General features: G+C 53.3%; 70 protein-coding genes, 1 tRNA gene, 3 rRNA genes and 1 pseudogene (2 of these 75 cut by a window edge). 63 read left to right on the plus strand and 12 right to left on the minus strand.

From position 1 onward, the window contains the following. The 5 genes from EH206_RS02075 to ppiA form a co-directional block, all read left to right on the plus strand. A protein-coding gene (locus tag EH206_RS02075) for an ABC transporter permease (protein ID WP_009111176.1) crosses the window boundary here: on the plus strand, positions 1-927 show its 3' portion. Its footprint begins 114 nt before the window's first position; the window shows 927 of its 1,041 coding nt (coding positions 115-1,041); its start codon lies off the left edge, out of view; the stop codon is at positions 925-927. A gap of 113 nt (positions 928-1,040) precedes the next feature. Then, positions 1,041-1,847, plus strand: a complete 807-nt coding sequence (locus EH206_RS02080; protein WP_369750663.1) for an ABC transporter permease — start codon at positions 1,041-1,043, stop codon at positions 1,845-1,847. Then, positions 1,819-2,697 (plus strand): ABC transporter ATP-binding protein, encoded by an 879-nt coding sequence (locus tag EH206_RS02085; protein ID WP_009111178.1) that lies wholly within the window; start codon positions 1,819-1,821, stop codon positions 2,695-2,697. Before EH206_RS02080 ends, EH206_RS02085 begins: the two co-directional genes overlap by 29 nt. A gap of 27 nt (positions 2,698-2,724) precedes the next feature. Further along, positions 2,725-3,501 carry an ABC transporter ATP-binding protein gene (locus tag EH206_RS02090; RefSeq protein WP_040343612.1) on the plus strand — a complete coding sequence of 259 codons (777 nt, stop codon included), beginning with the start codon at positions 2,725-2,727 and terminating at the stop codon, positions 3,499-3,501. A gap of 170 nt (positions 3,502-3,671) precedes the next feature. After that, positions 3,672-4,241 (plus strand): peptidylprolyl isomerase A, encoded by a 570-nt coding sequence (ppiA, locus tag EH206_RS02095; RefSeq protein WP_009111180.1) that lies wholly within the window; start codon positions 3,672-3,674, stop codon positions 4,239-4,241. A 69-nt stretch (positions 4,242-4,310) separates the two neighbouring features. Here the strand turns inward: ppiA and EH206_RS02100 are convergent, their stop codons facing one another. Continuing rightward, positions 4,311-5,435 carry a polysaccharide lyase gene (locus EH206_RS02100; protein WP_009111181.1) on the minus strand — a complete coding sequence of 375 codons (1,125 nt, stop codon included), beginning with the start codon at positions 5,433-5,435 and terminating at the stop codon, positions 4,311-4,313. A 646-nt stretch (positions 5,436-6,081) separates the two neighbouring features. Then, on the minus strand, positions 6,082-6,714 hold the full coding sequence (crp, locus tag EH206_RS02105) for a cAMP-activated global transcriptional regulator CRP (protein ID WP_009111182.1): 633 nt from the start codon (positions 6,712-6,714) through the stop codon (positions 6,082-6,084). Positions 6,715-7,030: 316 nt separating this feature from the next. On the opposite strand from crp, the gene EH206_RS02110 reads away from it, so the two are divergent. Beyond that, on the plus strand, positions 7,031-7,438 hold the full coding sequence (locus tag EH206_RS02110) for an OsmC family protein (RefSeq protein ID WP_009111183.1): 408 nt from the start codon (positions 7,031-7,033) through the stop codon (positions 7,436-7,438). Positions 7,439-7,487: 49 nt separating this feature from the next. On the opposite strand, the gene EH206_RS02115 is transcribed toward EH206_RS02110, so the two are convergent. Then, positions 7,488-8,357, minus strand: coding sequence for a phosphoribulokinase (locus EH206_RS02115; RefSeq protein WP_009111184.1), 870 nt, complete (start codon positions 8,355-8,357; stop codon positions 7,488-7,490). Positions 8,358-8,510: 153 nt separating this feature from the next. Next, complete coding sequence (locus EH206_RS02120) at positions 8,511-8,747, minus strand: YheU family protein (RefSeq protein WP_009111185.1); 237 nt, start codon at positions 8,745-8,747, stop codon at positions 8,511-8,513. 149 nt (positions 8,748-8,896) lie between these two features. On the opposite strand from EH206_RS02120, the gene EH206_RS02125 reads away from it, so the two are divergent. Then, positions 8,897-9,499 (plus strand): LysE family translocator, encoded by a 603-nt coding sequence (locus EH206_RS02125; RefSeq protein WP_009111186.1) that lies wholly within the window; start codon positions 8,897-8,899, stop codon positions 9,497-9,499. 44 nt (positions 9,500-9,543) lie between these two features. On the opposite strand, the gene EH206_RS02130 is transcribed toward EH206_RS02125, so the two are convergent. Then, positions 9,544-11,457: an ABC transporter ATP-binding protein gene (locus EH206_RS02130; RefSeq protein WP_009111187.1), complete on the minus strand. Its 1,914-nt coding sequence runs from the start codon at positions 11,455-11,457 to the stop codon at positions 9,544-9,546. A gap of 127 nt (positions 11,458-11,584) precedes the next feature. Here EH206_RS02130 and kefG point away from each other — a divergent pair, with 127 nt between their 5' ends. The 4 genes and pseudogenes from kefG (at position 11,585) to slyD (ending at position 14,076) form a co-directional block, all read left to right on the plus strand. After that, positions 11,585-12,136, plus strand: a complete 552-nt coding sequence (gene kefG / locus EH206_RS02135; protein WP_009111188.1) for a glutathione-regulated potassium-efflux system ancillary protein KefG — start codon at positions 11,585-11,587, stop codon at positions 12,134-12,136. Between the two features lie 39 nt (positions 12,137-12,175). Then, a pseudogene (locus EH206_RS02140) lies at positions 12,176-13,162 on the plus strand (NAD-binding protein); the annotation flags it as partial. A 22-nt stretch (positions 13,163-13,184) separates the two neighbouring features. Beyond that, a complete protein-coding gene (locus EH206_RS02145; RefSeq protein WP_009111189.1) occupies positions 13,185-13,379 on the plus strand; it encodes a YheV family putative zinc ribbon protein in 195 nt (64 codons plus the stop codon). Positions 13,380-13,503: 124 nt separating this feature from the next. Beyond that, a complete protein-coding gene (gene slyD / locus EH206_RS02150; protein WP_009111190.1) occupies positions 13,504-14,076 on the plus strand; it encodes a peptidylprolyl isomerase in 573 nt (190 codons plus the stop codon). 129 nt (positions 14,077-14,205) lie between these two features. On the opposite strand, the gene EH206_RS02155 is transcribed toward slyD, so the two are convergent. Continuing rightward, a complete protein-coding gene (locus tag EH206_RS02155) occupies positions 14,206-14,424 on the minus strand; it encodes a SlyX family protein (protein ID WP_009111191.1) in 219 nt (72 codons plus the stop codon). Positions 14,425-14,737: 313 nt separating this feature from the next. Here EH206_RS02155 and fkpA point away from each other — a divergent pair, with 313 nt between their 5' ends. The 41 genes from fkpA to EH206_RS02360 all read left to right on the plus strand — a co-directional run bounded on the left by fkpA (position 14,738) and on the right by EH206_RS02360 (position 37,799). Further along, on the plus strand, positions 14,738-15,538 hold the full coding sequence (gene fkpA, locus EH206_RS02160) for an FKBP-type peptidyl-prolyl cis-trans isomerase (RefSeq protein WP_009111192.1): 801 nt from the start codon (positions 14,738-14,740) through the stop codon (positions 15,536-15,538). A 191-nt stretch (positions 15,539-15,729) separates the two neighbouring features. Continuing rightward, entirely contained in the window at positions 15,730-16,446 is a 717-nt protein-coding gene (locus tag EH206_RS02165) for a helix-turn-helix transcriptional regulator (protein ID WP_009111193.1), read from the plus strand. Positions 16,447-16,451: 5 nt separating this feature from the next. Next, positions 16,452-16,841, plus strand: coding sequence for a sulfurtransferase complex subunit TusD (gene tusD / locus EH206_RS02170; protein WP_009111194.1), 390 nt, complete (start codon positions 16,452-16,454; stop codon positions 16,839-16,841). 20 nt (positions 16,842-16,861) lie between these two features. Further along, complete coding sequence (tusC, locus tag EH206_RS02175; protein WP_009111195.1) at positions 16,862-17,221, plus strand: sulfurtransferase complex subunit TusC; 360 nt, start codon at positions 16,862-16,864, stop codon at positions 17,219-17,221. 18 nt (positions 17,222-17,239) lie between these two features. Then, complete coding sequence (tusB, locus tag EH206_RS02180; RefSeq protein ID WP_009111196.1) at positions 17,240-17,527, plus strand: sulfurtransferase complex subunit TusB; 288 nt, start codon at positions 17,240-17,242, stop codon at positions 17,525-17,527. 131 nt (positions 17,528-17,658) lie between these two features. Next, on the plus strand, positions 17,659-18,033 hold the full coding sequence (gene rpsL / locus EH206_RS02185) for a 30S ribosomal protein S12 (RefSeq protein ID WP_009111197.1): 375 nt from the start codon (positions 17,659-17,661) through the stop codon (positions 18,031-18,033). A gap of 96 nt (positions 18,034-18,129) precedes the next feature. After that, positions 18,130-18,600, plus strand: a complete 471-nt coding sequence (gene rpsG, locus EH206_RS02190) for a 30S ribosomal protein S7 (protein WP_009111198.1) — start codon at positions 18,130-18,132, stop codon at positions 18,598-18,600. A 97-nt stretch (positions 18,601-18,697) separates the two neighbouring features. Further along, positions 18,698-20,806: an elongation factor G gene (gene fusA, locus EH206_RS02195; RefSeq protein ID WP_009111199.1), complete on the plus strand. Its 2,109-nt coding sequence runs from the start codon at positions 18,698-18,700 to the stop codon at positions 20,804-20,806. Between the two features lie 70 nt (positions 20,807-20,876). Then, on the plus strand, positions 20,877-22,061 hold the full coding sequence (gene tuf, locus EH206_RS02200) for an elongation factor Tu (protein WP_009111200.1): 1,185 nt from the start codon (positions 20,877-20,879) through the stop codon (positions 22,059-22,061). 251 nt (positions 22,062-22,312) lie between these two features. Further along, on the plus strand, positions 22,313-22,507 hold the full coding sequence (bfd, locus tag EH206_RS02205; RefSeq protein ID WP_009111201.1) for a bacterioferritin-associated ferredoxin: 195 nt from the start codon (positions 22,313-22,315) through the stop codon (positions 22,505-22,507). 71 nt (positions 22,508-22,578) lie between these two features. Next, positions 22,579-23,052, plus strand: a complete 474-nt coding sequence (bfr, locus tag EH206_RS02210; RefSeq protein WP_009111202.1) for a bacterioferritin — start codon at positions 22,579-22,581, stop codon at positions 23,050-23,052. Between the two features lie 287 nt (positions 23,053-23,339). Beyond that, the gene (gene rpsJ / locus EH206_RS02215) at positions 23,340-23,651 is read left to right on the plus strand and encodes a 30S ribosomal protein S10 (RefSeq protein ID WP_001181005.1); all 312 of its coding nucleotides are present in this window, start codon (positions 23,340-23,342) and stop codon (positions 23,649-23,651) included. Between the two features lie 32 nt (positions 23,652-23,683). After that, positions 23,684-24,313, plus strand: a complete 630-nt coding sequence (rplC, locus tag EH206_RS02220) for a 50S ribosomal protein L3 (RefSeq protein ID WP_009111203.1) — start codon at positions 23,684-23,686, stop codon at positions 24,311-24,313. Between the two features lie 10 nt (positions 24,314-24,323). After that, positions 24,324-24,929 (plus strand): 50S ribosomal protein L4, encoded by a 606-nt coding sequence (gene rplD / locus EH206_RS02225; RefSeq protein ID WP_009111204.1) that lies wholly within the window; start codon positions 24,324-24,326, stop codon positions 24,927-24,929. Beyond that, positions 24,926-25,228 carry a 50S ribosomal protein L23 gene (gene rplW / locus EH206_RS02230; RefSeq protein WP_009111205.1) on the plus strand — a complete coding sequence of 101 codons (303 nt, stop codon included), beginning with the start codon at positions 24,926-24,928 and terminating at the stop codon, positions 25,226-25,228. The genes rplD and rplW overlap by 4 nt, the downstream gene beginning before the upstream one ends. Before the next feature lie 19 nt (positions 25,229-25,247). Beyond that, positions 25,248-26,069 (plus strand): 50S ribosomal protein L2, encoded by an 822-nt coding sequence (gene rplB / locus EH206_RS02235; protein ID WP_009111206.1) that lies wholly within the window; start codon positions 25,248-25,250, stop codon positions 26,067-26,069. 16 nt (positions 26,070-26,085) lie between these two features. Next, positions 26,086-26,364, plus strand: coding sequence for a 30S ribosomal protein S19 (gene rpsS, locus EH206_RS02240; protein ID WP_004929772.1), 279 nt, complete (start codon positions 26,086-26,088; stop codon positions 26,362-26,364). Between the two features lie 14 nt (positions 26,365-26,378). Further along, entirely contained in the window at positions 26,379-26,711 is a 333-nt protein-coding gene (rplV, locus tag EH206_RS02245) for a 50S ribosomal protein L22 (protein ID WP_009111207.1), read from the plus strand. Between the two features lie 17 nt (positions 26,712-26,728). Further along, a complete protein-coding gene (gene rpsC / locus EH206_RS02250) occupies positions 26,729-27,430 on the plus strand; it encodes a 30S ribosomal protein S3 (protein WP_005970274.1) in 702 nt (233 codons plus the stop codon). Between the two features lie 12 nt (positions 27,431-27,442). Then, complete coding sequence (gene rplP, locus EH206_RS02255) at positions 27,443-27,853, plus strand: 50S ribosomal protein L16 (RefSeq protein WP_009111208.1); 411 nt, start codon at positions 27,443-27,445, stop codon at positions 27,851-27,853. Further along, positions 27,853-28,044 (plus strand): 50S ribosomal protein L29, encoded by a 192-nt coding sequence (gene rpmC / locus EH206_RS02260; RefSeq protein WP_009111209.1) that lies wholly within the window; start codon positions 27,853-27,855, stop codon positions 28,042-28,044. The genes rplP and rpmC overlap by 1 nt, the downstream gene beginning before the upstream one ends. Then, the gene (gene rpsQ, locus EH206_RS02265; protein ID WP_009111210.1) at positions 28,044-28,298 is read left to right on the plus strand and encodes a 30S ribosomal protein S17; all 255 of its coding nucleotides are present in this window, start codon (positions 28,044-28,046) and stop codon (positions 28,296-28,298) included. The genes rpmC and rpsQ overlap by 1 nt, the downstream gene beginning before the upstream one ends. 166 nt (positions 28,299-28,464) lie before the next feature. Continuing rightward, entirely contained in the window at positions 28,465-28,836 is a 372-nt protein-coding gene (gene rplN, locus EH206_RS02270; protein WP_000613954.1) for a 50S ribosomal protein L14, read from the plus strand. A gap of 10 nt (positions 28,837-28,846) precedes the next feature. Continuing rightward, the gene (rplX, locus tag EH206_RS02275) at positions 28,847-29,161 is read left to right on the plus strand and encodes a 50S ribosomal protein L24 (RefSeq protein WP_005970267.1); all 315 of its coding nucleotides are present in this window, start codon (positions 28,847-28,849) and stop codon (positions 29,159-29,161) included. Between the two features lie 14 nt (positions 29,162-29,175). Then, positions 29,176-29,715, plus strand: a complete 540-nt coding sequence (gene rplE, locus EH206_RS02280) for a 50S ribosomal protein L5 (RefSeq protein WP_005970265.1) — start codon at positions 29,176-29,178, stop codon at positions 29,713-29,715. Between the two features lie 13 nt (positions 29,716-29,728). After that, the gene (gene rpsN, locus EH206_RS02285) at positions 29,729-30,034 is read left to right on the plus strand and encodes a 30S ribosomal protein S14 (RefSeq protein ID WP_009111211.1); all 306 of its coding nucleotides are present in this window, start codon (positions 29,729-29,731) and stop codon (positions 30,032-30,034) included. A 33-nt stretch (positions 30,035-30,067) separates the two neighbouring features. After that, positions 30,068-30,460 (plus strand): 30S ribosomal protein S8, encoded by a 393-nt coding sequence (gene rpsH, locus EH206_RS02290; RefSeq protein ID WP_009111212.1) that lies wholly within the window; start codon positions 30,068-30,070, stop codon positions 30,458-30,460. 13 nt (positions 30,461-30,473) lie between these two features. Next, a complete protein-coding gene (gene rplF / locus EH206_RS02295; RefSeq protein WP_009111213.1) occupies positions 30,474-31,007 on the plus strand; it encodes a 50S ribosomal protein L6 in 534 nt (177 codons plus the stop codon). 9 nt (positions 31,008-31,016) lie between these two features. Beyond that, complete coding sequence (rplR, locus tag EH206_RS02300; protein WP_009111214.1) at positions 31,017-31,370, plus strand: 50S ribosomal protein L18; 354 nt, start codon at positions 31,017-31,019, stop codon at positions 31,368-31,370. Between the two features lie 14 nt (positions 31,371-31,384). Beyond that, a complete protein-coding gene (rpsE, locus tag EH206_RS02305) occupies positions 31,385-31,885 on the plus strand; it encodes a 30S ribosomal protein S5 (RefSeq protein ID WP_005970257.1) in 501 nt (166 codons plus the stop codon). Positions 31,886-31,891: 6 nt separating this feature from the next. Further along, positions 31,892-32,071 carry a 50S ribosomal protein L30 gene (rpmD, locus tag EH206_RS02310; protein WP_004846568.1) on the plus strand — a complete coding sequence of 60 codons (180 nt, stop codon included), beginning with the start codon at positions 31,892-31,894 and terminating at the stop codon, positions 32,069-32,071. Between the two features lie 3 nt (positions 32,072-32,074). After that, positions 32,075-32,509 carry a 50S ribosomal protein L15 gene (rplO, locus tag EH206_RS02315; protein WP_009111215.1) on the plus strand — a complete coding sequence of 145 codons (435 nt, stop codon included), beginning with the start codon at positions 32,075-32,077 and terminating at the stop codon, positions 32,507-32,509. A gap of 7 nt (positions 32,510-32,516) precedes the next feature. After that, the gene (gene secY, locus EH206_RS02320) at positions 32,517-33,848 is read left to right on the plus strand and encodes a preprotein translocase subunit SecY (protein WP_009111216.1); all 1,332 of its coding nucleotides are present in this window, start codon (positions 32,517-32,519) and stop codon (positions 33,846-33,848) included. A gap of 33 nt (positions 33,849-33,881) precedes the next feature. Continuing rightward, on the plus strand, positions 33,882-33,998 hold the full coding sequence (gene rpmJ / locus EH206_RS02325; RefSeq protein WP_002227352.1) for a 50S ribosomal protein L36: 117 nt from the start codon (positions 33,882-33,884) through the stop codon (positions 33,996-33,998). Between the two features lie 146 nt (positions 33,999-34,144). After that, positions 34,145-34,501 carry a 30S ribosomal protein S13 gene (gene rpsM / locus EH206_RS02330; RefSeq protein ID WP_009111217.1) on the plus strand — a complete coding sequence of 119 codons (357 nt, stop codon included), beginning with the start codon at positions 34,145-34,147 and terminating at the stop codon, positions 34,499-34,501. A gap of 16 nt (positions 34,502-34,517) precedes the next feature. After that, entirely contained in the window at positions 34,518-34,907 is a 390-nt protein-coding gene (gene rpsK, locus EH206_RS02335) for a 30S ribosomal protein S11 (protein ID WP_002438687.1), read from the plus strand. A gap of 30 nt (positions 34,908-34,937) precedes the next feature. After that, on the plus strand, positions 34,938-35,558 hold the full coding sequence (rpsD, locus tag EH206_RS02340) for a 30S ribosomal protein S4 (protein ID WP_009111218.1): 621 nt from the start codon (positions 34,938-34,940) through the stop codon (positions 35,556-35,558). A 25-nt stretch (positions 35,559-35,583) separates the two neighbouring features. Then, positions 35,584-36,573, plus strand: a complete 990-nt coding sequence (locus EH206_RS02345; protein WP_009111219.1) for a DNA-directed RNA polymerase subunit alpha — start codon at positions 35,584-35,586, stop codon at positions 36,571-36,573. A gap of 40 nt (positions 36,574-36,613) precedes the next feature. Next, positions 36,614-37,006, plus strand: coding sequence for a 50S ribosomal protein L17 (gene rplQ, locus EH206_RS02350; protein WP_009111220.1), 393 nt, complete (start codon positions 36,614-36,616; stop codon positions 37,004-37,006). A gap of 92 nt (positions 37,007-37,098) precedes the next feature. Next, positions 37,099-37,467 (plus strand): DnaJ family domain-containing protein, encoded by a 369-nt coding sequence (locus tag EH206_RS02355; RefSeq protein WP_009111221.1) that lies wholly within the window; start codon positions 37,099-37,101, stop codon positions 37,465-37,467. An 86-nt stretch (positions 37,468-37,553) separates the two neighbouring features. After that, the gene (locus tag EH206_RS02360) at positions 37,554-37,799 is read left to right on the plus strand and encodes an alternative ribosome-rescue factor A (protein ID WP_009111222.1); all 246 of its coding nucleotides are present in this window, start codon (positions 37,554-37,556) and stop codon (positions 37,797-37,799) included. A 1-nt stretch (position 37,800) separates the two neighbouring features. On the opposite strand, the gene mscL is transcribed toward EH206_RS02360, so the two are convergent. The 5 genes from mscL to def form a co-directional block, all read right to left on the minus strand. Then, positions 37,801-38,217, minus strand: a complete 417-nt coding sequence (gene mscL, locus EH206_RS02365; protein WP_009111223.1) for a large-conductance mechanosensitive channel protein MscL — start codon at positions 38,215-38,217, stop codon at positions 37,801-37,803. Between the two features lie 97 nt (positions 38,218-38,314). Next, on the minus strand, positions 38,315-39,691 hold the full coding sequence (gene trkA / locus EH206_RS02370; protein ID WP_009111224.1) for a Trk system potassium transporter TrkA: 1,377 nt from the start codon (positions 39,689-39,691) through the stop codon (positions 38,315-38,317). Positions 39,692-39,749: 58 nt separating this feature from the next. Next, a complete protein-coding gene (gene rsmB, locus EH206_RS02375) occupies positions 39,750-41,039 on the minus strand; it encodes a 16S rRNA (cytosine(967)-C(5))-methyltransferase RsmB (RefSeq protein WP_009111225.1) in 1,290 nt (429 codons plus the stop codon). Between the two features lie 61 nt (positions 41,040-41,100). Further along, on the minus strand, positions 41,101-42,048 hold the full coding sequence (gene fmt / locus EH206_RS02380; RefSeq protein WP_009111226.1) for a methionyl-tRNA formyltransferase: 948 nt from the start codon (positions 42,046-42,048) through the stop codon (positions 41,101-41,103). Between the two features lie 27 nt (positions 42,049-42,075). Next, positions 42,076-42,585, minus strand: coding sequence for a peptide deformylase (gene def, locus EH206_RS02385; protein ID WP_009111227.1), 510 nt, complete (start codon positions 42,583-42,585; stop codon positions 42,076-42,078). A 128-nt stretch (positions 42,586-42,713) separates the two neighbouring features. On the opposite strand from def, the gene dprA reads away from it, so the two are divergent. From dprA to EH206_RS02415, 6 genes are read left to right on the plus strand one after another with little or no spacing between them, the layout of a single operon-like run. Next, entirely contained in the window at positions 42,714-43,835 is a 1,122-nt protein-coding gene (dprA, locus tag EH206_RS02390) for a DNA-protecting protein DprA (protein ID WP_009111228.1), read from the plus strand. Further along, the gene (locus tag EH206_RS02395; RefSeq protein WP_009111229.1) at positions 43,807-44,280 is read left to right on the plus strand and encodes a DUF494 family protein; all 474 of its coding nucleotides are present in this window, start codon (positions 43,807-43,809) and stop codon (positions 44,278-44,280) included. Before dprA ends, EH206_RS02395 begins: the two co-directional genes overlap by 29 nt. Before the next feature lie 22 nt (positions 44,281-44,302). Further along, entirely contained in the window at positions 44,303-44,860 is a 558-nt protein-coding gene (locus EH206_RS02400; protein WP_009111230.1) for a DNA topoisomerase family protein, read from the plus strand. Continuing rightward, complete coding sequence (tsaC, locus tag EH206_RS02405; protein ID WP_009111231.1) at positions 44,853-45,422, plus strand: L-threonylcarbamoyladenylate synthase type 1 TsaC; 570 nt, start codon at positions 44,853-44,855, stop codon at positions 45,420-45,422. The genes EH206_RS02400 and tsaC overlap by 8 nt, the downstream gene beginning before the upstream one ends. 20 nt (positions 45,423-45,442) lie before the next feature. Then, on the plus strand, positions 45,443-46,270 hold the full coding sequence (gene aroE / locus EH206_RS02410) for a shikimate dehydrogenase (protein ID WP_009111232.1): 828 nt from the start codon (positions 45,443-45,445) through the stop codon (positions 46,268-46,270). Continuing rightward, positions 46,267-46,524: a DUF1488 family protein gene (locus tag EH206_RS02415; protein ID WP_009111233.1), complete on the plus strand. Its 258-nt coding sequence runs from the start codon at positions 46,267-46,269 to the stop codon at positions 46,522-46,524. The genes aroE and EH206_RS02415 overlap by 4 nt, the downstream gene beginning before the upstream one ends. On the opposite strand, the gene EH206_RS02420 is transcribed toward EH206_RS02415, so the two are convergent. Beyond that, on the minus strand, positions 46,500-47,057 hold the full coding sequence (locus tag EH206_RS02420) for a gamma carbonic anhydrase family protein (RefSeq protein WP_009111234.1): 558 nt from the start codon (positions 47,055-47,057) through the stop codon (positions 46,500-46,502). The two genes, EH206_RS02415 and EH206_RS02420, sit on opposite strands and share 25 nt — an antisense overlap. 484 nt (positions 47,058-47,541) lie before the next feature. Here EH206_RS02420 and EH206_RS02425 point away from each other — a divergent pair. The 5 genes from EH206_RS02425 to metA form a co-directional block, all read left to right on the plus strand. Further along, a 16S ribosomal RNA gene (locus tag EH206_RS02425) occupies positions 47,542-49,083 on the plus strand. Between the two features lie 220 nt (positions 49,084-49,303). Beyond that, a tRNA-Glu gene (locus EH206_RS02430) sits at positions 49,304-49,379 on the plus strand. Between the two features lie 199 nt (positions 49,380-49,578). Continuing rightward, positions 49,579-52,688: ribosomal RNA gene (locus EH206_RS02435) — 23S ribosomal RNA — on the plus strand. 203 nt (positions 52,689-52,891) lie between these two features. Next, positions 52,892-53,007 (plus strand): 5S ribosomal RNA (gene rrf / locus EH206_RS02440). Together the 16S, 23S and 5S rRNA genes with 1 tRNA gene alongside form the textbook arrangement of a ribosomal RNA operon. A 350-nt stretch (positions 53,008-53,357) precedes the next feature. Continuing rightward, positions 53,358-53,732 carry the beginning of a homoserine O-acetyltransferase MetA gene (gene metA / locus EH206_RS02445; protein WP_009111235.1) on the plus strand. It continues 555 nt past the right edge of the window, so the window shows 375 of its 930 coding nt (coding positions 1-375); it begins with the start codon at positions 53,358-53,360; the stop codon falls past the right edge of the window.

Genomic DNA, 53,732 nt, shown 5'->3' on the forward strand with positions numbered 1-53,732 from the left:
CGCGTGATGCCGATCGACCCGGTGCTGGCGATTGTCGGACAGGATGCCGATCAAAGCACCTATCAGCAGATGTACCAGCAGCTGGGCCTGGATAAGCCGCTGTACGTGCAGTTTTTTATCTACTTCACTTCGCTGCTGCACGGCGATTTGGGCAACGCGTTGCTCACCGGGAGACCGGTGATTGACGATATCGTCCGCGTCTTCCCCGCCACCATCGAACTGGCCACCATGGCGATTATCGTCGGCGCGGGATTGGGCGTGCCGCTCGGCGTGCTGGCGGCGGCAAGACGGGGGAAATGGGCGGATTACGCGGTGCGCTTTATCAGCCTGGCCGGCTACTCCACGCCGATTTTCTGGGTCGGCATGATGGGGCTGCTGCTGTTTTACGCCTGGCTTAACTGGGTCGGCGGCGCCGGACGGGTGGATATGGCGTACGACGGCCTGGTGGAAAACCGCACCGGCCTGCTGTTGCTGGACGCCATGGTGGCGGGGGAGTGGGACGTTTTCCGCAGCGCGCTGAATCATCTGATATTGCCCGCCACCATTCTTGGCTTCCACTCGCTGGCCTATATCAGCCGTATGACGCGCAGCTTTATGCTGGCGCAGCTCTCGCAGGAGTACATCATTACCGCGCGGGTTAAGGGCCTGTCCGAATTCCGCGTCGTCTGGGGGCACGCGTTCCGCAATATTCTGGTGCAGCTGCTGACGGTGGTGGCGCTGGCCTACGGGTCGCTGCTGGAGGGCGCGGTGCTGATCGAAACGGTGTTCTCCTGGCCGGGTTTCGGCTCCTATCTCACCGGCAGCCTGCTATTGGGCGATATGAATGCGGTGATGGGGTGCGTCCTGCTGGTGGGGCTGATCTTCGTCAGCCTGAATCTGCTGTCGGACATGCTGTATCAAATCTTTGACCCGAGGACCAACGCATGAATATTTCCTCTGAGCCGCCGGTAGTCCGTGAATCGATGGTCCGCACGCCGCCGGAAAAGCGCGCGGGGCGTCTGCGGCTGCGCGGCGCGCGGCTGGCCGGTTTTCTGCTGCTGATGCTGCGCAATCCGCTGACGGCCATCGGCTCCGCCATTGTGCTGATGCTGATGCTGGTGGCGATTTTCGCGCCCTGGATCGCCACCCACGATCCGCTGGCGCAGGATCTGGCCAACGCGCTGCAGGCGCCGGGCGCCGCCCACTGGTTCGGCAGCGATGAGTTTGGCCGCGACGTCTTCAGCCGGCTGGTTTACGGTTCGCGCATTACGCTGTATATCGTGGCGCTGGTGTCGGTGACCGTCGGGCCGATCGGCCTGCTGCTGGGCGTGGTCGCCGGCTACTACGGCGGGGTGGTGGACACCGTGCTGATGCGGATTACCGATATTTTTATCTCGTTTCCCAGCCTGGTGCTGGCGCTGGCCTTTGTAGCGGCGCTCGGGCCGGGGCTGGAGCATGTGGTGATTGCCATTACGCTGACCGCCTGGCCGCCGATCGCCCGTCTGGCGCGGGCGGAAACCCTGTCGCTGCGGCACGCCGACTTTGTCTCCGCGGTGAAACTGCAGGGGGCTTCATCCCTTCGCATCCTGCTGCATCACATTGTGCCGCTATGCCTGCCGTCGGTGATTATCCGGATCACCATGAATATGGCGGGCATCATTCTCACCGCCGCCGGACTGGGCTTCCTGGGACTGGGGGCGCAGCCGCCCGATCCCGAATGGGGGGCGATGATTTCCGCCGGCCGGCGTTACATGATGGAGTGCTGGTGGCTGGTAACCATCCCGGGGCTGGCGATTCTGATTAACAGCCTGGCGTTCAACTTTCTTGGAGACGGCCTACGTGACATCCTCGATCCCAGAACTGAATAACCCCGCCTCCGGCGGCGCGCCGTTGCTGGACGTCGCCAATCTGCGGGTAAGCTTCGTCAACGGCGGCGCGGTGACGGATGCGGTGCGCGGCGTCTCCTTTTCGCTCGGCTGCGAAAAGCTGGCCATCGTCGGCGAGTCCGGCTCCGGCAAATCCACCGTCGGCCGCGCTCTGCTGCAACTGCACCCGCACAGCGCCCGTATCAGCGCCGATCGGATGCGTTTCGGCGACATCGATCTGCTGCGGGCGGATGAGGCGCGCATGCGTCAGATCCGCGGCAAGCGCATGTCGATGATTATGCAGGATCCCAAGTACTCGCTGAATCCGGTGGTGTGCGTGGGCGATCAGATCGCCGAGGCGTATCTGGCGCACCACAAGGTTTCCCGTCAGGAGGCGAAAGCCAGAGTGATGGCGATGCTGGAGGTGGTGCGCATCCGCCAGCCGGAACGGGTATACGGCCTCTATCCCCATGAGGTGTCGGGCGGGCAGGGGCAGCGCATTATGATCGCCATGATGCTGATCACCGAACCGGAAGTGGTGATTGCCGATGAGCCGACCTCGGCGCTGGACGTTTCCGTGCGTTTGCAGGTGCTGGCGATGCTCGACGATCTGGTGGGCCAACGAGGACTGGGACTGATTTTTATCAGCCATGATATCAATCTGGTGCGCAGCTTCTGCGATCGGGTGCTGGTGATGTACGCCGGGCGCGTGGTGGAGTCCATCGCCGCCGCCGAATTGGATAATGCGCGGCATCCCTATACCTGCGGCTTGCTGAATTCGCTGCCGGATATCGACCGTCCCAGAGCGCGCCTGCCGGTGATGAACCGAGATCCGGCCTGGATTAACGCCTAAGGAGCAGAAACGATGCATAACCGTCCCATGATTGAGGTGAACGATCTGAACCTCTGTTTCGGCCAGGGCAGCACGCTCAATCAGGTGCTGTACGATGTAAATCTTACCGTTAATGATGGCGCTATTTTCGGCCTGGTGGGGGAGTCCGGTTCGGGGAAAACCACGGTACTGAAATGTCTGGCCGGGTTGTTTAATCACTGGCAGGGCAACCTGCTGATTGAAGGTCAACCGCTGGCGCACCGTATCGATCGGGGGCGTTGCCGTCGGGTGCAGATGGTGTTCCAGGACCCCTATGGTTCGCTGCATCCCCGCCATACGGTGGAGTCGATACTGGAAGAACCTCTGTTGATCCATCGCTTTGCCGACCGCGACGACCGTATTGATACGCTGCTGGAAAAGGTGGGGCTGGGAACGCCGTTTCGCCGCCGCTATCCCCACCAGCTTTCCGGCGGGCAGCGTCAGCGCGTCGCCATCGCCCGGGCGCTGATCCTGGAGCCGCGGGTGCTGCTGCTGGATGAGCCCACCTCGGCGCTGGACGTCTCCGTGCAGGCGGAAATCCTCAATCTGCTGGCCGAGTTGCAGCAGCAGGAGAAATTGACCTATCTGCTGGTGACCCACGATCTGGGGGTGATTTCCCATCTGTGCCATAAGGTGGCGGTGATGCAATACGGCCGGATACTGGAAACGCTGGATATCGGCGACTTGACCCGCGATACGCCGAAAAATGCCTATACCACCATGCTGGTGGAGGCCAGCCGTCAGTACAGTCGCGATCTGGCGGTGCGTTCGGAACGAATGGGATGATTTATCGGCAGGGGCCGGCCGTTATGCCGGCCCCTGCTCAAGCTGGCGGTTAACGATTGGTTACGATGTGAATTCGCTACGTAAAAAAAGGTAAATCGGTGGCGTTGCAGGGGGCGGGTATTTACAATCATTACGCTTTCTGTAACCAGTCTTACCCACAAGGAATTCTCATGTTCAAACGTACTCTGGTTGCCGCGGCGGCCTTGATTTCACTTAGCGCTTTTTCCCCGCTGTTTGCCGCCACCGGCGCTACGCATGTGTTGCTGACCACCTCGGCAGGAAACATTGAGCTGGCATTGGATGAGCAAAAAGCCCCGGTTTCGGTGAAAAACTTTATTGAGTACGTGAATAACGGCTTTTATAACGGCACCACGTTTCATCGCGTGATCCCCGGTTTTATGATCCAGGGCGGCGGCTTTACCGATGATATGAAGCAGAAAGCGCCCAACCCGCCGATCAAAAACGAGGCGGATAACGGTTTGCGCAACCTGCGCGGCACCGTCGCCATGGCGCGTACCGCCGACAAGGACAGCGCCACCAGTCAGTTCTTTATCAACGTGGCGGACAACGCCTTTCTCGATCACGGCCAGCGCGATTTTGGCTACGCGGTCTTTGGCCGGGTGGTAAAAGGGATGGAGGTCGCGGATAAGATTTCCCAGGTGCAGACTGAAAACGTCGGCCCGTATCAGAACGTGCCGCTCAAACCCGTGGTTATCCAGTCAGCGAAGGTTCTGCCTTAATCTCTCTCTGATTGGCCGTGTAAAAACGGGCGAGTTTACCCAACTCGCCCGGATTAAATCAGCGCGTCGTCATTGACAGGCTGAGGCGGTCAATACGGCAAGGTTCTTGCCGACGCCGGCATAGTTCGCCAGTTTATTTTTTACGCACTGCGCGGTTACCGGCGAGTAGCTATAGGGGAGTGCGGGGAATGTGCCGGTGCTGGTCCAGCTATCGGCATTGACGTAGGCTTTGGAATCCTTGTCCCAGGTGATGCCGTAGGTGGTGAAATCGGCGGGTTTGGTAATGTTGTTGTTGCGCAGATCCCATGTGCCGAAATTCGAGCCATCGTAACGGGATGTCACCGGGTTTTTCGCATTCTCAAACCAGTTGCTTTCGATCAATGCGATGCCGTTCTGACGAACGTTCAGCCCTGAACTGGTGACGCCGGAATAGAGGTTGTTGTAGGCATGCACCTGACCGCCCCGCTGCAGCGGCAGCCGGGCGTTTACGTCGCTGTAGACGTTGTGGTGATAGGTGAGGTTGCGTCCGGTATCGCTGTTGCTGGAACCGCTTAGGCCGACCTTTTTGACGCCGTGAATGTAGTTGTAGGATACGGTGACGTTGGTCGACCCTTTTTTGATATCCACGGCGGATTCAAAGGTGGTATCGCCGTCCGGCGTGCCCTCGCACTCATGGTTTTTCGCGAAGATCTCGTTATGGTCGATCCAGACGTTCGGCGAGTCGTCGATGCGGATTGCATCGCCATCCTGGGCGCCTCCGGGCATATAACCCATGCGCATATTACGCACCACGACGTTGGACGACTTGGTGATCCAGATACCGAAGTTCGTTGAGGAACCATTGCTGCCGAGGATGGTAATGCCTTTGGTAAACTCCTTGATCTCCACGCCGCGCGCCGGTTTGCTCCATTGACCGCAGATATCGGCTTCCGCCGCCTTGATTAAGTCATCTTCATTGCCGTTATAGGTGATGACGACGGGGTAGGCGCCGCCTGACACTTTTTTACCGCTTGAGTCCAGACGCGCGGCCGCGATGATATCGACAATGTCCTGCATTGAACCGGCCGTTTTATTGACGGCTCCGGAAACGTTGCCGCCGTCGGTGGTGGCATAGCCGCCGGTATCGGCCGCCATCGCGTGTTGGCAGGCAAGAAATAACAGCCCGGCGGCGGCTGAAGGCAGTAGGTATTTCATAAGGATTATCTCCTGTTGGAATATAACTTCGTTAAGGCATTTCTCGTTCCATATGCCCAGGGTAATAAGGTTGGATTTTTTCGCTGAAAATGAAAGATCGGTTTTCAGTTTTATAAAAATCCGTATCAGTGTTATCACAAAAATAAAACAATACAATACCTTCAATTCAATGCGTCTTTTCAATAATCGAAAGGAAAGGCGGGTTTTATGAAAAGGTAATTTCCAATAAAAATCATGAATTTTATATTTATCATTTAATTATCAATAAGTTATATTTTAATTGTGGTTTTTTTGTTTCCATGGGTTTCTATTTTTACCAATATATTAATATAAGGTGGATTTATCTGAAAAATCCCCCCGACATCCGTATTAATAGGGGTTTTCTTAAAATAAATAAAAATACAATTTTATTGATCTATGTTAAAACACAACTTGATAAATCATGACTGCTTTTTATGTTGGCCGATATTACAAATAATAAATGCAGCCTGTTAATAAGACTATTTATATTTCCAGTAAATAATATATTTTAATAATAAATACCCTGCTCATTAACTGGCGGGTAAATCCGAGAGCTGCGTTGATGGTGATAGAAAAAAGCGTGAAGGCCGCTTCACGCTTTTTTGTTGTAGGGTAACGGAATGGTTTAACGGGTACCGTAAACCACAATCGTTTTACCATGTGCGGAGATCAGGTTCTGGTCTTCCAGCATTTTAAGAATACGGCCCACGGTTTCGCGTGAACAGCCAACGATTTGCCCAATTTCCTGACGGGTGATTTTTATTTGCATGCCATCCGGGTGAGTCATGGCATCGGGTTGTTTTGCCAGGTTCAGTAAGGTCTGAGCAATACGGCCGGTGACGTCGAGAAACGCCAGGTTACCGACTTTCTCTGAAGTAACCTGCAGTCTGCTGGCCATCTGCGCCGACAGGCGCATCAGAATATCGGGATTTACCTGAATCAACTGCCGGAACTTTTTATAAGAAATTTCAGCAACTTCACAAGCCGCTTTCGCCCGTACCCAGGCGCTGCGCTCCTGACCTTCTTCAAACAGGCCAAGTTCGCCGATAAAATCTCCCTGATTGAGATAAGAGAGAATCATTTCTTTGCCTTCTTCATCTTTGATCAGCACTGCGACAGAGCCTTTCACGATGTAGTAAAGCGTTTCTGCTTTTTCACCCTGGTGAATCAGGGTGCTCTTCGATGGATACTTGTGGATGTGACAATGAGAAAGGAACCATTCGAGAGTCGGGTCTGTTTGCGGTTTGCCGAGAACCATTCGCTATCATCCTCTGTTGTAATTCACTGCGCAAATCACAGGGCTCAGAGTTCCCTGTACGGCGTATTACTGCTAAACATTCAAAATTCGTGTAGGAAGAATGATGTCAGGGAATATACTGGAGCCTCTATCTGGCGACATCATCATCTCCCCGGTATCTGAGTTTGTCCAGAAAAGGCAGATTCTATTTTCGTTTGTAGCACAGCTTGAAGAACCTGTCTTGTGTTGTCTCGCTTCAGCATGATGAAGCTCTGGTTATAGCGTGTTTTTGTAAAGTAAGGATATAATTTTTCAAAAAATTTTTAGCGGAGGCGGCATGCAGGCTCGAGTGAAGTGGATTGAAGGCTTAACATTTCTTGGCGAATCAGCGTCCGGTCACCAGGTGCTGATGGACGGCGATTCGGGAGACAAAGCGCCAAGCCCGATGGAAATGGTGTTGATGTCGGTCGGCGGCTGCAGTGCGATTGACGTGGTGTCGATCCTGCAGAAAGGCCGTCATGACGTTGCGGACTGTGAGGTTAAGCTGACCTCGGAGCGGAGAACGGAAGCGCCGCGTCTGTTTACCCACATTAATCTGCATTTTATCGTAACGGGCACAGGGCTGACGGAGAAAGCGGTGGAGCGGGCGGTGGCGCTCTCCGCGGAGCGCTATTGCTCGGTGGCGCTGATGCTGGGTAAAGGCGTTGAGGTCACGCACAGTCATGAAGTCCGCATAACGGGGTAATCCTCGGCGTATCGGCCGCTGATGCCGCGCCGTGTTTTGCCGCGGCGGACTACTCGATTTTTTTTCCTTCCAGCAGGCGCTGCACCAGCGGCGCCATAATCAACTCCATCGCCAGCCCCATTTTCCCGCCGGGCACCACCAGGGTGTTGATATGGGAAATAAACGATCCCTGCAGCATGGCCAGCAGATAGGGGTAGTCAATATTATCCAGCCCCTGGAAATGAATCACCACGAAGCTTTCGTCCAGCGAAGGGATCGACTTGGCGGCGAACGGGTTGGAGGTATCAACGGTGGGAACGCGCTGGAAGTTGATGTGCGTGCGTGAAAACTGCGGCGTAATGTAGGTGATGTAGTCTTCCATGGAGCGCACCACCGAATCCATCACCGCTTCGCGCGAGTGCCCGCGCTCGTTCACATCGCGAATCAGTTTCTGAATCCATTCCAGGTTGACGATGGGCACTACGCCGACCAGCAAATCGACGTGTTGCGCCACATTGTGTCTATCGGTCACCACGCCGCCATGCAGGCCTTCATAAAACAGCACGTCGGTGGGTTCCGGCATCGGTTCCCACGGCGTAAACGTGCCGGGCACCTGGTTGTAGGGGATCGCTTCATCATAGGTGTGGAGGTATTTACGGGTTTTACCGCGCCCGTGGCGGCCATATTCGGTAAATGACTGTTCCAGCAGGCTGAAATCATTGGCCTCCGGGCCGAAATAGCTGATATGACGCCCGAGATCCCGCGCCTTACGTATTTCCATATCCATTTCCGGGCGGGTATAGCGATGGAAGCTGTCTCCTTCAAGCTGGGCTGCGCGCATGTTTAACTGCTGGAAAATCTTGTGGAATGCCTGGCTGGTCGTTGTGGTTCCCGCTCCGCTGGAGCCGGTAACCGCAATAATCGGATGCTGATGTGACATAAGGCGCTTCACTCCATGATGGTGACGTTTGCTGCGGGGCTTGCCGGGAAACGTCATCAAAAAAGACAAGGTTTCAGACTGCAGAAGAGGTTTTTATCATTGTTAGCACGGTTGCCGATAGCGATGCATCCTCTTTTTTGGCTTTTGCGGCGTTCAGCGCGGGTGATACTCGCCGGCATTAAACTGGCCGCGGGGCATGATGTTGATGGTTTCATGCAGTTCCGACCACACCAGAACCACTTCGCCGGACTCCAGTTGGCGGCGCACGTCGGCGACCTTTTGCGCCAGCGTGCGCTCCTGTTCGCCGTAATCCGTGCCTTCGCGCAGCACGAAAGATTCGATGAGATTGCCCAATGTTTCAGGATCGAGTTGTTGCCAGGGAATGATCACGATATTTGTCCAGAAAAAGTATTGTACGATCAATAACGCACTGTTAGCTTCTAGCTTCAATACTGCCGGTTGACAAGCTATTGGCTACCAATAGTCAATTCATTACCAACTATACTGCAAGAATACCTGGGGTGAGGGGCACCCGTTACATGGAACTAGGTCTGTTTTTGTCGATGCTGGGTTTTCTGTGGGTGGCGGCGATCACTCCGGGGCCGAACAATATGCTATTGACCACCTCTGGCGCCAACTTCGGTTTTTATCGCTCCCTGTGGTTAATGCTCGGCATCATGCTGGGTATGCAGAGTATTTTACTACTGGTGGCGTTTGGCGTCGGCGGCCTGCTGCTGGTCTATCCTTCGCTGCATTTCACCCTCAAGGTGCTCGGCAGTTTGTATCTGCTGTGGCTAGCGTGGAAAATCGCCACCGCCGCCTATGAAAGGCTGGAAACGACGGCTGCGCCGTCGCGGCCTATCCGGCTTTATCAGGGATGGCTGCTGCAGTTTCTCAATCCCAAGGCCTGGCTGATGGCGCTGGGGGCCGTCGCCAGCTTCAGTCTGGCGGGGCAGGAGTACAGGCACTCGGTGGCGGCGATAAGCGTCGGCATTGTACTGGTGAATCTGGTTTCCGGCGTGATATGGCTCGGCTTCGGTACGCTGATCGGCCGACTGTTGCGCAGTAAAAAAGCCTGGATTATCTTCAACGTATCCATGGGCGTGCTGACGGCGGCCTGCGTACTGCTGATTTGGCATTAGCGGCGCGGGCGATAATCGGCGCATCGGCCCGCGCCGGCGGTGACTTAAGCGGAGAGCGAGCGGTTCATCTGCTCTAGCTGCTCCTGCGCGTCGAGCCAGGCCATCTCCGTTTCTTCCAGCCGCGCCTTGACCTGCGTCTGCTGCTGCAGGCACGCCGTAAGCTCGGCTTTGCGGACGATATCATACAGCTCGCCGTCCGCCAGCCGCGCCTCAACGGCCGCCAGTTCGGCGCCCAGCTTTTCCATCTGCTGTTCAAGCCGGGTGATTTGCTTACGCAGCGGCTGCGTTTGCGTTCTCAGTTCGGCTTCGCGCCGCTTCTGGTCTTTTCTGGCCTGCGCGCTGTTGGCGGCGTTCTCTTTCGGCGCGTCATCGGCGTCGCCGCTTTGACGCTGCCGGTCCACCAGCCACTGTTGGTAATCCTCCAAATCGCCGTCAAAAGGCTCGACCCTGCGGTCGTGCACTAGATAGAGATCGTCGGTGGTGGAGCGGATCAGGTGTCTGTCGTGCGATACCACCACCAGCGCGCCTTCAAAATCGATCAGCGCTTCCGTCAGCGCCTGGCGCATATCGAGATCCAGGTGGTTGGTGGGTTCGTCGAGCAGCAACAGGTTCGGACGCTGCCAGACGATAAGCGCCAGCACCAGCCGGGCTTTTTCTCCCCCGGAGAAGCGGGCGGTGATTTCCGTCACCTTGTCGCCGCGAAAACCGAAGCCGCCAAGGTAATCGCGCAGCTGCTGTTCCGTTTCCCGTTCCGCCAAACGCACCAGGTGTTGTAACGGCGACTCGTCGGCGCGCAGAAACTCCAGCTGATGCTGGGCGAAGTAGCCCAGCTTTACCCCTTTGGCCAGGCCGATCTCGCCTTGCAGGGGAGCAAGGGTTCCCGCCAGCAGCTTAATCAGCGTGGATTTACCGGCGCCGTTGTGCCCCAGCAGGCCGATGCGCGAGCCGGGCACCAGATTCAGTTTGATCGACTCCAGAATCAGCTTATCGTCGTAGCCGGCGCTGACCTTCTCCATTTTCAGCAGCGGATTCGGCAGCGACTCCGGGGGACGAAAGCTGAAACGGAAAGGGTTGTCCACGTGCGCGGGGGCGAGCATCTCCATTCGCTCCAGCATTTTTATCCGGCTTTGCGCCTGCTTGGCCTTGGTCGCCTTGGCCCGGAAGCGGTCGATGTAGTGTTGCAGATGGGCGACGCGCTCCTGCTGATGTTCATACAGCGACTGCTGCTGCGCCAGCCGGGTGGCCCTCTGCTGCTCAAACGAGGTGTAGTTGCCGGTGTATTCGTTCAGCGTCTGCTGCTCGATATGCAATATTTTATTGACGATGGGATCGAGAAAATCGCGGTCGTGCGAAATCAGCACCAGCGTTCCGGGATAGCTTTTCAGCCACTTCTCCAGCCAGATCACCGCGTCCAGATCGAGGTGGTTGGTGGGTTCGTCGAGCAGCAGCAGATCGGAACGGCAGATTAACGCCTGCGCCAGATTGAGACGCATGCGCCAGCCGCCGGAAAAGGCGCTGACCGGCTGCCGGAGCTGATCCTGCGTGAAGCCGAGGCCGTGCAGCAAACTTGACGCTCTGGCCTGGATGGTCCAGGCCTGGATGGCGTCCAGCTTGCCGTGCAGGGTCGCAATGGCGTGGCCGTCGTTGCTGGCGTTGGCGGCGTGCAGTTCGGCTTCCAACTGGCGAAATTCGCGATCGCCGTCGATAACGTAGTCAAGCGCCGGCATGTCCAGCGCCGGCGTTTCCTGGTTCACCCAGGCCAGCGCCCAGCCCTGTGGGAAGGTCGCGCTGCCGCCGTCGGCGCTGATTTCATCTTTCAGTAATGCCAGCAGGGTAGATTTACCACAGCCGTTCTTGCCCACCAGACCGACTTTCTGGCCGGGGTTGATGGTGGCCGTGGCGTTATCCAGCAGAACATGTACACCACGTCGAATTTGCAGCGAAGAGAAAACAATCATAAAGCGCCGTATGTTCAGAGTATGTTAAATTATGGACCTGATATCAGGACCGAGGCGTCCTGTTTTTAGTCGTAGCGCTGCATGGTAACGGAAAACGACAACCATGACGACGCTTTGGAGGGGAATGATGTCGCAGCCACCCAGGATTTTGCTGCTGTATGCCCATCCGGAATCACAGGACTCGGTGGCGAACCGGGTTTTACTGCAACCGGCACAACGGCTGGATAATGTCACCGTACACGATCTGTACGCGCACTATCCTGATTTCTTTATCGATATTTACCATGAGCAACAGCTGCTGCGCGAGCATCAGGTGATTGTATTCCAGCATCCGCTATATACCTACAGCTGCCCGGCGCTATTGAAAGAGTGGCTCGACCGGGTGCTGTCGCGCGGCTTCGCCAATGGGATCGGCGGCAATGCGCTGGCGGGAAAACACTGGCGTTCGGTCATTACCACCGGCGAGCCGGAGGAAGCCTATCGGCCCGGCGGCGACAACCTCTATTCCATGGACGATCTGCTGCGTCCGTTTGAAATGACCGCCGCCCTGTGCCGTATGCTCTGGATAAAGCCGATGATGGTTTACTGGGCGCGCCGTCTGCAGCCGGATGTCTTGTCCGGCCATGCCCGCGCCTATGGCGAATGGCTGGCGTCGCCTTTCGAAAAAGAGGCGCGCTGATATGGAGAGTTCCGCATTACTCATCGCCTGCGTGCTGTTTTTATTTCCGTCGGCATGGCGCTGAACCTGGGGATTCTCTACACCCACATTATCAAGGTGCTGATTGCGGTATTGGCGCTGGTGGCGGTCAAAGGCGCGGTGTTATACGTTTTGGCGCGCATCAACCGCATGCGCCGTGCCGAGCGTTTGCAGTTTGCCGGCGTATTGAGTCAAGGCGGCGAGTTCGCGTTTGTGCTGTTTTCGGCAGCTGCGGCATACAACGTCCTGCAGGGCGATCAACTGCCGCTGCTGTTGGTGACGGTAACGCTGTCGATGATGACCACGCCGCTGTTGATGCAGTTTATCGACCGGATTCTGGCGCGCCGTTATAATCAGCGGGACGCTTCCGACGAGCAGCCCTATGTCGCCGACGATGAGCCGCAGGTTATCGTGGTGGGATTCGGGCGCTTCGGGCAGGTCGTCGGCCGTTTGCTGATGGCCAATAAAATGCGCATTACCGTATTGGAACACGATATCAGCGTCGTCAGCCTGATGAGAAGCTATGGTTATAAAGTATACTATGGCGATGCGACGGAACTGGAGTTACTGCGCGCGGCGGGGGCGGCAAAGGCGCAGTCGATCGTTATTACCTGCAATGCGCCGGAAGATGCCATGGAAATTGTGCATCTGTGTCAGCAGCATTTTCCGCATCTGGAAATTCTGGCGCGGGCGCGGGGACGGGTCGAGGCGCATGAGCTGTTGCAGGCCGGCGTGGCGCATTTCTCGCGCGAAACCTTCTCCAGCGCGCTGGAGTTGGGACGCAAAGCGCTGATGTCGCTGGGAATGCATCCTCATCAGGCATTTCGCGCCCAGCAGCATTTCCGGCGTCTGGATATGCGCATGCTGCGCGAACTGATGCCGCAGTTGCACGGCGACGTCGCGCAGGTATCCCGCGTCAAGGAGGCGCGTCGCGAACTGGAAGATATTTTCCAGCGGGAAGTGCAGCGTGAACGGCGCCGCCCTGACGATTGGGATGAAGTGGAATAAGCGGAACGATAGGTCACGAAATATGCGTAAACGATTTATTGCCGGGGCGGTGTGCCCCGAATGTCAGGCGCTGGATACGCTGGCTGTCGGGCGTGAAGACCAGACGGAAGTCGTGACCTGCGTAAAATGCGGTTACCGCCAAAGCCGGTCGGAGGCCTCGCCGGCAGTTCCGCAACGGCCGGACCGCAACATCATCGGCATTTTTCATCCTGATTGAGGCCGCGGTGGCGTTTGCCGTCGGGCCGTCATGGGCAACGTGAAAAAACCTCCCTGAGACGGTACACAGGGATTTTTTTCAGCTACAATTTGCGCCAGTTTGATTTCCAACGGTAGGAGATATCATGAAAGTAGCAAAAGATCTGGTGGTCAGCCTGGCCTACCAGGTACGTACAGAAGACGGTGTATTGGTCGATGAGTCTCCGGTGAGTGCGCCGCTGGACTATCTGCATGGTCACGGTTCGTTGATTTCCGGTCTGGAAAATGCATTGGACGGCCGCGCCGTGGGCGACCGTTTTGACGTAAATATCGCCTCGAACGACGCTTACGGTAATTACGATGAAAACCTGGTTCAGCGCGTACCCAAAGATGTCTTTATGGGCGTGGACGAACTGCAGGTCGGCATGCGTTTCCTGGCTGAAACCGACCAGGGTCCGGTGCCGGTTGAAATTACCGAAGTGGAAGACGACCACGTCGTGGTTGACGGCAACCATATGCTGGCGGGCCAGAACCTGAGCTTTAACGTTGAGGTTATCGCCATTCGCGAAGCCACCGAAGAGGAACTGGCCCACGGCCACGTTCACGGTGAGCACGATCATGAGCACGGCGACGGTTGCTGCGGCGGCCATGGCCACGATCACGACCACGAACACGGTAAAGGCGGTTGCGGCGGCCACGGCGGATGCGGTTGCCACTAATCCGCCCGGGCTGAGGCGGTCGCTTGCGCAGCGAATCGTCGGTAATAACATCAGGGCAGAGCGCGTTCGCTTCTGCCCTGATGCGTTTTATGCCTGTCCGAGCGGTTTCATATAGCGCAAGCAGGAAGATCAGTAGTGCGGCGGCGGCGTTTCTTCCGACTGCGGCGCGATTAGCGAGGTTTGCTGGGTGCGTAACCTCTCCGTCAACAGGCGTACCTGCTCGCGTAGCCGGCTAATTTCCCGCTCGTGCTGAATAAGCGTCTGGTTCAGCTCTTCTATCGCCAGTTCCTGAAAAGCCTGACGGCTTTCCAGTAGTTCGAGCCGTTCTTCAAGCAAAGACGATGACATTGGTTTTCTCCTCATACTGCTTACAGCCTATTCCCGGTAAGTTTGTCAGAAAGCAGAAACTTCTGGTAGTAAAAACGGTCGGAGTAGGGCGCAATAAGCGATCTGAGGATTTTTTACTCACGCTATTTCTGAAGCTCGCCTTTCGGACTATGGGGTCCGGCCGTGGAGAGCGGCGTTAAAAAACGATGAAATGTTTTTTATCAAAGGATTGTCGCGCGCGCCGTTGTGTTGTCTTCGTGCGCGCAGTTATAGTAGTCGCGAATTTATTTTTAATGATTGCTGGAGCATATTGTTCCAGATGCTGGAGAAATGGATGAAATCACTGTTTAAAGTAACGCTGTTAGCAACGACGATGGCTCTGACTCTGAACGCTGGCCAGGCTCTGGCGGCGGATGCGACCACAGCAACCAAATTCAAGAGTGATGAACAGGCCGCCGCTTATGCGTTAGGCGCATCGCTGGGGCGTTATATGGATAACTCCCTTAAAGAACAAGAAAAACTGGGAATCAAGCTGGACAAGGATCAACTGATTGCCGGCGTTCAGGATGCGTTTGCCGATAAGAGCAAACTGACTGACGAAGAGATCGAAAAAACGCTGCAAGGCTTTGAAGGCCGGGTAAAAGCGGCTGCTGAAACCAAGATGAAGCAGGACGCCAAAGACAACGCGGATAAAGGCACCAAATATCGTGATACCTTTGCCAAAGAAAAAGGCGTGAAGAAAACCGAATCCGGTCTGCTGTATCAGGTTGAGAAAAACGGCAGCGGCAATGCGCCGAAAGACAGCGACACCGTGGTCGTCAACTACAAAGGCACCCTGGTTGACGGCAGCGAGTTTGATAACTCCTACAAGCGCGGCGAACCGCTCTCTTTCCGTCTTGACGGGGTGATCCCCGGCTGGACGGAAGGCCTGAAGCACGTCAAGAAGGGCGGTAAAATCAAGCTGGTCATTCCTCCTACGCTGGCTTACGGCGAAACCGGCGTTCCGGGAATTCCGGCCAACTCCACGCTGGTGTTTGACGTGGAGCTGCTGGATATCAAATCCGAAGCCGATGTGAAAGCCGCCGACGCGGCCAAAGCGGAAAAACCTGCCGCCGCGGAAAAAAACGCGCAATAATTCATCAATCATCGATGATGAGGTATCGACCGCGGGTTATGCGCCCGCGGTTTTTTTTCCGTTCAATAAAGATGAGTAAGTTCACCGTTCAGAAACGAAACCGTTAATTTCAGGGACGATTGAGTGGACATTTGCTAGACTGTGTCTCCGGTCAATACAATAAATAGAACACGTTGAGGGTGGTGTCTGCCATGTCTAATTCGCTTGTGTCTGGCGAATCTTATGACCTTGATTTGCTGGATGAACGTCCGTTCAGTCAGACGGATTACGAGATCCTGAAATCGTATGAAGCGGTGGTCGATGGGTTGGCCATGTTGATTGGTGAGCACTGCGAGATTGTGCTGCATTCCCTTGAGGATCTTAAATGTTCCGCGGTGCGTATCGCCAATGGCGAACATACCGGCAGAAAAATCGGCTCGCCGATTACCGATCTTGCGCTACGAATGCTGCACGATATGGCCGGAGAGGACAGCAGCGTATCGAAAGCCTACTTCACCCGGGCGAAAAGCGGCGTGCTGATGAAGTCGGTCACCATTGCCATTCGTAATCGCGATCAGCGCGTGATTGGGTTGCTGTGCATTAATATGAATCTGGATGTGCCTTTTTCGCAGATAGTACGGACCTTTATTCCCCCTGAAACGCACGAAATCGCCTCATCGGTAAACTTTGCTTCGTCGGTGGACGATCTGGTGGCGCAGACGCTGGAGTTTTCCATTGAAGAAGTCAATGCGGACCGCAATGTGTCCAACAATGCGAAAAACCGCCAGATTGTACTGAGCCTGTATGAGAAAGGGATCTTCGATATTAAGGATGCGATTAATCAGGTCGCCGAGCGCCTTAATATCTCCAAACACACCGTGTATCTCTATATCCGCCAGTTTAAAAGCGGCGACTTCAGCGGGCACTAACGCAGATGCTGAGCTATTGCCTGCTGGTCACCGGCCCCGCCTATGGCACGCAGCAAGCGAGCAGCGCGTTGCAGTTCGCTCAGGCCGTACTGGATAAAGGCCACCGCCTGGCAAGCGTTTTCTTCTATCGCGAGGGCGTGCTGAACGCCAATCAGCTTACCTCGCCGGCGAACGACGAGTTTGATCTGGTGCGCGCCTGGCAGCGTCTGGGGCAGGAACATCAGGTGGCGCTAAATGTCTGTGTCGCCGCCGCGTTGCGCCGCGGGGTGACCGATCGGCAACAGGCTGAACAGCTAAAATTGGGGGCGGCGAACCTGCAGGACGGCTTTATCCTGAGCGGTCTTGGCGAACTGGCCCAGTCGGTTTTGAGCTGCGATCGGGTGATCCACTTTTAATCGGATTTTAAGGCAGAGTCATGAAGCGAATCGCTTTTGTTTTTACTCACTCGCCGCACGGCAATGCCTCCGGTCGGGAAGGATTGGACGCGCTCCTTGCGATGTCCGCGCTGACCGAGGATATTGGCGTGTTTTTTATCGGCGACGGTGTATTGCAATTGCTGCCGGGGCAGCAGCCGGAAAAGATTCTGATGCGCGACTATATCGCCACCTTTGGCGTGCTGCCGCTGTATGACATCGAGCACTGCTATGCCTGTGCCGAATCTCTCCGGCAACGGGGTATTGCTCTGGATACCGATTGGGTTGTGGATGTGGCGCTTCTGTCTCCCGAGGAATTAAGACAGCGGCTGGCGGATTACCATTCCATCCTCTCATTTTAGCGGCGAGCGTTTCTATTTATGCTACACACTCTTTCCCATTCCCCTTATCACTGCGACATTGATGCGCTGCTGCGTTGTCTGAGTCCGGGAGACGCATTGGTGCTGTTGCAGGACGGCGTTATCGCCGCGCTGGCGAATAGCGAAACGGCAAGCCGTCTCCTTGAGGCGTCTATCCCTTTGTATGTTTTGCAAAACGATGCCGACGCCAGGGGCGTGACTGCGCAAATTTCAAACAATTTTTCATTGATTAGCTATACTCAATTTGTTCAACTGACGGTGCAATACCCGCAACAGCTGGCGTGGTAACGCTGAATTTTTGTATATTTCTTGACTCCTTCCACCGCCAGCCCTAAAATTCTGCGTCCTCATACTTTGCCCTGCGCAGGTACGAGGCGTTTTATCACGTGTTTACGAAGCAAAAACCAGGAGCTTTTTGAATGGCAACAATTAACCAGCTGGTACGCAAGCCACGCGCCCTGAAGGTTGTTAAAAGCAACGTTCCGGCGCTGGAAGCATGCCCGCAGAAACGTGGCGTATGTACTCGCGTATATACCACCACCCCGAAAAAACCGAACTCCGCGCTGCGTAAAGTATGCCGTGTTCGTTTAACCAACGGTTTTGAAGTCACCTCCTATATCGGTGGTGAAGGTCACAATCTGCAGGAGCACTCCGTGATCCTGATCCGTGGCGGTCGTGTTAAAGACCTGCCAGGTGTGCGTTACCACACCGTTCGTGGCGCGCTGGACTGCTCAGGTGTTAAAGACCGTAAGCAATCCCGCTCCAAATACGGCGTGAAGAAGCCAAAGGCTTAATGGTTCTCCGTTAAGTAAGGCCAAACGTTTTAACTTAAATGTCAAACTAAACTCGTAGAGTTTTGGACAATCCTGAATTAACAACGGAGTATTTCCATGCCACGTCGTCGCGTCATTGGTCAGCGTAAAATCCTGCCGGATCCTAAGTTCGGATCAGAGCTGTTGGCCAAATTTGTAAATATCCTGATGGTAGATGGTAAAAAATCTACCGCCGAAGCGATTGTCTATACCGCGCTAGAGACCCTGGCTCAGCGTTCTGGTAAAGATCATCTGGAAGCTTTTGAAGTAGCGCTGGACAACGTGCGCCCGACTGTCGAAGTCAAGTCGCGTCGCGTTGGCGGTTCTACTTATCAGGTGCCGGTTGAAGTCCGTCCGGTTCGCCGCAATGCCCTGGCAATGCGTTGGATCGTTGAAGCTGCTCGTAAACGCGGTGATAAATCCATGGCTTTGCGCCTGGCGAACGAACTTTCTGATGCAGCAGAAAACAAAGGCACTGCTGTTAAGAAACGTGAAGACGTTCACCGTATGGCTGAAGCCAACAAGGCGTTCGCTCACTACCGTTGGTAATCCCTTCGCTGTAGTTATGCTAATCAGGCGGGCGCTTCAGAAAGCCAGCCCGTCTGGATTAACTGACATTGAACGCCCTAGGATATAGAGGAAACAAATGGCTCGTACAACACCCATTGCACGCTACCGTAATATCGGTATCAGTGCACACATCGACGCCGGTAAAACCACCACGACAGAACGTATTCTGTTCTACACCGGTGTAAACCACAAAATCGGTGAAGTTCATGACGGCGCGGCCACCATGGACTGGATGGCGCAGGAGCAGGAGCGTGGCATCACCATCACCTCCGCTGCGACTACCGCATTCTGGTCTGGTATGGCTAAACAGTTTGAGCCGCACCGCGTTAATATCATCGACACCCCGGGACACGTTGACTTCACTATCGAAGTAGAACGTTCCATGCGTGTTCTTGACGGCGCAGTAATGGTTTACTGTGCGGTCGGTGGTGTTCAGCCGCAGTCTGAAACGGTATGGCGTCAGGCTAACAAATACAAAGTTCCGCGTATTGCGTTCGTTAACAAAATGGACCGCATGGGCGCGAACTTCCTGAAAGTCGTAGGCCAGATCAAAACTCGTCTGGGCGCGAACCCTGTTCCGCTGCAGCTGGCTATCGGTGCGGAAGAGCATTTCACCGGCGTTGTCGACCTGGTGAAAATGAAAGCCATCAACTGGAATGACGCCGATCAGGGCGTGACCTTCACCTATGAAGAGATTCCGGATGATATGCAGGATCTGGCTGAAGAATGGCACCAGAACCTGGTTGAGTCCGCGGCTGAAGCTTCTGAAGAGCTGATGGACAAATACCTCGGCGGCGAAGAGCTGACCGAAGAAGAGATCAAGAAAGCGTTGCGTCAGCGCGTGCTGAACAACGAAATCATTCTGGTTACCTGTGGTTCCGCGTTCAAGAACAAAGGCGTACAGGCAATGCTGGATGCGGTTGTCGAGTATCTGCCGGCACCGACCGACGTTCCCGCAATCAACGGTATTCTGGACGACGGTAAAGATACCCCGGCGGTTCGTCACTCCGACGACAAAGAGCCGTTCTCTGCGCTGGCGTTCAAAATCGCCACCGACCCGTTCGTGGGTAACCTGACCTTCTTCCGCGTGTACTCTGGCGTGGTTAACTCAGGTGACACGGTGCTGAACTCGGTGAAATCTGCGCGTGAGCGTTTTGGCCGTATCGTTCAGATGCACGCCAACAAACGTGAAGAGATCAAAGAAGTTCGCGCGGGCGATATCGCTGCGGCAATCGGCCTGAAAGACGTGACCACCGGGGATACCCTGTGCGATCCGAACGCGCCGATCATTCTGGAGCGTATGGAATTCCCTGAGCCGGTTATCTCCATCGCGGTTGAACCGAAAACCAAAGCCGACCAGGAAAAAATGGGTCTGGCTCTGGGCCGTCTGGCGAAGGAAGATCCGTCTTTCCGCGTATGGACTGACGAAGAATCCAACCAGACCATCATCGCCGGTATGGGCGAACTGCACCTGGAAATCATCGTTGACCGTATGAAACGCGAGTTCAACGTTGAAGCGAACATCGGTAAACCGCAGGTTGCCTACCGTGAAACCATTCGCGATACCGTTAAGGATATCGAAGGGAAACACGCCAAGCAGTCTGGTGGTCGCGGTCAGTACGGTCACGTGGTGATCGACCTGTCTCCGCTGGAACCAGGTGGCCCGGGTTACACCTTCACCAACGATATCAAAGGCGGCGTGATTCCTGGCGAATACATCCCTGCCGTTGATAAAGGTATTCAGGAACAGCTTAAAGCCGGTCCTCTGGCGGGTTACCCGGTGGTTGATATCGCGGTGCGTCTGCACTTCGGTTCTTACCACGACGTCGACTCCTCGGAACTGGCGTTTAAACTGGCTGCTTCACTGGCATTTAAAGATGGCTTTAAAAAAGCAAAACCTGTTCTGCTTGAGCCGATTATGAAGGTTGAAGTTGAAACCCCTGAAGATTACATGGGCGACGTAATCGGTGACCTTAACCGTCGCCGCGGTATCATCGAAGGTATGGAAGATACCGCAACCGGCAAGACCGTTCGTGCACAGGTTCCGTTGTCTGAAATGTTTGGTTATGCTACCGATCTGCGTTCGCAGACTCAAGGCCGCGCTTCATACTCCATGGAGTTCCTGAAGTACGCTGAAGCGCCGAACAACGTAGCTCAGGCCGTTATTGAAGCCCGTGGTAAATAATCCGGGTTTAACAACACATTGATCCGTGCTCTCTCCATAGGGGGGAGCATTAGAGTTAAGGAATATCGCCGTGTCTAAAGAAAAATTTGAACGTACAAAACCCCACGTTAACGTCGGTACTATCGGCCACGTTGACCATGGTAAAACAACGCTGACCGCAGCTATCACCACCGTGCTGGCTAAAACCTACGGCGGTAGCGCCCGCGCATTCGATCAGATCGATAACGCGCCGGAAGAAAAAGCCCGTGGTATCACCATCAACACCTCTCACGTTGAATACGATACCCCGACTCGCCACTACGCGCACGTTGACTGCCCGGGACACGCCGACTATGTGAAAAACATGATCACCGGCGCCGCGCAGATGGACGGCGCGATCCTGGTTGTTGCCGCGACTGACGGCCCGATGCCGCAGACCCGCGAGCACATCCTGCTGGGCCGCCAGGTTGGCGTTCCTTACATCATCGTGTTCCTGAACAAATGCGACATGGTTGATGATGAAGAGCTGCTGGAACTGGTTGAGATGGAAGTGCGCGAGCTGTTGTCTCAGTACGACTTCCCGGGTGATGACACCCCTGTCATCCGCGGCTCCGCGCTCAAAGCGCTGGAAGGCGATGCCGAGTGGGAAGCAAAAATCATCGAACTGGCCGGTCATCTGGATACTTACATCCCGGAACCTGAACGTGCCATCGACAAGCCGTTCCTGCTGCCTATCGAAGACGTATTCTCCATTTCCGGTCGCGGTACCGTTGTTACCGGTCGTGTAGAGCGCGGCATCGTAAAAGTCGGTGAAGAAGTTGAAATCGTGGGCATCAAAGACACCACGAAAACTACCTGTACCGGCGTTGAAATGTTCCGCAAACTGCTGGACGAAGGCCGTGCGGGTGAGAACGTCGGCGTTCTGCTGCGTGGTACTAAACGTGATGACGTTGAGCGTGGTCAGGTACTGGCTAAACCAGGTTCTATCAAACCTCACACTCAGTTCGAGTCTGAAGTTTATATCCTGTCCAAAGACGAAGGCGGCCGTCATACTCCGTTCTTCAAAGGCTACCGTCCGCAGTTCTACTTCCGTACCACTGACGTGACGGGCACCATCGAACTGCCGGAAGGCGTGGAAATGGTTATGCCGGGCGACAACATCAAGATGGTGGTAAACCTGATTGCGCCAATCGCGATGGACGACGGTCTGCGTTTCGCCATCCGTGAAGGCGGCCGTACCGTAGGCGCGGGCGTTGTTGCTAAAGTTATCGCTTAATCGCTGATAGACTAAAAGCATAAAAAAGGCACTTCGGTGCCTTTTTTTATGGCGGGCATCCTGTCCGCCATCCTCCGGCTCGCCGCCAGCGGCATTTTTTATGCCCGCATTAGTAAATGTAAATTGAAATAAAAACCATTCCCATTTACACTGCGTGGGCTGTTTAAAAATCGTCGGGAGCGGTTTAGATGTCGCCTACGGCGGCTGTGGGGTCATAAGGGATAACCCGCCATAACATGAGTTACTCCGGTATGTATGTCTGTTTGTGTAATGCTATCTCCGATAAAGCGATCCGTAACGCGGTACGTCAATACCAGCCCCAGTCTATGCAGCAGTTGCGCAAATTGGTTCCCATCGGAACGGAATGCGGCAAATGTATTCGCCAGGCTAGGGTGATTCTTGAGGATGAACAAGCCAAAGTCCCTGATATGTATGAAGTAGCATAAAATGTAAGGTCTTTTTTTGACTCTCTGTTTACCGGTTCTACACTTTAAGAACTGGAGCGGAGGAGTATGTCATGAAAGGCGATAAAAAAGTCATTACGTATCTGAACAAGTTATTGGGCAATGAGCTGGTCGCAATCAACCAATATTTTCTGCATGCCCGAATGTTTAAAAACTGGGGGCTGACCCGTCTCAACGATCACGAGTATCATGAGTCTATCGACGAAATGAAACACGCCGATCGCTATATTGAACGAATCCTGTTTCTCGAAGGTATTCCCAATCTGCAAGATCTGGGGAAACTTAACATCGGCGAAGATGTTGAAGAGATTTTTCGTTCCGATCTGCAACTGGAGCTGGATGGCGCGCAGGACTTGCGTGAAGCCATTGCCTACTCGGACTCGGTGCATGATTATGTCAGCAGGGATATACTGATAGAAATTCTGGCTGACGAAGAAGGGCATATCGATTGGTTGGAAACCGAGCTGGATCTGATATCCCGTCTCGGCATACAAAACTATCTACAGAGCCAGCTTAAAGTGCAATAGCCCGCCGTTAGCGTTATCTATCCCGCGGCCGGATAGTTTGTGCATGCTCCGGCCGCTGTTTAAAATCATTTCACCCCACCTGTTGCTTCCTGAGCCAATTTGCGTATAATGCGCGGGCTTACCGAATCCAGGTAAGTCTGATTGCTAGTAAATCAGAAGGCTATCTGATTAGCCAAAACAATACTCCCGATATGGGGGTTATGTACTAACGATTACACTCCCCCATCAATCGAAATGGGTGCGAGGAGTAATTATTTACGTTTATAAATAATTGGAGCTCTGGTCTCATGCAGAACCAAAGAATCCGTATCCGCCTGAAAGCGTTTGATCATCGTCTGATCGATCAATCAACTGCGGAAATCGTCGAGACTGCCAAGCGCACTGGTGCGCAAGTCCGCGGTCCGATCCCGCTGCCGACCCGCAAAGAGCGTTTCACCGTTCTGATCTCTCCGCACGTAAATAAAGATGCGCGCGATCAGTACGAGATTCGCACTCACAAGCGTCTGGTTGACATCGTTGAGCCAACCGAGAAAACCGTTGATGCTCTGATGCGTCTGGATCTGGCTGCCGGTGTAGACGTGCAGATCAGCCTGGGTTAATCAGGTCATTGAGCGATTGAGAGGTTGAAACAATGATTGGTTTAGTCGGTAAAAAAGTGGGCATGACCCGTATCTTCACTGAAGATGGCGTATCTATCCCCGTAACCGTTATCGAAATTGAAGCAAACCGCGTGACTCAGGTTAAAGACCTGGCTAACGACGGTTACCGCGCTGTGCAGGTGACTACCGGTGTTAAAAAAGCAAACCGCGTTACCAAACCAGAAGCGGGTCACTTTGCTAAAGCTGGCGTAGAAGCCGGCCGTACCCTGCGTGAGTTCCGTCTTGCAGAAGGCGAAGAGTTCACCATAGGTCAAAGCATCAGTGTTGAAATTTTCGCAGACGTTAAAAAAGTAGACGTTACTGGTACATCCAAAGGTAAGGGTTTTGCCGGCACGGTTAAGCGCTGGAACTTCCGTACCCAGGATGCGACCCACGGTAACTCCTTGTCTCACCGCGTTCCGGGTTCCATCGGTCAGAACCAGACTCCGGGCAAAGTGTTCAAAGGCAAGAAAATGGCAGGCCAACTGGGTAACGAACGCGTAACCGTTCAGAGCCTGGATGTAGTGCGTGTTGACGCTGAGCGCAACCTGCTGCTGGTTAAGGGTGCTGTTCCGGGTGCAACCGGTGGCGACCTGATCGTTAAACCAGCTGTGAAGGCGTGAGGAGATAGCAATGGAATTAGTATTGAAAGACGCGCAAAGCGCGCTGACTGTTTCCGAAACTACCTTCGGTCGTGATTTCAACGAAGCGCTGGTACACCAGGTTGTTGTTGCTTATGCAGCAGGTGCCCGTCAAGGTACTCGCGCTCAGAAGACCCGTGCTGAAGTAACTGGTTCCGGTAAAAAACCGTGGCGTCAGAAAGGTACCGGCCGTGCGCGTTCAGGTTCTGTCAAGAGCCCGATCTGGCGTTCCGGTGGCGTAACCTTCGCTGCCAAGCCTCAGGACCACAGTCAGAAAGTTAACAAAAAGATGTACCGCGGCGCGCTGAAAAGCATTCTGTCCGAACTGGTACGTCAAGATCGTTTGATCGTTGTCGAGAAGTTCTCTGTCGAAGCGCCGAAAACCAAGTTGCTGGCGCAGAAACTGAAAGACATGGCGCTGGAAGACGTACTGATCATCACCGGTGAACTGGATGAAAATCTGTTCCTGGCAGCGCGTAACCTGTACAAGGTTGACGTGCGTGATGTCGCCGGTATCGATCCAGTTAGCTTGATCGCTTTCGACAAAGTCGTCATGACTGCTGAAGCTGTTAAGCAAGTTGAGGAGATGCTCGCATGATCCGTGAAGAACGTCTGCTGAAAGTTTTGCGCGCGCCGCACGTTTCTGAAAAAGCGTCTACAGCGATGGAGAAGAACAACACCATCGTACTCAAAGTTGCTAAAGACGCGACCAAAGCAGAAATCAAAGCCGCCGTGCAGAAACTGTTTGAAGTCGAAGTCAATGATGTTCGCACCCTGGTAGTTAAAGGAAAAGTGAAACGTCATGGACAGCGTATCGGTCGTCGTAGCGACTGGAAAAAAGCTTACGTCACCCTGAAAGAAGGCCAGAATTTGGACTTCATCGGCGGCGCAGAGTAAGTCGGAGGAATAAAGAACAATGGCAATTGTTAAATGTAAACCGACATCTCCGGGTCGTCGCCACGTTGTTAAAGTGGTTAACCCTGAGCTGCACAAGGGCAAACCTTATGCCCCGTTGCTGGAAAAGAACAGCAAATCCGGTGGCCGTAACAACAATGGCCGCATCACTACCCGTCACATCGGTGGTGGTCATAAACAGCAATATCGTCTGGTTGACTTTAAACGCAACAAAGATGGTATTTCTGCTGTTGTTGAGCGTCTGGAGTATGATCCGAACCGTTCCGCGAACATTGCGCTGGTTCTGTACAAAGACGGCGAACGCCGTTACATCCTGGCGCCGAAAGGCCTTAAAGCAGGTGACCAGATTCAATCTGGCGTTGATGCTGCAATCAAAACCGGCAACACCTTGCCGATGCGTAACATCCCGGTCGGTTCAACGGTTCATAACGTAGAATTGAAACCAGGCAAAGGCGGCCAGCTGGCTCGCTCCGCCGGTGCCTACGTTCAGATCGTTGCCCGTGATGGATCTTACGTGACCCTGCGTCTGCGTTCCGGCGAAATGCGTAAAGTCGAGTCCGACTGCCGCGCGACGCTGGGCGAAGTGGGCAATGCGGAGCATATGCTGCGCGTTCTGGGTAAAGCAGGTGCTGCTCGCTGGCGTGGTGTTCGCCCGACCGTTCGCGGTACGGCGATGAACCCGGTAGACCACCCGCACGGTGGTGGTGAAGGTCGTAACTTTGGTAAGCACCCGGTATCCCCGTGGGGCGTACAGACCAAAGGTAAGAAGACCCGCAGCAACAAGCGTACTGATAAGTTCATCGTACGTCGCCGTACTAAATAATTTTAGAGGATAAACCATGCCACGTTCTCTCAAGAAAGGTCCATTTATTGACCTGCACTTGCTGAAGAAGGTAGAGAAAGCGGTGGAAAGCGGTGACAAGAAGCCTTTGCGCACTTGGTCCCGTCGTTCAACGATCTTTCCAAATATGATCGGTTTGACCATCGCTGTCCATAATGGTCGTCAGCACGTTCCGGTGTTTGTTTCCGATGAAATGGTCGGTCACAAACTGGGTGAATTCGCGCCGACTCGTACTTATCGCGGCCATGCGGCCGATAAAAAGGCCAAGAAGCGCTAAGGTAGGAGGAAGAGATGGAAACTATTGCTCAACATCGCCACGCTCGTTCTTCTGCTCAAAAGGTTCGCCTGGTGGCTGACCTGATTCGCGGTAAGAAAGTGTCGCAAGCTCTGGAAGTTCTGACCTACACCAACAAGAAAGCTGCTGGTCTGGTTAAAAAAGTGCTGGAGTCTGCCATTGCTAACGCAGAGCACAACGATGGCGCTGACATTGATGATCTGAAAGTCGCGAAAATCTTCGTCGACGAAGGCCCAAGCATGAAGCGTATTATGCCGCGTGCCAAAGGTCGTGCGGATCGCATCCTGAAGCGTACCAGCCACATCACTGTGGTTGTGTCCGATCGCTGAGACTCTGGAGACTAGCAATGGGTCAGAAAGTACATCCTAATGGTATTCGACTGGGTATTGTCAAACCTTGGAACTCTACCTGGTATGCGAATACCAAAGAATTCGCTGACAACCTGGACAGCGACTTTAAAGTTCGTAAATACCTGACGAAGGAACTGGAAAAAGCTTCCGTTTCTCGTATCGTTATCGAACGTCCGGCTAAAAGCATTCGTGTGACTATTCACACCGCTCGTCCGGGCATCGTGATCGGTAAAAAAGGTGAAGATGTTGAAAAACTGCGTAAAGTCGTAGCGGATATCGCTGGCGTACCTGCGCAAATCAATATCGCAGAAGTTCGTAAGCCCGAACTGGACGCAAAACTGGTTGCTGACAGCATCACTTCTCAGCTGGAGCGTCGCGTGATGTTCCGTCGTGCGATGAAGCGTGCGGTACAGAACGCCATGCGTCTGGGCGCCAAGGGTATCAAAGTTGAAGTAAGCGGCCGCCTGGGCGGTGCTGAAATCGCGCGTACCGAATGGTACCGTGAAGGTCGTGTTCCGTTGCACACGCTGCGTGCGGATATCGATTACAACACTTCCGAAGCGCACACCACTTATGGTGTTATCGGTGTGAAAGTGTGGATCTTCAAAGGTGAGATCCTGGGTGGTATGGCTGCCGTTGAACAACCGGAAAAACCGGCTGCTCAACCTAAAAAGCAGCAGCGTAAAGGCCGCAAGTAAGGAGAGTCGCTGATGTTACAACCAAAGCGTACAAAATTCCGTAAGATGCACAAAGGCCGCAACCGTGGTCTGGCAGCAGGTACGGATGTTAGCTTCGGCACTTTCGGTCTGAAAGCTGTTGGCCGCGGTCGCCTGACTGCTCGTCAAATCGAAGCTGCACGTCGTGCCATGACCCGCGCCGTTAAGCGTCAAGGTAAGATCTGGATCCGTGTATTCCCGGACAAACCGATCACCGAAAAACCGCTTGAAGTGCGTATGGGTAAAGGTAAAGGTAACGTAGAGTATTGGGTTGCCCTGATTCAGCCAGGTAAAGTCCTGTACGAAATGGACGGTGTGCCGGAAGAGTTGGCCCGTGAGGCATTCCAACTGGCAGCAGCGAAACTGCCGATTAAAACCACCTTTGTAACTAAGACGGTGATGTAATGAAAGCACAAGAGCTGCGTGAAAAGAGCGTTGAAGAGCTGAACACCGAGCTGCTCGAACTGCTGCGCGAACAATTCAATCTGCGCATGCAGGCGGCAAGTGGCCAGCTGCAACAAACTCACCTGTTGAAACAAGTGCGTCGTAATGGTGCACGTGTTAAGACTTTACTGACTGAGAAGGCGGGTGCGTAATGACCGATAAAATCCGTACTCTGCAAGGCCGCGTCGTTAGCGACAAAATGGAGAAATCCATCGTCGTCGCCATCGAACGTTTCGTGAAACATCCGCTTTACGGTAAGTTCATTAAACGTACGACCAAGCTGCACGTACATGACGAGAACAATGAATGCGGTACCGGCGACGTGGTTGAAATCCGCGAATGCCGTCCGCTGTCCAAAACCAAGTCTTGGACGCTTGTTCGCGTTGTAGAGAAAGCGATTCTGTAATACAGTAGCGCTCTTCTCGTTATGATAAACGGCTCAGTAACTGGGCCGTTTATTTTTTCTACCCATATCAAGGAAGCGGTGTTATAATGCTGCGCCCTTAATTTGGGGCATTTTAATGGCCTGTGATGGGTCCTAAAGTAGTAGTTGACATTAGCGGAGCACTAAAATGATCCAAGAACAGACTATGCTGAATGTGGCCGATAACTCCGGTGCACGTCGCGTAATGTGTATCAAGGTTCTAGGTGGCTCGCACCGTCGCTACGCAGGCGTCGGCGATATCATCAAAATTACCATCAAGGAAGCAATTCCTCGCGGTAAGGTGAAAAAAGGCGATGTACTGAAGGCGGTTGTGGTGCGCACCAAGAAGGGTGTTCGTCGCCCGGACGGTTCTGTCATTCGCTTCGATGGAAATGCTTGCGTTATTCTGAACAATAACAGCGAACAGCCTATCGGTACGCGTATTTTTGGGCCGGTAACTCGTGAACTGCGTAATGAGAAGTTCATGAAAATTATCTCTCTGGCACCAGAAGTACTCTAAGGAGCGAATCATGGCAGCGAAAATCCGTCGTGATGACGAAGTTATCGTGCTGACCGGCAAAGATAAAGGTAAGCGCGGTAAAGTAAAAAATGTCCTGTCTGCTAGTAAGGTCATTGTTGAAGGTATCAACCTGGTTAAAAAACATCAGAAGCCGGTTCCGGCCCTGAACCAACCAGGCGGCATCGTTGAAAAAGAAGCTGCTATTCAGGTTTCCAACCTTGCGATCTTCAATGCGGCAACTGGTAAGGCTGACCGTGTAGGCTTTAGATTCGAAGACGGCAAAAAAGTCCGTTTCTTTAAATCTAACAGCGAAACTATCAAGTAATTTGGAGTAGTACGATGGCGAAACTGCATGATTACTACAAAGACGAAGTAGTTAAAAAACTCATGACCGAGTTTAACTACAATTCTGTCATGCAAGTCCCTCGGGTCGAGAAGATCACCCTGAACATGGGTGTTGGTGAAGCGATCGCTGACAAGAAACTGCTGGATAACGCAGCAGCCGATCTGGCAGCAATCTCCGGTCAAAAACCGTTGATCACCAAAGCTCGCAAATCTGTTGCAGGCTTCAAAATCCGTCAGGGCTATCCGATCGGCTGTAAAGTAACTCTGCGTGGCGAACGCATGTGGGAGTTCCTTGAGCGACTGATTTCCATTGCTGTACCGCGTATCCGTGACTTCCGTGGCCTGTCCGCCAAGTCATTCGACGGCCGTGGTAACTACAGCATGGGTGTGCGTGAGCAGATCATCTTCCCGGAAATCGACTATGACAAGGTCGATCGCGTTCGTGGTTTGGATATTACCATTACCACCACTGCGAAATCCGATGATGAAGGCCGTGCGCTGTTGGCCGCCTTTAACTTCCCATTCCGCAAGTAAGGTAGGGTTACTAATGGCTAAGCAATCCATGAAAGCACGCGAAGTCGTTCGCGTGAAACTGGCTGATAAATACCGCGCTAAACGCGAGGAATTAAAAGCTATTATCTCCAGCGTGAACTCTTCCGACGAAGAACGTTGGGATGCAGTTCTTAAGCTGCAGACTCTGCCGCGTGATTCCAGCCCGTCTCGTCAGCGTAACCGCTGCCGTCAAACTGGTCGTCCGCATGCTTTCCTGCGGAAGTTCGGGTTGAGCCGTATCAAGGTCCGTGAAGCCGCTATGCGCGGTGAAATTCCGGGTCTGAAAAAGGCTAGCTGGTAATTGTCACCAATTGAATCACGGGAGTAAAGACAGATGAGCATGCAAGATCCGATCGCGGATATGCTGACCCGTATCCGTAACGGTCAAGCCGCGAACAAAGTTGCGGTCACCATGCCTTCCTCCAAGCTGAAAGTGGCAATTGCCAACGTGCTGAAGGAAGAAGGCTATATTGAAGATTTTAAAATCGAAGGCGACGCCAAGCCGGTTCTGGAATTAGCACTTAAATATTTCCAGGGCAAGGCAGTGGTAGAAAGCATTCAGCGTGTAAGCCGTCCAGGTCTGCGTATTTATAAGCGCAAAGACGAACTGCCGAAAGTTATGGCAGGACTGGGTATCGCTGTTGTTTCTACCTCTAAAGGTGTTATGACTGATCGTGCAGCTCGCCAGGCTGGTCTTGGTGGCGAGATTATCTGCTACGTAGCTTAATCGGGAGGAAAGAATGTCTCGTGTTGCAAAAGCACCCGTCGTCATTCCTGCCGGCGTAGAGGTAAAACTCAACGGTCAGGATATTTCGATTAAGGGTAAAAACGGCGAGCTGAGTCGTAAGATCCATGACGCTGTTGAAGTTAAACAGGCTGAAAACGCTCTGACTTTCGCCCCACGCGAAGGTTTCGTTGACGGATGGGCCCAGGCGGGCACCACTCGCGCTCTGTTAAACGCAATGGTTGTCGGTGTTACCGAAGGCTTCACCAGGAAGCTGCAGCTGGTCGGTGTTGGTTATCGTGCTGCCGTAAAAGGCAACGTAGTGAACCTGTCTCTTGGGTTCTCTCACCCGGTTGACCACGCGCTGCCGGCAGGTATTACCGCAGAGTGCCCCAGCCAGACTGAAATCGTACTGAAAGGTGCCGATAAGCAGGTTATTGGTCAGGTCGCCGCGGAAATACGCGCCTACCGTCGTCCTGAGCCATATAAAGGCAAGGGTGTCCGTTACGCCGACGAAGTCGTGCGTACCAAAGAGGCTAAGAAGAAGTAAGGTAACACTATGGATAAGAAAGCAGCTCGTATCCGTCGTGCGACCCGCGCACGCCGCAAGCTCCAGGAACTGGGTGCGACGCGTTTGGTGGTACATCGTACTCCACGCCATATTTATGCGCAGGTCATCGCACCGAACGGTTCTGAAGTCCTGGTAGCCGCTTCTACTGTAGAAAAAGCTATCGCAGAGCAACTGAAGTATACCGGGAACAAAGATGCAGCTATCGCAGTAGGTAAAGCTATTGCCGAACGCGCATTGGAAAAAGGGATTAAAGACGTATCCTTTGACCGTTCCGGTTTCCAATATCATGGTCGAGTCCAGGCACTGGCAGATGCTGCCCGTGAAGCTGGCCTTCAGTTCTAAGGTAGAGGTGTAAGATGGCTCACATCGAGAAACAAGCTGGCGAACTGCAGGAAAAGCTGATCGCGGTAAATCGCGTATCCAAAACCGTTAAAGGCGGCCGTATTTTCAGCTTCACCGCACTGACTGTAGTGGGTGATGGCAACGGTCGCGTTGGTTTTGGCTACGGAAAAGCACGCGAAGTTCCGGCAGCGATCCAGAAAGCGATGGAAAAAGCCCGTCGCAATATGATGAACGTCGCGCTGAACAACGGCACCCTGCAGCACCCGGTTAAAGGTGCTCACACGGGCTCTCGTGTGTTTATGCAGCCGGCTTCCGAAGGTACCGGTATTATTGCCGGCGGTGCAATGCGCGCCGTTCTGGAAGTCGCAGGGGTACACAACGTATTGGCCAAGGCCTATGGTTCCACTAACCCGATTAACGTGGTTCGTGCAACGATTGATGGTCTGGCGAATATGAAGTCCCCGGAAATGGTCGCTGCCAAGCGTGGTAAATCCGTTGAAGAAATTCTGGGGTAATTAACCATGGCAAAGACTATTAAAATAACTCAAACCCGTAGTGCAATCGGTCGTCTGCCGAAACATAAGGCAACGCTGCTTGGCCTGGGTCTGCGCCGTATTGGTCATACCGTTGAACGCGAGGATACTCCTGCGGTTCGCGGTATGGTCAACGCGGTTTCCTATATGGTTAAAGTGGAGGAGTAACAGATGCGCTTGAATACTCTGTCTCCGGCCGAAGGCGCGAAACATGCGCCGAAGCGTTTGGGTCGTGGTATCGGTTCTGGCCTGGGCAAAACCGGCGGTCGCGGTCATAAGGGTCAGAAGTCTCGTTCTGGCGGTGGCGTGCGTCGCGGTTTTGAAGGTGGTCAGATGCCTTTATACCGTCGTCTGCCGAAGTTCGGTTTCACTTCTCGCAAAGCTATGATTACGGCGGAAGTTCGTTTGTCCGATCTGGCTAAAGTGGAAGGCGACGTCGTTGACCTGAATACGCTGAAAGCCGCTAATGTGATTGGCATTCAGATCGAATTCGCGAAAGTGATTCTGTCTGGTGAAGTTGCTCGTCCGGTAACGATTCGTGGTCTGCGTGTCACTAAAGGTGCTCGTGCTGCTATCGAAACTGCTGGCGGTAAAATTGAGGAATAAGTAGCAGATGGCCAAACAACCAGGATTAGATTTTCAAAGTGCTAAAGGCGGAGTAGGCGAACTGAAGCGCAGACTATTGTTTGTTATCGGTGCGCTGATTGTTTTCCGTATTGGCTCTTTTATTCCGATTCCTGGTATTGATGCCACTGTGCTTGCCAAATTGCTTGAACAGCAGCGAGGCACCATCATTGAAATGTTCAACATGTTCTCTGGTGGTGCGCTCAGCCGTGCTTCTATCTTTGCCCTGGGTATCATGCCGTATATTTCGGCATCGATTATTATTCAGCTGCTGACCGTGGTTCATCCCACGCTGGCGGAAATAAAGAAAGAAGGGGAGGCTGGCCGTCGCAAGATTAGCCAGTACACCCGTTACGGTACTCTGGTATTGGCGATATTCCAGTCGATCGGTATTGCTACCGGTCTGCCGAATATGCCTGGGATGCAGGGCCTGGTGTTAAATCCGGGCTTTGCTTTCTACTTTACCGCTGTTGTCAGCCTGGTCACCGGGACAATGTTCCTGATGTGGCTGGGTGAACAGATTACGGAACGAGGTATCGGTAACGGTATTTCAATCATAATCTTCGCTGGTATCGTTGCGGGGCTGCCGCCGGCCATTGGCCATACCATCGAGCAAGCGCGGCAAGGCGACCTGCACTTCCTCCTGTTGCTGTTGGTTGCAGTTTTAGTGTTTGCAGTAACCTTCTTCGTTGTTTTCATGGAGCGTGGTCAGCGGCGTATCGTCGTCAACTATGCCAAGCGTCAACAAGGTCGTCGCGTTTATGCAGCACAGAGTACGCATTTACCGCTGAAAGTGAATATGGCGGGGGTTATCCCGGCTATCTTCGCATCCAGCATTATTCTGTTCCCTGCCACGATTGCATCCTGGTTTGGGGGCGGTACCGGTTGGAACTGGCTGACTACGATTTCGCTGTATTTGCAGCCTGGGCAACCGCTTTATGTGTTACTCTATGCGTCTGCAATCATCTTCTTCTGTTTCTTCTACACTGCGTTGGTTTTCAATCCGCGTGAAACAGCAGATAACCTGAAGAAGTCCGGTGCATTCGTGCCAGGAATTCGTCCGGGAGAGCAAACGGCGAAATATATCGATAAAGTAATGACCCGCCTTACTCTGGTAGGTGCGATGTACATTACTTTCATCTGCCTGATCCCGGAGTTCATGCGTGATGCAATGAAAGTGCCTTTCTATTTCGGCGGCACGTCATTATTGATCGTTGTTGTGGTCATCATGGACTTTATGGCTCAAGTGCAAACTCTGATGATGTCGAGTCAGTACGAGTCTGCATTGAAGAAAGCAAACCTGAAAGGCTATAACCGTTAATCAGGTGCGTTTGAGAAGTTACGGAGAGTAAAAATGAAAGTTCGTGCTTCCGTCAAGAAATTATGTCGTAACTGTAAGATTGTTAAGCGTAACGGTGTCGTTCGTGTGATCTGCAGTGCCGAGCCGAAGCATAAACAGCGCCAAGGCTGATTATCTCGCATATTTTTCTTGCAAAGTTGGGTTGAGCTGGCTAGATTAGCCAGCCAATCTTTTGTATGTAGCCGCAATACTATTTGAGTATCCTGAAAACGGGCTTTTCAGAATGGTATTGCCGTATAAAATTGTAGGAGTGCATAGTGGCCCGTATAGCAGGCATTAACATTCCTGATCATAAGCATACCGTTATCGCATTAACGGCGATCTACGGTGTCGGTAAAACTCGTTCGCAGGCCATCTGCGCTGCTTCGGGTATTGCTGAAAATGTTAAGATCAGTGAGCTGTCTGAAGAGCAAATCGATAAGCTGCGTGACGAAGTTGCCAAGTTTGTTGTTGAAGGTGACCTGCGTCGTGAAGTTACCCTGAGCATTAAGCGTCTTATGGACCTTGGTACTTATCGTGGTTTGCGTCATCGTCGTGGTCTGCCGGTTCGCGGTCAGCGTACCAAGACTAACGCCCGTACCCGTAAGGGTCCGCGCAAACCGATCAAGAAATAATCGGGGTGATTGAATAATGGCAAAGGCACCTATTCGTGCACGTAAGCGTGTAAGAAAGCAAGTCTCTGACGGTGTGGCTCATGTCCATGCTTCTTTCAACAACACCATCGTTACTATTACCGATCGTCAGGGTAATGCGCTGGGTTGGGCAACTGCCGGTGGTTCCGGTTTCCGTGGTTCTCGTAAATCCACTCCGTTCGCCGCTCAGGTTGCAGCAGAGCGCTGTGCTGAAGCAGTGAAAGAGTACGGTATCAAGAACTTGGAAGTTATGGTTAAAGGACCTGGTCCGGGCCGTGAGTCTACTATCCGCGCATTGAACGCGGCTGGTTTCCGCATCACTAATATTACTGATGTGACTCCGATCCCCCATAACGGTTGTCGTCCGCCGAAAAAGCGCCGCGTATAACGCCGCTTTTAGGATTGTTGGAGAAAGAAAATGGCAAGATATTTGGGTCCTAAGCTCAAGCTGAGCCGTCGTGAAGGCACCGACCTGTTCCTGAAGTCCGGTGTTCGTGCGATCGATTCCAAGTGTAAGATTGAACAAGCTCCTGGCCAGCACGGTGCGCGTAAACCGCGTCTGTCTGACTATGGTGTGCAGTTGCGTGAAAAGCAAAAAGTTCGCCGTATTTATGGTGTTCTGGAACGCCAGTTCCGTAACTATTATAAAGAAGCCGCGCGTCTGAAAGGCAACACGGGTGCGAACCTGTTACAGCTGCTGGAAGGTCGTCTGGATAACGTTGTTTACCGTATGGGCTTCGGCGCCACTCGTGCTGAAGCACGTCAGCTGGTCAGCCACAAGGCTATCATGGTAAACGGTCGCGTTGTCAGCATCGCTTCTTATCAGGTATCCCCGAATGACGTAGTCAGCATCCGTGAGAAAGCGAAAAAGCAATCTCGCGTTAAGGCCGCTCTGGAGCTGGCTGAACAGCGTGAAAAGCCAACTTGGCTGGAAGTTGATGCTGCCAAGATGGAAGGTGTGTTCAAACGTATTCCTGAACGGACCGATCTGTCTGCGGACATTAATGAACACCTGATCGTCGAGCTTTACTCCAAGTAAAGCTTAGTACCAAAGAGAGGACACAATGCAGGGTTCTGTGACAGAGTTTCTAAAACCGCGCCTGGTTGATATCGAGCAAGTGAGTTCGACGCACGCCAAGGTGACCCTTGAGCCATTAGAGCGTGGCTTTGGCCATACTCTTGGCAACGCACTGCGCCGTATTCTGCTTTCATCCATGCCAGGTTGCGCGGTGACCGAGGTTGAGATTGATGGTGTACTGCATGAGTACAGCACCAAAGAAGGCGTACAGGAAGACATCCTGGAAATCCTGCTCAACCTGAAAGGGCTGGCGGTGAGAGTTCAAGGCAAAGAAGAAGTTATTCTTACCCTGAATAAATCTGGCATTGGCCCTGTGACTGCAGCCGACATCGTCCATGACGGCGATGTTGAAATCGTCAAGCCACAGCACCTGATCTGCCACCTGACCGATGAAAACGCCGCTATCAGCATGCGTATCAAAGTTCAGCGTGGCCGTGGTTATGTGCCGGCATCTGCCCGTATTCATACGGAAGAAGATGAGCGCCCGATCGGTCGCCTGTTAGTCGATGCTTGCTACAGCCCTGTAGAGCGTATTGCCTACAATGTTGAAGCGGCGCGCGTAGAACAGCGTACCGACCTGGACAAGCTGGTCATCGAAATGGAAACCAACGGCACGATCGATCCTGAAGAGGCGATCCGCCGTGCGGCCACCATTCTGGCTGAACAACTTGAAGCTTTTGTTGACCTGCGTGACGTGCGTCAACCGGAAGTTAAAGAAGAAAAACCAGAGTTCGATCCGATCCTGCTGCGCCCTGTTGACGATCTGGAATTGACTGTCCGCTCTGCTAACTGCCTCAAGGCAGAAGCTATCCACTACATCGGTGATCTGGTACAGCGTACCGAGGTTGAGCTGTTGAAAACGCCTAACCTGGGTAAAAAATCTCTTACCGAGATTAAAGACGTACTGGCTTCCCGTGGCCTGTCTCTGGGCATGCGCCTGGAAAACTGGCCACCGGCAAGCATTGCTGATGAGTAACCAGATCGCAGGTTAAGGTTTTACTGAGAAGGATAAGGTCATGCGCCATCGTAAGAGTGGTCGTCAACTGAACCGTAACAGCAGCCATCGTCAGGCTATGTTCCGTAACATGGCTAGTTCTTTGGTTCGTCATGAGATTATCAAGACGACCCTGCCGAAAGCGAAAGAGCTGCGCCGTGTTGTTGAACCGCTGATTACTCTTGCCAAGACCGACAGCGTTGCTAATCGTCGTCTGGCATTCGCCCGTACTCGTGATAACGAGATCGTGGCAAAACTGTTTAATGAACTGGGCCCGCGTTTCGCGAGCCGTGCCGGTGGTTACACTCGTATTCTGAAGTGTGGCTTCCGTGCAGGCGATAATGCGCCGATGGCATACATCGAGCTCGTTGATCGCTCAGCGTCTCAGACAGAAGAAGTTGCTACTGCGGAGTAATCTGTAAGAGCATAAAAAAACCGGGGAAACCCGGTTTTTTTATGCCTTGAATTCGGCTAACCTTTAAGCGTACGCGGCTTAAGGGGGGAGTGATGTGGTTGATTGACGAACTGGCGGAACGCCATATCGCGCTTGCCCTGCAGCAAGGGCAGTTTGACAATTTACCGGGCTGCGGCCAGCCCTTGTCGCTTGACGATGACAGCGGCGTACCGCCCGAGCTTCGGGTCGCCTACCGGCTGCTGAAAAATGCCGGCTGTTTGCCGTTGGAACTTGAAGAGCGTAAAGAGGCGCTGCAGTTATCCGACCTGCTGGAAAATATTTCTCGTCAGTCTCCGGAATATGAAGCGCTTTCACGCCGGTTTCGCTTGCTTGAGCTACGCCTGCAGCAGCGGGGCGTCAATACCGACTTTTTACACGCGGACTATTCCGCATCGTTAAAACAGGCATTTGATTCTCGCTAAGTTCCTTTGACCTCATCTGTACCACCGCCAGATTCTCCTCTATACTCACACGCGTTCTATTTACATGCACATCATGAGAGGTATCTATGACCGGCTATCGTCATAAACGGGGTAAAATTCAGGACAATGCCGTGGAAGCATTGCTGCACGACCCGCTATTCCGTCAACGGATTGAGGTGAACAGCAAGGGAAAAGGGAGTTACCGTAGAAAAGACAAACATGCAAAGAAGGGAAACTGGGAGGCCAGCGGTAAGCAATCAAATGATTCTTTACCGCTGGCCTTTTTGTTTTGTAGGCTGAAGACGCCGTTGCACGACGGGCTAGTTAAATGATTTATAATTTAGGTTGTTGCTGATTTTTCAGCAGGTCGCGTATTTCCGTCAATAATGTCTCTTCGGCGCTGGGTTTAGGCGGTTCGGCCGGCGCATCTTCCTGTTTACGGCGCATTTTGTTCATCAGTTTAATCGCCATGAAAATAGCGAATGCGACAATGATGAAGTCAAAAATATTTTGAATAAAATGGCCATAGTTCATAATTACCGCGGGTATGTCGCCTTGGGCATCACGTAAAACCAGACTGAATTGTTTGAAATCCACGCCGCCGATAAGCAGCCCCAGAGGGGGCATTATAATATCGGATACCAGCGACGAAACGATTTTACCGAAGGCGGCGCCGATAATCACACCGACCGCCAGATCGACAACATTTCCCCGCATGGCAAATTCGCGGAACTCTTTAATAATACTCATAACCACTCTCCTTGATAAAAGATAAATTAATTTTAACAAATAGTTTTATCTTTGCCATATAACCTAGTGATAGTTAAACAACTTATCTTCTTTTTCATTACAAGAAGAAAGGGCTTGGCTGGAATAGGCGTTCCACATCCGGTACAAATTTCTTGTCGGTTAAGAACATAATGATGTGATCGCCCTGTTCGATACGGGTATTGTCGTTGGCGATAATGACGTCATCGCCGCGCACCACCGCGCCAATCGTGGTGCCGGGCGGCAGTTTTATATCCTCCACCGTGCGCCCGACCACTTTTGAGGTGTCTTCGTCGCCGTGGGCAATGGCTTCGATTGCTTCCGCCGCGCCCCTGCGCAGGGAGGAGACGCTGACAATATCCGCCTTACGCACATGGCTTAATAGCGCGGAGATGGTCGCCTGCTGCGGAGAGATGGCGACATCAATGACGCTGCCCTGAACCAAATCGACGTAAGCGCGGCGCTGAATCAGCACCATGGCTTTCTTTGCGCCCATCCGCTTGGCCAACATGGCCGACATAATGTTGGCTTCGTCATCATTGGTAATGGCGATAAACACATCAATCTGCTCGATATGCTCTTCAGCGAGCAGCTCCTGGTCCGAGGCATCGCCGTGAAACACGATGGTATCCTGCAATAACTCGGCAAGCTCGGCCGCTCGCTCCGCGTTATGTTCTATCAGTTTAATGCTGTAATCTTTTTCCAACCGTTGTGCCAGCCCGGCCCCGACGTTTCCCCCGCCCACGATCATGATGCGTTTATAGGGGTTCTCCAGCCGTTGCAGTTCGCTCATCACGGCGCGGATATTCTGTGATGCGGCAACAAAAAAGACTTCATCTCCGGCTTCGATAACCGTGGAACCCTGGGGGCGGATGGGGCGATCGTGGCGGAAAATAGCGGCAACGCGCGTTTCTATATGCGGTATATGTTCACGAATCGATGACAGGGCGTTACCGACCAAAGGGCCGCCATAGTAAGCGTTTACCGCGGCAATGCTGACTTTCCCCTGGGCGAAATTGACCACCTGAAGCGCGCCGGGATATTCAATCAGCTTGTAAATATTATCGATAACCAATTGTTCAGGCGAGATTAAATGATCGATGGGCACGGCTTCGGGCAGAAACAGATGCTCGGATTCGCGGATATACTCGGCCGATCGGATGCGCGCGATACGGTTTGGCGTATTGAAAAGCGAATAGGCAATCTGGCAGGCAACCATATTGGTTTCATCGGAATTGGTGACCGCAACCAGCATATCCGCATCTTCCGCCCCCGCTTCGCGCAATACCCGAGGGTGGGAGGCATAGCCGGCGATCACGCGCAGATCAAATTTATCCTGAAGCTGACGTAAACGGGTGGTATCGGTGTCGACAACGGTAATGTCGTTGTTTTCACCGGCCAGGTTTTCCGCCAGCGTACCGCCTACCTGACCCGCGCCAAGAATAATAATCTTCATAATCAATTCTGCCGTATGTGTTGTTGCCGCAAGGCGTTAGACAATACTGGAGGCAATATCAGTTTTTTACCAGCTTGGCGTAGAAGAAACCATCGCCGTCATCCGGGCTGGGGAGTTTCTGGATGCCGGGCCGTTGTGGCGAGCCGGTGCCGACCAGCGTGGCATCGGCATGACGCTCAAGGAAGCCGGCTACCTGCTGCTGATTCTCTTCCGGCATGATTGAGCAGGTGGCATAGACCAAGGTTCCGCCCGGTTTGAGGTAGGGCCAGACGGCTTCCAGAATCTCTTTTTGCAACAGCGCCAGTTCGGCGATATCGCTGTCGCGCCGCAACCATTTAATATCCGGATGCCGGCGGACCACGCCCGTCGCGGAGCAGGGCGCATCCAGCAGGATACGGTCGAAAGTGCGGCCCTGGCTCCAGCTTTCGGGCTGACGCCCGTCGCCGAGAACCACTTGCGCATGGAGTTGCAGACGCTGTAAATTCTCTCTTATCCGGCTGAGCCTTGACTCGTCGATGTCCACCGCCAAGACTTGTGATTGCGGCGCCGCTTCCAGAATATGGGTGGTTTTCCCTCCCGGCGCCGCGCAGAGATCGAGAATCGTCTCGCCATTGTGCGGATCCAGCCAATGTACGCAGCCCTGCGCCGAGGCATCCTGTACCGTTACCCATCCTTGTTCGAACCCCGGAAGCAGGTTGACGGCGCAGGGGACGACGAGACGAATGGCGTCGGGATAATCGGCATGCGTCACCGCTTCGATGCCTGCCTGCCCGAGCAGGGCAAGGTACGTCTCGCGGCTATGATGCAGCCGGTTGACGCGCAGCCACATCGGCGGGCGCTGATTATTGGCGTCGACAATCTGCCGCCAGTTGTCGGGATAGGCGTTTTTAATCCGGGTCAGCAGCCAGCCCGGATGCAGATAGCGTACGGGATTATTCGCCGCGCGCGCCAGCAACTCGTCCTGCTGGCGTTGAAACTGACGCAACACGCCGTTAATCAGCCCCTTCAACTGCGGGCGTTTCAGAGCGATGGCGCCTTCCACGGTTTCCGCCAGCGCCGCGTGAGCCGGGATGCGGGTATACAGCAGTTGATACATGCCTACCATGATCAGGTAGTGCAGAGGCCGCTGCTTACCCGTCAATGGCTTGGCCATCAACTGCTGAATAAACCATTCCAACTGCGGCAACACGCGCAGTACGCCAAAGCAAAGCTCCTGCAATAGCGCGCGATCCTTGTCAGAGATATCTCGCTGACAGGCGGGCAATAAGGTACTGAGCGATTGTCCGTGGTCCACTACTTGCCCTACCACTTTAGCGGCAATACTGCGAAGGTTATATGAGCTTTTCATTTGTTAGCGACTACGTAAGAGATAGGGTATACCGGCGAGTATCGCCGGCATTAAACCGCGTTTAGGCCAGAACATTGCCGGGAGTAAACCATTCACGCCGCGAGTTAAGCAGATCCTGGACTTTCATCACTTTTTTACCGGCCGGCTGTAACTCAAGAATGGTAAACACGCCATCTGACGTGGCGACCTGGATGCCGTTTTTATCGGCGTGCAAAATGGTGCCGGGCAATGCGTGATGATCGCTGGCGATCGCTGCGCTTTTCCACACCTTGACCGGCTGTTCGTCGACGACAAAATAGCTTACCGGCCAGGGATTGAACGCCCGCACGCAGCGCTCAAGCTGTAGCGCGGAAAGTTGCCAGTCGAGGCGGGACTCTTCCTTGCTGAGCTTTTCCGCGTAGGTCGCCAGGGCGTCGTCCTGAGTCTCGGGCGCGGCCTTACCGTCAGCCAACTGCGCCAGCGTTTCCAGCAGTCCGCGGGGGCCAATCTCCGCCAGTTTGCTGTATAACGTGGCGCTGGTATCGTCGGCAAGAATCGGACAGGCGATCTTGTGCAGCATGGCGCCGGTATCAAGCCCGGCATCCATCTGCATGATCGTCACGCCGGTGCTTTGATCGCCCGCCCACAACGCGCGCTGAATCGGCGCTGCTCCACGCCAGCGCGGCAGCAGCGAACCGTGCACGTTGATGCAGCCGAGGCGCGGCATATTCAGAACCGTCTGGGGTAAAATCAGTCCGTAAGCGACCACTACCATGACATCGGCCTGCAGGGTTTCCACCATCTCCTGACCTTCGGCCTGACGCAGAGATTTGGGCTGATACACCGGAATATCGTGCTGTTCCGCCAGCGCTTTCACCGGGCTGGCGGTTAACTTATTACCCCGGCCGGCCGGCCTGTCCGGCTGAGTGAAAACCCCCACCACCTGATGCCCGGAGGAGAGGAGCGCCTCTAGGTGGCGCGCGGCAAAGTCAGGTGTACCGGCAAAGATGATGCGTAAAGAATCGGACACGTTGTTTCCTGTCAGGAAGATAAACCCTTAATCCCGGCCGTTTAGCCTGGCCATTTTTTCCAGTTTTTGACGGATTCTCTGGCGTTTCAGAGAGGAAAGATAATCAATAAACAACTTCCCGACCAAATGGTCCATCTCATGCTGGATACAGATCGCCAATAGGCCCTCAGCTTCCAGTTCGAAGGTATTGCCTTCCCGATCCAGCGCCCGTACTTTCACGCGTTCGGCGCGCGGCACCAGCGCCCGGGTTTCCGGGATCGATAAACATCCCTCTTCGATACCGGTATCGCCGCTTTTTTCAAGCAGCTCGGGATTAATCAGCACCAGCCGCTGGTCGCGGGTTTCTGAAACATCAATAACAATAATACGCTGATGAATATCCACCTGAGTGGCGGCCAGACCAATGCCTTCTTCTTCATACATGGTATCGAACATATCATCGACGATACGCTGAATGTCCGCATTGACTTCTTTTACGGGCCGCGCCTTGATGCGAAGCCGCTCGTCCGGAAAATGTAATACGTGCAAAACTGACATATATATTTAGATCTGTATCCGAGTGATGAAAGAGTATCTGTCCCTATTCTAGACATTTCCCGCACCGATTGACAGCATCGGCAGTTAATTGCCGGGACAACCCGACCCGGCGGAATAAGGGATGCGCAATGTTATCAACGGAAATCTGGCTGCGCCTGATGGGAGTGAGGTACCTGGGGGCCAGACGCGCCGGAGCAATGGCCGGAGAACTTATTGCCAGGGGGGATTACGGCAAAAGCGCTTTAATGTCACTGGGCATGACTGACGTTCAGGCAGAACAGTTCCAACGCTTTGATCGGAAAATAGTGGAAGAAACGCTGTGCTGGCTGTCGCAGCCCGATCGCCATATGGTGACCTGCATTGATAAAAGATACCCGTTTTTACTCGCCAATATCAGTTCCCCTCCGCTGTTGCTGTTTGTTGCGGGCGATCCCGCTTTATTGGCATCGCCGCAAATCGCTATCGTCGGCAGCCGCAGTAATAGCGCCTATGGAGAGCAGTGGGGGCAGTTCTTTGCGCAGGAACTGGCGGTAAATAACCTGACCATCACCAGCGGGCTGGCGGTCGGGATCGATGGTATCGCACACCGGGCGTCACTCGAAGCCGGGGGAAAAACGGTCGCGGTGTTAGGCAGCGGGCTGGCTCATATCTACCCTCGGCGTCATCACCGACTTGCCGAGCGCATTCTCGAACAGGGCGGCGCAGTGGTGTCCGAATTCCCGCTGGAGACACGGCCATTGCCGACGAACTTCCCAAGAAGAAATCGCATTATCAGTGGGTTGAGCATGGGCGTATTGGTGGTGGAGGCATCCATGCGCAGTGGGTCGCTGGTGACGGCCCGCTATGCGTTGGAACAAGGGCGGGAAGTATTTGCCTTACCCGGGCCGATAGGCAACCCGATGACGCAGGGAACGCACTGGCTGATTCAACAGGGCGCCTACCTTGTCACCCATCCTAAAAATATTGTCGAACAGTTAATGAGTGAGCTGAAATGGCTTCCTGCAACGGCGGATCAAACTATTTCTGCCGTGGAAGAGGATGTTGAATTGCCATTTGCTGATGTGTTGGCTAACGTAGGAGATGAGGTTACACCTGTTGACGTTGTCGCTGAACGTGCCGGCCAACCTGTGCCAGAGATAGTGGGTAAACTATTGGAACTGGAGTTAGCAGGATGGATCGCAGCAGTACCCGGCGGCTATGTCCGATTAAGGAGGGCAGGCCATGTTCGACGTACTCATGTACTTGTTTGAAACTTATATCCACAATGAAACTGAAATGCGTGTCGATCAGGATTCGTTGACTGATGACCTCACCCGTGCTGGATTTGATCGTAATGATATCTACAGCGCGCTGAGTTGGCTGGAAAAACTGGCTGACATACAGGAAGGGCAGAATACGCCGCTCAATCTGGCGCACGACCCGCTGGCGATGCGTATCTATACGCAGGATGAAGAGTTGCGTCTTGATGCGGAGTGCCGTGGTTTTTTATTATTTCTCGAACAGATTCAGGTCTTGAATCTGGAAACGCGCGAGATGGTGATCGACCGGGTGATGGCGCTTGATACACAAGATTTTGATCTGGAAGATCTTAAATGGGTCATTCTGATGGTGCTTTTCAATGTCCCCGGATGTGAGAACGCTTACCAGCAAATGGAAGAACTTTTGTTTGAGGAAAATGACGGTTATGTGCAATAGCCTGGAGCGTAATAGGTAAGGAATGGCTAAAACCGTACTTTTTGCCGACAAAAAACAAGAGCTTTGCCCGGAATGCGGGTCAGCGCTGGTTATCCGTTCCGGCCGGCACGTGCCTTTTCTTGGCTGCTCGCGTTACCCTGAATGTGAATTTATTCGTCCGCTAAAGGCACAGGCGGACGGTCACGTGGTCAAGGTGCTGGATGGACAGCTCTGCCCGCGCTGCCAGTCGACTTTGGTGCTGAGGCAAGGGCGCTACGGCATGTTTATCGGCTGTGAAAATTATCCGCAGTGTAATCACACCGAGGTGATCGATCGCCCTGATGAAACCGCGTTGAGCTGTCCGCAATGTCGTAAGGGAACGCTGCTACAGCGCAAGTCGCGCTATGGCAAAGTTTTTCATGCCTGCGATCGTTACCCTGAGTGCCAGTTTACCCTTAATAACAAACCGGTAGCCGGAGAGTGTCCCCACTGCGGCTATCCTTTACTTATCGAAAAGAAAACGGCGAAGGGCATCAGGCTGCTTTGCGCCAGCAAATTATGTGGAAAATCGGCGACGGCCGAAGTTGATAACAATGAATAATGCCTCTGATGATTTACTGGTTCCTGTATTGCAGGCGCTGCGCAACGAAGAAGTCATCGCCTATCCCACCGAAGCGGTATTTGGCCTGGGATGCGATCCGGATAGTGAAACGGCGGTAAACCGTTTATTGGCGCTAAAACGGCGTTCGTGGCGCAAGGGGCTGATTCTGATTGCCGCCGATTATCAGCAACTGGCGCCGTATGTGGATGATAGCGCGCTGTCCGACGCGCAAAAAAACGCCATGTTTTCCAGTTGGCCCGGGCCCGTTACCTGGGTTATTCCGGCCAGACCCACCACGCCAACGTGGCTTACCGGGCAATTTAGCTCGCTGGCGGTGCGGGTCAGCGCACATCCATTGGTGAAAAAATTGTGTGTCGGTTATGGCAAGCCGCTGGTTTCAACCAGCGCCAATTTGAGCGGCCTGCCGCCTTGTCGTTCGGAGCAGGAAATCCATCAGCAGTTTGGCGTTGATTTCCCTGTCCTGCACGGACAGGTAGGTGGAAGGGTAAACCCTTCCGAGATTAGAGATGTTTTAACCGGTAAACTGTTGCGCCAGGGGTAACCTGGAGATTGGAGAGTTGGGTGTCTGAGATAATGTCTTTTGCTGTTTTTGGTAATCCAATTGCGCACAGTAAGTCACCGCGTATACATGAGTTGTTTGCTTCTCAAGCGGGCATTGCGCTGACCTATCAGCGCGTACTGGCGCCCGTGGATAATTTTGAAGCGGAGTTGCATCGTTATTTCAGCGAGGGAGCCAGCGGGGCGAATATCACGGCGCCGTTTAAAGAGCGGGCTTTTGCCGTGGCGGATGAACGCAGCGAACGAGCGTCGCTTGCCGGCGCGGTTAATACCTTAAAGAAACTGAGCGACGGACGTCTATTTGGCGATAATACCGACGGCATCGGTTTATTAAGCGATCTGCAGCGGCTGGGTCTGGTAAAGCCAGGGGACCGTGTTTTACTGCTTGGTGCGGGCGGCGCGGCGCGCGGGGTTATCCAGCCATTGCTGACTTATGGCTGCTCCGTCGTTCTGGCTAACAGGACGTTTTCCAGAGCTGATGGATTAGTACAACTCTTTCGCTCCGTCGGCGATATCCGTGCGATGAGGTTTGATCAATTATCAGGGCAGGTTTTTGATCTGGTGATCAATGCCACCTCATCCGGGATATATGACAGCGTTCCCACGATACCCGCCGAACTGATCGCTGCCGATACGCGCTGTTATGACATGTTTTATTTGTCTGAGACGACGCCGTTTTTAGCATGGTGCGTACAGCATGGCGCGGTTAAATACGCCGACGGTCTGGGCATGCTTGTCGGTCAGGCGGCGCACGCCTTTAAACTCTGGCATGGCATAATGCCGGACGTTAATCCGGTGATTGATACGCTTAAGCGGGAGCTGGCGCGGTGAACCAGGCGATCCAATTCCCGGATCGTGAAAGCTGGGACGATGAGCGTCAAACGATCCGTTTTCCTGTGCTGATTAACGGCTTCCAGCAGGATTGCCTTATCAGCGCGCAGCAGATGCGGCAGCGCTACGGCGGCGCCACCCCTGAACAGTGGCTATCGCTGTTCAGGGAGAATCGCTGGGATCTGGAAGAGGTGATGGAAAAAATGGTGCTCAATGATGAATACGATAGTCAGGGCTGTTTTTCATTGTTCTGATCGAGGTATTCATTTTTCCAACGCACATAGTTATCGGCGGAATATATAAGGCCTTCGATCTCTTCCGGCGTCAGCGGGCGGATTTTTTTCGCCGGACTGCCGAGATACAGGTAGCCGCTCTCCAGACGTTTTCCCGGAGCAACAAGACTACCGGCGCCGATCATCACATCATCTTCAACAACGGCGCCATCAAGAAGGATGGACCCCATGCCGACCAGCACGCGATTGCCGATGGTGCATCCGTGTAACATGGCCTTATGTCCCACGGTGACGTCTTCCCCGATGATTAACGGATTGCCCGCCGGGTTTTTTTCTGAACTATGGGTGATATGCAGTACGGAACCGTCCTGAATATTACTTCTCGCACCAATATCTATATAGTTTACATCGCCACGGATCGCGACCAGAGGCCAGATGCCGACATCGTCGCCGAGGGTGACTTTACCTATGACCACGCTCGATGGGTCAATCATGACGTTTTCACCAATAACAGGAAACGACCCCTTATAGCCGCGAACGATTCCAGATCCCATTAAAACCCCCCTTATTAACAGACATCGTAATATGAAGCGGTAGACAAAATATCGACGGATAGATGGCGACCATAAGCTGAAAGTAACCTCGATCGGACAAGATCTCAACGAAAGGGTTGAAAAATACGCGAACGGAAAAAAAGATCGAGAAAGGGGTTGTGTAACGAGACTGGATCCCTATAATGCGCCTCCATCGACGCTGCGCTGCGAATGCAAACCGGGTCGATAAGCAAGAGAAAAAGGCTTAAAATAAGCGTTGACTCTGCAAGAGGAAAGCGTAATATACGCCACCTCGCGCTAGCGGCTCAGGCCACGGCGCACTGCTCTTTAACAATTTAATCAGACAATCTGTGTGGGCACTCACAAGACGATATCCGCAAACGATATACAAAGTCTTGAAGAGTGACTGACAGTAAATTCATTACGAATAAACAGTTATAAATTCTTTGAGCATGCTATTAACGTAGCGAATCAAACAAATCTTAAATTGAAGAGTTTGATCATGGCTCAGATTGAACGCTGGCGGCAGGCCTAACACATGCAAGTCGAGCGGTAGCACAGAGGAGCTTGCTCCTTGGGTGACGAGCGGCGGACGGGTGAGTAATGTCTGGGAAACTGCCTGATGGAGGGGGATAACTACTGGAAACGGTAGCTAATACCGCATAACCTCGCAAGAGCAAAGTGGGGGACCTTATGGCCTCACGCCATCGGATGTGCCCAGATGGGATTAGCTGGTAGGTGGGGTAAAGGCTCACCTAGGCGACGATCCCTAGCTGGTCTGAGAGGATGACCAGCCACACTGGAACTGAGACACGGTCCAGACTCCTACGGGAGGCAGCAGTGGGGAATATTGCACAATGGGGGAAACCCTGATGCAGCCATGCCGCGTGTGTGAAGAAGGCCTTCGGGTTGTAAAGCACTTTCAGCGGGGAGGAAGGCAACAAGCTTAATAATCTTGTTGATTGACGTTACCCGCAGAAGAAGCACCGGCTAACTCCGTGCCAGCAGCCGCGGTAATACGGAGGGTGCAAGCGTTAATCGGAATGACTGGGCGTAAAGCGCACGCAGGCGGTCTGTTAAGTTGGATGTGAAATCCCCGGGCTTAACCTGGGAACTGCATTCAAAACTGACAGGCTAGAGTCTCGTAGAGGGGGGTAGAATTCCAGGTGTAGCGGTGAAATGCGTAGAGATCTGGAGGAATACCGGTGGCGAAGGCGGCCCCCTGGACGAAGACTGACGCTCAGGTGCGAAAGCGTGGGGAGCAAACAGGATTAGATACCCTGGTAGTCCACGCCGTAAACGATGTCGACTTGGAGGCTGTGGTCTTGAACCGTGGCTTCCGGAGCTAACGCGTTAAGTCGACCGCCTGGGGAGTACGGCCGCAAGGTTAAAACTCAAATGAATTGACGGGGGCCCGCACAAGCGGTGGAGCATGTGGTTTAATTCGATGCAACGCGAAGAACCTTACCTACTCTTGACATCCTCAGAAGAGACTGGAGACAGTCTTGTGCCTTCGGGAACTGAGAGACAGGTGCTGCATGGCTGTCGTCAGCTCGTGTTGTGAAATGTTGGGTTAAGTCCCGCAACGAGCGCAACCCTTATCCTTTGTTGCCAGCGATTCGGTCGGGAACTCAAAGGAGACTGCCGGTGATAAACCGGAGGAAGGTGGGGATGACGTCAAGTCATCATGGCCCTTACGAGTAGGGCTACACACGTGCTACAATGGCGCATACAAAGAGAAGCGAACTTGCGAGAGTAAGCGGACCTCATAAAGTGCGTCGTAGTCCGGATTGGAGTCTGCAACTCGACTCCATGAAGTCGGAATCGCTAGTAATCGTAGATCAGAATGCTACGGTGAATACGTTCCCGGGCCTTGTACACACCGCCCGTCACACCATGGGAGTGGGTTGCAAAAGAAGTAGGTAGCTTAACCTTAGGGGGGGCGCTTACCACTTTGTGATTCATGACTGGGGTGAAGTCGTAACAAGGTAACCGTAGGGGAACCTGCGGTTGGATCACCTCCTTAAACTGAAGTGAGATATTGGAAGGTGCAGTGTCCACAACAGATTGTCTGATGAAAACAATGAGCAAGGTAACCTGCGGTAGAAGGTTGCGGACGTATCCTGAAGTGCCGTGGGGTGTGTGACTGTCCAGTGCAGTGACAAAACACAATGGCGCTCGATTTTTCTGGAAAAATCTCGCCTTTACACAAAAATAGCAACGCGAGCGTTGCGGACAATTTTTGTGTCCCCATCGTCTAGAGGCCTAGGACACTGCCCTTTCACGGCTGTAACAGGGGTTCGAATCCCCTTGGGGACGCCATCCTGATAATGAGTGAAAGACATTATCACCGAATATCGTAAAGATGACTTTAACGAGTCGTGTTTACGATATTGCTCTTTAACAATCTGGAACAAGCTGAAAATTGAAACGACGCAGCTGAACATTATCCGCGAGGGTAATGATTTTGTTGTGTCAGAGTCTCTCAAAAATTGCAATCCGAGACACTTTCGGGTTGTGAGGTTAAGCGACTAAGCGTACACGGTGGATGCCTAGGCAGTCAGAGGCGATGAAGGGCGTGCTAATCTGCGAAAAGCGTCGGCAAGGTGATATGAACCGTTACACCCGACGATACCCGAATGGGGAAACCCAGTGCAATACGTTGCACTATTTCATGGTGAATACATAGCCATGAAAGGCGAACCGGGGGAACTGAAACATCTCAGTACCCCGAGGAAAAGAAATCAACCGAGATTCCCCCAGTAGCGGCGAGCGAACGGGGAGGAGCCCAGAACCATCATCAGTTTGTGTGTCAGTGGAAGCGTCTGGAAAGTCGCGCAACAAAGGGTGATAGTCCCGTACACGAAGATGCACATGCTGTGAGTTCGATGAGTAGGGCGGGACACGAGATATCCTGTCTGAAGATGGGGGGACCATCCTCCAAGGCTAAATACTCCTGACTGACCGATAGTGAACCAGTACCGTGAGGGAAAGGCGAAAAGAACCCCGGCGAGGGGAGTGAAACAGAACCTGAAACCGTGTACGTACAAGCAGTGGGAGCCCCACCACCAAAACACTTCCGGGCCGAGAGGCGATGCGGATGTCGAGGTGACGGTTGTCATCGCGTTTTTTGCGATGAGCAACACACAAAACAAGCCGTGAGTGTTTTGGGGTGGGGTGACTGCGTACCTTTTGTATAATGGGTCAGCGACTTATATTCTGTAGCAAGGTTAACCGAATAGGGGAGCCGCAGGGAAACCGAGTCTTAACTGGGCGTCAAGTTGCAGGGTATAGACCCGAAACCCGGTGATCTAGCCATGGGCAGGTTGAAGGTTGGGTAACACTAACTGGAGGACCGAACCGACTAATGTTGAAAAATTAGCGGATGACTTGTGGCTGGGGGTGAAAGGCCAATCAAACCGGGAGATAGCTGGTTCTCCCCGAAAGCTATTTAGGTAGCGCCTCGTGAACTCATCTGCGGGGGTAGAGCACTGTTTCGACTAGGGGGTCATCCCGACTTACCAACTCGATGCAAACTGCGAATACCGTAGAATGTAATCACGGGAGACACACGGCGGGTGCTAACGTCCGTCGTGAAGAGGGAAACAACCCAGACCGCCAGCTAAGGTCCCAAAGTCATGGTTAAGTGGGAAACGATGTGGGAAGGCCCAGACAGCCAGGATGTTGGCTTAGAAGCAGCCATCATTTAAAGAAAGCGTAATAGCTCACTGGTCGAGTCGGCCTGCGCGGAAGATGTAACGGGGCTAAACCATGCACCGAAGCTGCGGCAGCGAACGTATCACTTAAAACGCTTAACGTGACGGCGAAGCTGGCACGTTCAAGCCACAAAAACGTTGAGTTGGCCTGAGCGCTGACAGACGGCAAGGCGTTTTAAGGATACGTTCGTTGGGTAGGGGAGCGTTCTGTAAGCCGTAGAAGGTGGCCTGTGAGGGCTGCTGGAGGTATCAGAAGTGCGAATGCTGACATAAGTAACGATAATGCGGGTGAAAAACCCGCACGCCGGAAGACCAAGGGTTCCTGTCCAACGTTAATCGGGGCAGGGTGAGTCGACCCCTAAGGCGAGGCCGAAAGGCGTAGTCGATGGGAAACGGGTTAATATTCCCGTACTGGTTGTTACTGCGAAGGGGGGACGGAGAAAGCTAGGTTGGCCGGGCGACGGTAGTCCCGGTTTAAGCGTGAAGGTGGGTGTTTTTGGAAAATCCGGAACACCGTTAACACTGAGGCGTGACGACGAGTCACTACGGTGACGAAGTAACCGATGCTACGCTTCCAGGAAAAGCCTCTAAGCACCAGGTAACAGTCAATCGTACCCCAAACCGACACAGGTGGTCAGGTAGAGAATACTCAGGCGCTTGAGAGAACTCGGGTGAAGGAACTAGGCAAAATGGTGCCGTAACTTCGGGAGAAGGCACGCTGGATTTGGTGAAGTCCCTTGCGGATGGAGCTGAGACCAGTCGCAGATACCAGCTGGCTGCAACTGTTTAATAAAAACACAGCACTGTGCAAACACGAAAGTGGACGTATACGGTGTGACGCCTGCCCGGTGCCGGAAGGTTAATTGATGGGGTCAGCCTTAGGGCGAAGCTCTTGATCGAAGCCCCGGTAAACGGCGGCCGTAACTATAACGGTCCTAAGGTAGCGAAATTCCTTGTCGGGTAAGTTCCGACCTGCACGAATGGCGTAATGATGGCCAGGCTGTCTCCACCCGAGACTCAGTGAAATTGAACTCGCTGTGAAGATGCAGTGTACCCGCGGCAAGACGGAAAGACCCCGTGAACCTTTACTATAGCTTGACACTGAACCTTGAGCCTTGATGTGTAGGATAGGTGGGAGGCTGTGAAGCGTGGACGCCAGTCTGCGTGGAGCCGACCTTGAAATACCACCCTTTGATGTTTGATGTTCTAACGTGGGCCCGTAATCCGGGTTGCGGACAGTGTCTGGTGGGTAGTTTGACTGGGGCGGTCTCCTCCCAAAGCGTAACGGAGGAGCACGAAGGTTAGCTAATCCTGGTCGGACATCAGGAGGTTAGTGCAAAGGCATAAGCTAGCTTGACTGCGAGAGTGACGGCTCGAGCAGGTGCGAAAGCAGGTCTTAGTGATCCGGTGGTTCTGAATGGAAGGGCCATCGCTCAACGGATAAAAGGTACTCCGGGGATAACAGGCTGATACCGCCCAAGAGTTCATATCGACGGCGGTGTTTGGCACCTCGATGTCGGCTCATCACATCCTGGGGCTGAAGTAGGTCCCAAGGGTATGGCTGTTCGCCATTTAAAGTGGTACGCGAGCTGGGTTTAGAACGTCGTGAGACAGTTCGGTCCCTATCTGCCGTGGGCGTTGGAAGATTGAGAGGGGTTGCTCCTAGTACGAGAGGACCGGAGTGAACGCACCACTGGTGTACGGGTTGTGATGCCAATTGCATTGCCCGGTAGCTAAGTGCGGAAGAGATAACCGCTGAAAGCATCTAAGCGGGAAACTTGCCTCGAGATGAGTCTTCCCTGGGACTTCGAGTCCCCTGAAGGGCCGTTGAAGACGACGACGTAGATAGGCCGGGTGTGTAAGCGCAGCGATGCGTTGAGCTAACCGGTACTAATGACCCGAGAGGCTTAACCTTACAACACCGAAGGTGTTTTGAGAGTGACTCACAATAATCAGCTTGTTGACGGATTGAAGATTAAAATGTTTGCGTATAACGCGGACATCAAACAGCGCGGAGCGCTGGCCTGAAAAGGGAACAGACAAAATCGTCGGGAACGATTTTGTACGTCGCGTAGCGACGGCCCGAAGGGCGAGTCTCAGGAAGAGACGAGAAATTTGCCTGGCGGCGATAGCGCGGTGGTCCCACCTGACCCCATGCCGAACTCAGCAGTGAAACGCCGTAGCGCCGATGGTAGTGTGGGGTCTCCCCATGTGAGAGTAGGGAACTGCCAGGCATCAAACAGAACGGAAGGCTCAGTCGAAAGACTGGGCCTTTTGTTTTGCCTGTTGTTTGTCGGTGAGGTGCTGCGCACCGGCCCGAAAGGCGGCCCACAGGGACGTGGGCCGTAAACTGCCAGGCATCAAATAAGTAAAAAGCCTCATGCGAAAGCATGGGGCTTTTTGCGTTGTGGTATTTATTTCTCATCTGCCCCTTTGTTTATGCGAAAAACAGATAAGCATATCCCCATAGTGATGAAACATTTTCACCTTGGTCAGTGTCTGCTCGACATTATGTACAAAAGTCGTTATCTTCGGGCATCTAGAAGTCTAAACGTATAAACGTATGCTGTGAGGATATAAGGTTATGCCAATCCGGGTTCCTGATGAGTTACCAGCCGTAAGTTTCCTGCGTAATGAGAACGTTTTTGTGATGACGTCATCGCGCGCAAAGACGCAGGAAATTCGTCCTTTGAAAGTGCTGGTACTGAACCTGATGCCGAAGAAGATAGAAACTGAAAACCAGTTTCTGAGACTGTTGTCGAACTCGCCGTTACAGATTGATATTCAGCTGTTGCGTATCGATAGCCGTGAGTCGAAGAACACCCCTGCCGAGCATCTGAATAATTTTTACTGTCACTTTGATGATATCCAGGACGAGAACTTTGATGGATTGATCGTTACCGGGGCGCCGCTGGGGCTGGTTGATTTTTGTGACGTGGCCTACTGGCCGCAGATCGCC

Origin of the sequence: Brenneria nigrifluens DSM 30175 = ATCC 13028 (genome assembly GCF_005484965.1) — a bacterium.
In the GTDB taxonomy this organism is placed as follows: Bacteria; Pseudomonadota; Gammaproteobacteria; order Enterobacterales; family Enterobacteriaceae; genus Brenneria; species Brenneria nigrifluens.

Excerpts from the sequence above, each read along its gene's own strand:
- EH206_RS02395 (WP_009111229.1), top strand. The coding sequence starts at position 43,807 with ATGTTCGACGTACTCATGTACTTGTTTGAAACTTATATCCACAATGAA.
- bfd (WP_009111201.1), top strand. The coding sequence starts at position 22,313 with ATGTATGTCTGTTTGTGTAATGCTATCTCCGATAAAGCGATCCGTAAC.
- rpsG (WP_009111198.1), top strand. The coding sequence starts at position 18,130 with ATGCCACGTCGTCGCGTCATTGGTCAGCGTAAAATCCTGCCGGATCCT.
- rplB (WP_009111206.1), top strand. The coding sequence starts at position 25,248 with ATGGCAATTGTTAAATGTAAACCGACATCTCCGGGTCGTCGCCACGTT.
- rpsS (WP_004929772.1), top strand. The coding sequence starts at position 26,086 with ATGCCACGTTCTCTCAAGAAAGGTCCATTTATTGACCTGCACTTGCTG.
- mscL (WP_009111223.1), bottom strand. The coding sequence starts at position 38,217 with ATGAGTATTATTAAAGAGTTCCGCGAATTTGCCATGCGGGGAAATGTT.
- rplD (WP_009111204.1), top strand. The coding sequence starts at position 24,324 with ATGGAATTAGTATTGAAAGACGCGCAAAGCGCGCTGACTGTTTCCGAA.
- EH206_RS02400 (WP_009111230.1), top strand. The coding sequence starts at position 44,303 with ATGGCTAAAACCGTACTTTTTGCCGACAAAAAACAAGAGCTTTGCCCG.
- rpsQ (WP_009111210.1), top strand. The coding sequence starts at position 28,044 with ATGACCGATAAAATCCGTACTCTGCAAGGCCGCGTCGTTAGCGACAAA.
- rpsN (WP_009111211.1), top strand. The coding sequence starts at position 29,729 with ATGGCTAAGCAATCCATGAAAGCACGCGAAGTCGTTCGCGTGAAACTG.
- EH206_RS02125 (WP_009111186.1), top strand. The coding sequence starts at position 8,897 with ATGGAACTAGGTCTGTTTTTGTCGATGCTGGGTTTTCTGTGGGTGGCG.
- rpsD (WP_009111218.1), top strand. The coding sequence starts at position 34,938 with ATGGCAAGATATTTGGGTCCTAAGCTCAAGCTGAGCCGTCGTGAAGGC.
- EH206_RS02130 (WP_009111187.1), bottom strand. The coding sequence starts at position 11,457 with ATGATTGTTTTCTCTTCGCTGCAAATTCGACGTGGTGTACATGTTCTG.
- rplV (WP_009111207.1), top strand. The coding sequence starts at position 26,379 with ATGGAAACTATTGCTCAACATCGCCACGCTCGTTCTTCTGCTCAAAAG.
- EH206_RS02420 (WP_009111234.1), bottom strand. The coding sequence starts at position 47,057 with ATGGGATCTGGAATCGTTCGCGGCTATAAGGGGTCGTTTCCTGTTATT.
- rsmB (WP_009111225.1), bottom strand. The coding sequence starts at position 41,039 with ATGAAAAGCTCATATAACCTTCGCAGTATTGCCGCTAAAGTGGTAGGG.
- slyD (WP_009111190.1), top strand. The coding sequence starts at position 13,504 with ATGAAAGTAGCAAAAGATCTGGTGGTCAGCCTGGCCTACCAGGTACGT.
- rpsC (WP_005970274.1), top strand. The coding sequence starts at position 26,729 with ATGGGTCAGAAAGTACATCCTAATGGTATTCGACTGGGTATTGTCAAA.
- ppiA (WP_009111180.1), top strand. The coding sequence starts at position 3,672 with ATGTTCAAACGTACTCTGGTTGCCGCGGCGGCCTTGATTTCACTTAGC.
- rplN (WP_000613954.1), top strand. The coding sequence starts at position 28,465 with ATGATCCAAGAACAGACTATGCTGAATGTGGCCGATAACTCCGGTGCA.
- EH206_RS02165 (WP_009111193.1), top strand. The coding sequence starts at position 15,730 with ATGTCTAATTCGCTTGTGTCTGGCGAATCTTATGACCTTGATTTGCTG.
- rpsE (WP_005970257.1), top strand. The coding sequence starts at position 31,385 with ATGGCTCACATCGAGAAACAAGCTGGCGAACTGCAGGAAAAGCTGATC.
- rpmJ (WP_002227352.1), top strand. The coding sequence starts at position 33,882 with ATGAAAGTTCGTGCTTCCGTCAAGAAATTATGTCGTAACTGTAAGATT.
- EH206_RS02145 (WP_009111189.1), top strand. The coding sequence starts at position 13,185 with ATGCGTAAACGATTTATTGCCGGGGCGGTGTGCCCCGAATGTCAGGCG.
- rplC (WP_009111203.1), top strand. The coding sequence starts at position 23,684 with ATGATTGGTTTAGTCGGTAAAAAAGTGGGCATGACCCGTATCTTCACT.
- tusB (WP_009111196.1), top strand. The coding sequence starts at position 17,240 with ATGCTACACACTCTTTCCCATTCCCCTTATCACTGCGACATTGATGCG.
- tusD (WP_009111194.1), top strand. The coding sequence starts at position 16,452 with ATGCTGAGCTATTGCCTGCTGGTCACCGGCCCCGCCTATGGCACGCAG.
- EH206_RS02355 (WP_009111221.1), top strand. The coding sequence starts at position 37,099 with ATGTGGTTGATTGACGAACTGGCGGAACGCCATATCGCGCTTGCCCTG.
- rpsL (WP_009111197.1), top strand. The coding sequence starts at position 17,659 with ATGGCAACAATTAACCAGCTGGTACGCAAGCCACGCGCCCTGAAGGTT.
- rplF (WP_009111213.1), top strand. The coding sequence starts at position 30,474 with ATGTCTCGTGTTGCAAAAGCACCCGTCGTCATTCCTGCCGGCGTAGAG.
- rplR (WP_009111214.1), top strand. The coding sequence starts at position 31,017 with ATGGATAAGAAAGCAGCTCGTATCCGTCGTGCGACCCGCGCACGCCGC.
- EH206_RS02360 (WP_009111222.1), top strand. The coding sequence starts at position 37,554 with ATGACCGGCTATCGTCATAAACGGGGTAAAATTCAGGACAATGCCGTG.
- rplX (WP_005970267.1), top strand. The coding sequence starts at position 28,847 with ATGGCAGCGAAAATCCGTCGTGATGACGAAGTTATCGTGCTGACCGGC.
- EH206_RS02155 (WP_009111191.1), bottom strand. The coding sequence starts at position 14,424 with ATGTCATCGTCTTTGCTTGAAGAACGGCTCGAACTACTGGAAAGCCGT.
- rpsK (WP_002438687.1), top strand. The coding sequence starts at position 34,518 with ATGGCAAAGGCACCTATTCGTGCACGTAAGCGTGTAAGAAAGCAAGTC.
- kefG (WP_009111188.1), top strand. The coding sequence starts at position 11,585 with ATGTCGCAGCCACCCAGGATTTTGCTGCTGTATGCCCATCCGGAATCA.
- rplW (WP_009111205.1), top strand. The coding sequence starts at position 24,926 with ATGATCCGTGAAGAACGTCTGCTGAAAGTTTTGCGCGCGCCGCACGTT.
- tusC (WP_009111195.1), top strand. The coding sequence starts at position 16,862 with ATGAAGCGAATCGCTTTTGTTTTTACTCACTCGCCGCACGGCAATGCC.
- def (WP_009111227.1), bottom strand. The coding sequence starts at position 42,585 with ATGTCAGTTTTGCACGTATTACATTTTCCGGACGAGCGGCTTCGCATC.
- EH206_RS02080 (WP_369750663.1), top strand. The coding sequence starts at position 1,041 with ATGCTGCGCAATCCGCTGACGGCCATCGGCTCCGCCATTGTGCTGATG.
- fusA (WP_009111199.1), top strand. The coding sequence starts at position 18,698 with ATGGCTCGTACAACACCCATTGCACGCTACCGTAATATCGGTATCAGT.
- rplQ (WP_009111220.1), top strand. The coding sequence starts at position 36,614 with ATGCGCCATCGTAAGAGTGGTCGTCAACTGAACCGTAACAGCAGCCAT.
- trkA (WP_009111224.1), bottom strand. The coding sequence starts at position 39,691 with ATGAAGATTATTATTCTTGGCGCGGGTCAGGTAGGCGGTACGCTGGCG.
- secY (WP_009111216.1), top strand. The coding sequence starts at position 32,517 with ATGGCCAAACAACCAGGATTAGATTTTCAAAGTGCTAAAGGCGGAGTA.
- rplO (WP_009111215.1), top strand. The coding sequence starts at position 32,075 with ATGCGCTTGAATACTCTGTCTCCGGCCGAAGGCGCGAAACATGCGCCG.
- rplE (WP_005970265.1), top strand. The coding sequence starts at position 29,176 with ATGGCGAAACTGCATGATTACTACAAAGACGAAGTAGTTAAAAAACTC.
- rpsJ (WP_001181005.1), top strand. The coding sequence starts at position 23,340 with ATGCAGAACCAAAGAATCCGTATCCGCCTGAAAGCGTTTGATCATCGT.
- EH206_RS02115 (WP_009111184.1), bottom strand. The coding sequence starts at position 8,357 with ATGTCACATCAGCATCCGATTATTGCGGTTACCGGCTCCAGCGGAGCG.
- EH206_RS02090 (WP_040343612.1), top strand. The coding sequence starts at position 2,725 with ATGATTGAGGTGAACGATCTGAACCTCTGTTTCGGCCAGGGCAGCACG.
- fkpA (WP_009111192.1), top strand. The coding sequence starts at position 14,738 with ATGAAATCACTGTTTAAAGTAACGCTGTTAGCAACGACGATGGCTCTG.
- EH206_RS02345 (WP_009111219.1), top strand. The coding sequence starts at position 35,584 with ATGCAGGGTTCTGTGACAGAGTTTCTAAAACCGCGCCTGGTTGATATC.
- rplP (WP_009111208.1), top strand. The coding sequence starts at position 27,443 with ATGTTACAACCAAAGCGTACAAAATTCCGTAAGATGCACAAAGGCCGC.
- crp (WP_009111182.1), bottom strand. The coding sequence starts at position 6,714 with ATGGTTCTCGGCAAACCGCAAACAGACCCGACTCTCGAATGGTTCCTT.
- dprA (WP_009111228.1), top strand. The coding sequence starts at position 42,714 with ATGTTATCAACGGAAATCTGGCTGCGCCTGATGGGAGTGAGGTACCTG.
- rpmC (WP_009111209.1), top strand. The coding sequence starts at position 27,853 with ATGAAAGCACAAGAGCTGCGTGAAAAGAGCGTTGAAGAGCTGAACACC.
- rpsH (WP_009111212.1), top strand. The coding sequence starts at position 30,068 with ATGAGCATGCAAGATCCGATCGCGGATATGCTGACCCGTATCCGTAAC.
- EH206_RS02110 (WP_009111183.1), top strand. The coding sequence starts at position 7,031 with ATGCAGGCTCGAGTGAAGTGGATTGAAGGCTTAACATTTCTTGGCGAA.
- EH206_RS02100 (WP_009111181.1), bottom strand. The coding sequence starts at position 5,435 with ATGAAATACCTACTGCCTTCAGCCGCCGCCGGGCTGTTATTTCTTGCC.
- tsaC (WP_009111231.1), top strand. The coding sequence starts at position 44,853 with ATGAATAATGCCTCTGATGATTTACTGGTTCCTGTATTGCAGGCGCTG.
- bfr (WP_009111202.1), top strand. The coding sequence starts at position 22,579 with ATGAAAGGCGATAAAAAAGTCATTACGTATCTGAACAAGTTATTGGGC.
- rpmD (WP_004846568.1), top strand. The coding sequence starts at position 31,892 with ATGGCAAAGACTATTAAAATAACTCAAACCCGTAGTGCAATCGGTCGT.